Genomic DNA, 56,416 nt, shown 5'->3' with positions numbered 1-56,416 from the left:
CTCGGTGGCGCAGCCTGGTGCCGACGTCGAGTCCTGCAGCTCCGGATGAGCGGAGGGCGGCGCCGGTACCTCGTACTCAACCAGATGCGGACCGCGTCTGTGCCGTCACCCCAGGGAGTGTCCGGTCACACCCGCGCCGCGGTAGGTGCGCCGGTAGGCGCCGGGGGCCACGCCGATCGTGGCCCGCAGGTGCTGGCGCAGCGAGGCCGGCGTCCCGAACCCGGCGTCGGCGGCGACCCGGTCGATCGGCGCGTCGGTCGACTCCAGCAGCTGCCGGGCCAGGGCCAGCCGCTGCCCGGCCAGCCAGCGCAGCGGCGACAGGCCGGTCTCCTCGCGGAACCGGCGGGTGAAGGTCCGCACGCTCATGCGCGCGTGCGCGGCGAGGTCGGCCAGGGTGAGCGGCTCACCCAGCCGCTCGACGGCCCAGGCCCGGGTGGCGGCCGTGCCCGCCTCGCCGGCCTCGGGCAGCGCGCGCTCCACGAACTGCGACTGCCCGCCCTCCCGCCAGGGCGCGACGACGTTGCGCCGGGCGACCCGGTTGGCGACCTCGCTGCCGTGGTCCCGGCGCACCAGGTGCAGCAGCAGGTCGATGCCCGCGGCGACACCGGCGGAGGTCAGCACGTCCCCGTCGTCGACGAAGAGCACGTCGGGATCCAGGTGCACGGCGGGGAAGTTGCGGCGGAACGGCTCGACGTCGCGCCAGTGCGTGGCCGCGGGGCGGCCGTCGAGCAGCCCGGCGGCAGCGAGGACGGACGAGCCGGTGCAGATCGACACCATGCGGGCGCGGCCGGCGGCGTCGCGCAGCGCGTCCCGGAGCTCCCCGGGGATCCGGCCCTCGAGGACGGCCGGGCCGCCCATGACGCCGGGGACGACCACGGTGTCCGCCTCGGCGAGCGCCGTCCCGTCGTGTTCGGGGAGGACGGAGAACCCGTCGGCGGTCCGCACCGGGCGCCCGTCGAGCGTGACGATCCGGACGCGGTAGAGCGGGCGACCCTCGTCGTCCTCCGCCAGGCCGAGCAGGCGGTACGGCAGACCGAGCTCGAACCCGACGACGTTCTCGACGGCGACGACGACGACCTCGTGTCTGCGCGGGGGTGGCCGCATGGCCGGACTCGGGCCCCCAGTCATGGCCGGATCGTTGCACATGTTGGCCTCCGGGCCACTGTCGGTCGTCGGTGGCGGTCCGTCATGCTCCTCGTCGTGACGACCACCGATCACCCCCGCACGGCCGGCGCCCGCCGCATCCACCCGGCGTGGTGGGTCGCGGCGGTCACCTTCCTGGCGCTGGTCGGCGCCGCGGCGTTCCGGGCCGTGCCCGGCGTGCTCATCGACCCGCTGCGCGCGGAGTTCGGCTGGTCGGTGACGACGATCTCGGCCGCCGTCGCGGTGAACATGGCGCTGTTCGGGCTGACCGCGCCGTTCGCCGCCGCGCTGATGGAGCGCTTCGGCATCCGCCGGGTGGTCGTGGCCGCCCTGCTGCTCACCGCGACCGGCAGCGGGCTGACCGTCTTCATGACCGCCAGCTGGCAGCTGGTCCTGCTGTGGGGCGTGCTCGTGGGCCTCGGCACCGGGTCCATGGCGCTGGCGCTGGTGGCCACGGTGACCGGCCGCTGGTTCGTGGCCCGCCGCGGTCTGGTCTCCGGGATCCTCACCGCGGGCAGCGCGACCGGCCAGCTGGTCTTCCTGCCGCTGGTCGCCTGGGCCGACCAGGCCTGGGGCTGGCGGGCGGCGTCCCTCGGGACGACGGCGGCGGCGCTGGCCGTCGTCCCGCTGGTGCTGTGGCTGCTGCGCGACCGGCCGCGGGACCTCGGGGTCGCGCCGTACGGCGGGACGCCGGACGACGACGTCGCCCCGGTCCGGACCGGGGCCGCGCGCGCGGCGGTCCGCGGCCTGGTCGAGGGGGCCCGCAGCCGACCGTTCTGGCTGCTCGCCGGCGGGTTCTTCATCTGCGGGCTGTCCACCAACGGGCTGGTGCAGCCGCACTTCATCCCCGCCGCGCACGACCACGGGATGCCGGTGACGACCGCGGCGGGGCTGCTGGCCGTCGTCGGCGTCTTCGACATCGCCGGCACGGTGCTCTCCGGCTGGCTCACCGACCGGGTCGACCCGCGCGTGCTGCTGCTGGCCTACTACGGCCTGCGGGGCCTGTCGCTGTTCCTGCTGCCGACCCTCTTCGGATCGGACCTGCACGTCAGCATGATCGCGTTCATCGTGTTCTACGGCCTGGACTGGGTGGCCACGGTGCCCCCGACACTGGCGCTGTGCCGGGAGCACTTCGGTGCGCGGGCGCCGGTGGTGTTCGGCTGGGTGTTCGCCTCGCACCAGATCGGGTCGGCGTTCGCCGCGTTCGGCGGCGGCGTGATCCGGGACGTGACCGGCTCCTACGACCTCGCCTGGTTCACGGCCGGCGCGCTGTGCCTGGCGGCCGCGGCGATGTCGATCGCGATCCGGCGCTCCCGGCCGGCGTCGTCCGACGTCGGGCTGCCACCGTCGCCCACGCAGGCGGCGGCCGGCCAGGCGCACGGCTGAGGGCCATAGTGGCCACGAAGGCACGCCGGGCGGCGGGCTTCGTGGCCACTTCGGCCGCGGCGCGCGCTCAGCCGGTGCGCTCGAGGGTGAGCCGAACGGTCTGCACCCGGATGGTGTCGCCGGCGAACACGAAGGTGTCGACGCCCTCGGCCCGGGCCTTCTCCGCCACCGCGGACCACTCGAGGAACAGGACGTCGTCCACGAAGACCTGGGTGGGCATGTCCCACGCGGCGTCGGGGAGGTCGCCGAGCAGCCCGGTGAAGAGCTGCCGGATGCCGTCCCTGCCCCGGACGACCTGGTCCGGGGTGATGAGCACGGCGTCCTCGGCGTAGTCGGAGACGATCGCGTCGACGTCCCCGGCGCCGATCGCCTCGACGTGGTGCTGGAAGACCTCCTGCGGCGTGCGGGCCATGGCTCCTCCTGAGCGCGTCACCGGTCGGGGGTGCCGAGCATGCTCCCGACCGGTGACGCTGCACAGACCCCGTGGTGGCACGGCGTCGCGGTGGGGGCGAACAGCGCCGAGGAGCAGACCGCCACGCCGCAGAGCAGCAGCGCGAACCCGACCGGGCGGACCAGCCGGGCGCCCCACCGGGCGGTCTTCTCGGCGACCATCACGGCGGTCAGGACGAGCATCCAGGCCAGGCTGGCGACGCCGGTGGCGGTCAGCAGCAGCATCAGCGCCCAGCAGCAGCCCAGGCACCACAGCCCGGCCCGGACGCCGAGGCCGGCCGCGGCACGGACGCCGCGCCGGTAGTGCTGCCACAGGAAGGACGCCGGCGACCGGCAGCTGGTGAGGCAGGCGTCCTTGAGCCGGCTGAACTGGTAGCCGCCGGCGAGCAGCAGCGCGCCGCCGAGGACCAGCTCGTCGCGGGCGGCCAGCCACGGCCACGCATCGACCAGCCGGTGCACTGCCCAGGCGCCGGCCAGCGCGACGGGGGCGACGGCGGTCCACGTGGCCAGGTACCCGGCGTAGAGGCCGGCCCGGGCGGCCCGGGGGTGCGGCCCCCGGGCGCTGACCGCCGCGAACAGGCGCGCCAGCGGCACCAGCGTGGGCAGCATCATCGCGCCGAGCATCACCGTCCAGGCGGCCAGGGCGGCGGCGGCCTGCACGGCCCACGGTGCGGCGCCGTCGACCGCCGGGTGGCCGTGCCCGGCCGCCCCGCCGAGCACCAGCGCGAGGGTGAGCGCCCAGCACGCGGCGGCGACGCCCCACAGGGCCGGCGCGGGGTCGCGCGGGAGGCGCGCCGCCGGGCCCGCCCGGGACGCCGTGGTCACGCCGGCCGCTCAGCCGGAGAACCGGAAGTGGCCCTGGATGGCGTTCTTCCCGGAGATGTCGATGTCGGGCCGGCCGAGCATGCGTCCGGCCTGCCGGTAGACGGTGGCCTTCCCGGGGAAGGCGGGCGAGCCGGGGATGGTGCTGAACACCGTCTCGTTCAGCGTCGTCGTCCGGCCGGTGGCGCCCTGGAACGGGGCGAGCTCGGCCTCCACGACGTCCCCGATCCGGAGCGTGCCGGCGCCCTTCTCGACGGTGAAGGTCAGCGGCGCCCGCTGCACCGAGACCACCTCGCCGATCAGCGCGGCGAGGTCGGCGATCGGGCCGCCCAGCTGTCCGGTGAACACGTCGAGCAGCGCCTGCTGCTGCTCGTCGGTGCAGCGGTCGTCCACGTAGAGGGCGACCCGCCAGTTGCCGGCCAGCACGTTGCCGGGGATGTGGGTCACCGACGCCAGCGCCCGGTCGGAGACGTCGACCCCGCGGATCGTGCCGGAGTCGATGTACCAGGCCAGCGCCGAGTCGCAGACGCCGCCGTCGGGGTCCTCACCCACCCAGCAGGGACAGATGGCGTCGCAGGTGCACACCTCCAGGAGGCGGCCCTCGAGCGTGTAGGTCGTGGTCTCGGTGGTGGCGGTCGCCGTCATGGTCGTCCTCCCCCTGGCGCGCCGGGTCCTCGGGCACGGTCATCGCAGCACCGCGGGCCCGGCGGAGGGCAGGGTCGCCGGTCCCTGCCGTGGCAGGGACCGGCGAGTGCCGGTCAGGCCGAGCCGGCGAGGGCGGGGTCGACGCGGCGCCCGGTGATCAGGTCGGCCGCCCGCTCGGCGACCAGCATCGTCGGGGCGTTGGTGTTGCCCCGCACCAGCGTCGGCAGCACCGACGCGTCGACCACCCGCAGCCCGAGCAGGCCGTGCACGCGCAGCTGCGGGTCCACCACCGCGTCGTCGTCGGTGCCCATGCGGCAGGAGGAGACCGGGTGGTAGAGCGACTCGAGGGTGGCGCGCACCGCCCGGCGCAGCCCGTCGGGGGAGGACACCGTGCCGCCCGGGGACCACTCCTCCCCGAGGACGGCGGCCAGCGGGCCGGTCGCGGCGAGCTCGCGGGCCGTCTCGACCCCGCGGACGAGGGCGTCGAGGTCTTGCTCGTCGGTGAGGTAGCCGGGGTCGATCGCCGGGGCCCGGGTCGGGTCCGCCGAGCGCAGCCGCACCGAGCCCCGCGAGTGCACCCGGACCAGCACCGCCGCGGCGGTGAAGGCGTCGACGTCGGGGTCGACCTCCGCCTGCCGCCAGTACATGACCGGCAGGAAGTGGAACTGCAGGTCCGGCGCCGGCAGGCCGGGCCGGGAGTGCGCGAACAGCCCCGCCTCGGCGAGGTTCGACGTCAGCGGACCGCGCCGGGCGGCGAACCACCGCGCGTACCCCGACGGCGACTCGCCGCGGAACAGCGACCGCCCCGAGCGGGTGCGCCAGACCGCCGGGACCAGCGGGTGGTCCTGCAGGCCGGCACCCACGCCGGGCAGGTCGCGGACGACGTCCACGCCGACCTCGCGCAGGTGCGCGCCGGGGCCGATGCCCGAGAGCAGCAGCAGCTGCGGGGAGTTGACCGCCCCGCCGGCCAGCACGACCTCCGCGGTGGCGGAGGCGGTGTGCGTCCGCCCGCCGGAGCGGTACTCGACGCCCGTGGCCCGCCCGCCGGAGACGAGCACCCGGGTGGTCAGCGCGCCGGTCCGCACCGTGAGGTTGGGCCGGCCCAGCGCGGGCCGGAGGTAGGCGTCGGCGGCCGACCAGCGCCGGCCGCGCCGCTGGGTGAGCTGGTAGAGCCCGGCGCCCTCCTGCGTGGCGCCGTTGAAGTCGTCGTTGCGGGGATGGCCGGCGGCGATCGCGGCCTGGACGGCGGCCCGGGACCACGGGTGCGGTGAGCGGGGGTCCTCCACCCGCAGCGGGCCGCCGATGCCGTGGAACCGGTCGGCGCCGCGGGCGTTGTCCTCCATCCGGCGGAACAGCGGCAGAACGTGCTCGTAGGACCACGACGCGTCGCCGGTGAGCGCCGCCCACTCGTCGTAGTCGCACCGCCCACCGCGCACGTAGATCATCGCGTTGATCGACGAGGACCCGCCGATCAGCTTGCCCCGCGGCCAGTACAGCCGCCGCCCGCCCAGGCCCGGCTGCGGGTCGGTGGTGTAGTTCCAGTCCCGCCGGGTGCGCCAGTTCTTGTACAGCGCGGCCGGGACCTGCACCTCCAGCACGTCGTCCGAGCCGCCGGCCTCGAGCAGCAGCACCCGCCGCGACGGGTCCTCCGAGAGCCGGCCCGCCAGGACGCAGCCAGCCGACCCCGCGCCCACGACGACGACGTCGAACTCCTCGGCCTCGTCCAGAGGGCCGGAGTGGCCACGAAGGCCGCCCTCCGGCGTGCCCTCGGGGCCACCTCGGCCGTTCGAGGCCACCGTCACCGGTGCCGCCCGTGCACCAGGCCGATGACCCGGGCCAGCGCGTCGGCGGCCGCGGCGGGGCGGCCGAAGCTCATCAGGTCGACCGGCAGCGGGAAGCGCTGCCGGGTGATCGCCTTGGCCCGGGTGAACTCCTTGAGCCCGTCCGCGCCGTGGATGCGGCCGAAGCCGCTCTCGCCCACGCCGCCGAAGGGCAGCGCGGGCACCGCGGCGAAGGTGAGCACCGAGTTCACCGAGGTCATCCCGCTGCGCATGCGCCGCGCCAGGTCCATCGCCCGCTGCCGGGACCGGGAGAAGACCGCGCCGGCCAGGCCGTGCGGGTTGGCGTTGGTGCGCGCCAGCGCCTCCTCGGCGTCGCGCACCCGGGAGACGGTGAGGGTCGGGCCGAAGGTCTCCTCGCGGACCGCGGCCGAGGTCTCCGGGACGTCGAGCAGGACCGTCGGCGCCACGTACCGGCCCTCGACGGTGCCGCCGGAGAGCACCCGCCCGCCGGCGGCGACGGCGTCGTCCACGTGCCGGCGGACGACGTCGGTCTGGGACGGCATGGTCATCGGCCCGTAGGCGGCGGCGTCGTCCGAACCCGGGCGCAGGCCGCGCACCCGCTCGGTCAGCTGGGCGACGAAGGCGTCGTAGACCCGCTCGGTCGCGTAGACCCGCTCGATGCCGATGCAGGTCTGCCCGGCGTTGCTCATCGCGCCCCAGACCGCGGCGTCGGCGGCGGCGGCCACGTCGGCGTCGTCGTCGACGATCATCGCGTCCTTGCCGCCGAGCTCCATGAGCACCGGGGTGAGGGTCTCGGCGCACGCGGCCATGACCGCCCGCCCCGTGGGGGCCGACCCGGTGAAGGCGAGTTTGCCGACCCCCGCGCGGCACAGCGCCGCGCCGGTCCCGCCGGCGCCGGTGACGACCTGGAGGGCGTCGGCGGCGTCCGGCACGGCGGCCCGCCAGGCGGCGGCCAGCCACGTGCCGACCGCCGGGGTGTGCTCGGACGGCTTGAAGACGACGGCGTTGCCGGCCGCGAGCGCGTAGGCGATCGAGCCCATCGGCGTGAAGACCGGGTAGTTCCACGGGCCGATGACGCCGACGACGCCGAGTGGCTGGTACTCCAGGTGGGCGGCGTGGTTGGCCGCGAGCAGGCCGGGGTTCACCCGCCGCGGGCCCAGGACCCTGCGGGCGTGCGCGCCGGCCCAGGCGAGGTGGTCGACCGCGAGGCCGATCTCGAGGATCGCGTCGGCGTGCGGCTTGCCGTTCTCCCGGTGCACCAGGTCGGCCAGCTCGTGCAGCCGGCGCGCGAGGTAGCCGCGGTAGGCCGCCAGCCGCCGCCGGCGGCCGTCGAACCCGAGGGCGGCCCACGCGGTGGCGGCGGTCCGGGCCCGCTCGACCGCGGCGCGCACCTCCGCGGTGTCCTGCACGGGGAACACGCCGACGACCGCGCCGGACGCCGGGTCGGTGGACTCGAAGGTGGGGGCGGCTCCGCCGGGGACGGCGTCCTCCTGCTCCGCGAGCGTCATGGGGCGGAGGCTATCCACCGGTGGTGCGGGCCGCCTCCACGCAGGCACACCCCTGGCGCGCGTCACTGATCTGCGTATCGTGATCTCAGCGCCTCCGGGCCGGCGGGTTCCCCTCCCGCCCGCCGGGAGGCCGGTTGCACCGGGGAGGGCGTCTCCCTTCGCCGATCGGACGGGAGGACGGCCATGACGAGCGCGACCGCATCGCCGGCGGGGAGCGCGCGGCCGTGACCGCCGCGGCGCCGCTGCCCGGCGACGGGGGGCCGGCCGACGGCCTCGGGGACGACCTCGACGCGGCCGCGACGCCGCACGTGCGCCCGCAGACCCACGTGCTCATGTTCTGCGGCGTCCACCTGACCGACCCGGGCGTCGCCGTCCCCACGCCGGCGCTGGTCGACGTGCTGACGCGCGTGGGGGTCGGGGAGCACGCCGCCCGGTCGACGGTCAGCCGGATGCTGCGCCGCGGCACGCTGGAGGGGCACCGCCGGGGCAAGCGGGTGCTCCTCTCGCCCTCCCCGGCCGCCCGGGCCGAGCTCACCGCGGGCGGCGAGCGGGCCTGGCGCTCGCCGGTCAACCGCACCTGGGACGGGCAGTGGACGCTGCTGGGCTTCTCGCTGCCCGAGAGCCGGCGCGCCGACCGGCACGTGCTGCGCTCCCGGCTGCAGTGGGCCGGGTTCGGCATGCTGCAGAACGGGCTGTGGGTGGCGCCGCGGAGGGTCGACGTCGAGGCGCTGCTGCGCACGGTCGACGTCCTCGACTCGCTGAAGGTCTTCCGCGCCCGGGTGGCCGCGCCCAGCCAGGTCACCGACCTCATGGACGACGCGTGGGACGTCGCGGGCATCGCCCGGGGCTACACGCGCTTCCTCGAGCGGTGGGACCGGCCCGACCCGCTGCCCGGCGCGACCGACGACCTCGCCCGCCAGCTGTGGCTGCACGGGGAGTGGACCCTGCTGGCCCGCGCCGATCCCGGGCTGCCCATCGAGTACCTGCCGGCCGACTGGCCCGCCGTCCGCGCCGAGCACGTGGCGCTGCGGCTGCGGGCCCGGTACGAGGCGGGCGCGGGCGCGCTCGCCGCGGGTCTGGTCGAGCGGCTCGACCCGCCCGGGAACACGCCGCGCTGACCTGCGCACCATCCGCGCCGCCCTCCGATTCCGACGCACGTGCGTTGACGTCCGACACAGAAGTGAATAACTTGCCGGGCAGTGGTCGACGTGGTGCGTGCCACGTCCCCCCATCCCCGACCCGTTCGAGAGGACTCCCATGCAGCTGAACGGCAAGGTCGCCGTCGTCACCGGGGCCGGTCGCGGCCTCGGCCAGGCCTACGCCAAGGCGCTCGCCGCGGCCGGTGCCGCCGTCGTGGTCAACGACCTCGATGCCGAGCTCGCCGAGGAGACGGTCAAGGCCATCCAGGCCGCGGGTGGCACCGCGGTCGCCGAGGGCTCGGCCATCGGCTCGACCGAGGCGGCCGAGGCGATCGTCGCCAAGGCGGTCGAGGAGTTCGGCCGGCTCGACATCATGGTCACCAACGCCGGCGTGCTGCGCGACCGCTCGCTGCTGAAGATGGAGGACGCCGACTTCGACGTCGTCGTGGAGACGCACCTGCGCGGCACCTTCACCTGCGGCCGCGCCGCCGCGCGCCGGTTCAAGGAGCAGGGCGGAGGTGGCCGGCTCATCCTCATCGGCTCCCCGGCCGGTCAGCGGGCCAGCTTCGGGCAGACCGGCTACACCGCCTCCAAGGCCGGCATCGTCGGCCTGGTCCGCACCTGGGCCGCCGAGCTCGAGCGCAGCGGCAGCACGGTCAACGCGGTCATCCCGGTCGCGCTGACCCGCATGGTCGCCACCATCCCGGGCTTCGCCGAGCTGGTCGAGAAGGCCGACCGCGGCGAGCCCATCCCGGCCGAGGTCCGCGCCAGCGGGCTGGGCACGCCCGACGACGTCGCCGGGCTCGTGGTCTTCCTCGCCTCCGACGAGGCCGCCGGCATCACCGGCCAGGCGATCGGCGCCGGCGGCGACCGGATCTCCATCTGGTCGCACCCGAGCGAGGTCGTCGCCGAGCTGCGCGAGGGCGGCTGGACCGCCGACGCGATCGCCGAGGCGTTCCCGACGACGTTCGCCCCGCACCTGCAGGCCTTCAAGCCGGACACCGTCCCCGGCGTCCCCGAGGGGAAGTGAGCGCCGGCATGGCCATCGACCTCGACGCGATCGTCGCCATCGACGTGCACACCCACGTGCACAAGTCCGTCCAGGGCACCGCGTACACCGCGGACGCCGAGGACATGGGCGAGTACTTCGGCATCGGGAAGATGCCGCAGTACTCGATCCCGGAGCTGGCCGAGTACTACCGCGAGCGGAAGATGGCCGCGGTCGCCTTCGGCGTGGACAGCGTCTCGCAGACCGGCGAGGAGCCGGTCCCCACCAACGAGGAGGTCGCCGAGCTCGCCGCCGAGCACAGCGACGTCATCATCCCGTTCGCCAGCATCGACCCGGCCCGCGGCGCGGCCGGCGTGCGGGCGGCCCGGAAGCTGGTCACCGAGTACGGGGTCCGGGGCTTCAAGTTCCACCCGAACACCCAGGCGTTCTTCCCGAACGACCGGTCGGCGTACCCGCTCTACGAGGTCATCGCCGAGCACAACCTGGTCGCCCTGTTCCACACCGGCCAGACCGGCGTGGGCGCCGGCCAGCGGGCCGGCGGCGGGATCCGGCTGAAGTACTCCAACCCGATGCACGTCGACGACGTCGCCGTCGACTTCCCGGACATGAAGATCATCCTGGCGCACCCGTCCTTCCCGTGGCAGGACGAGGCGCTGTCGGTGGCCACCCACAAGCCGCAGGTCTACATCGACCTGTCCGGCTGGTCGCCGAAGTACTTCCCGCCGCAGCTGGTGCAGTACGCCAACTCGCTGCTGAAGAACAAGGTGCTCTTCGGCTCCGACTTCCCGGTCATCACCCCCGAGCGGTGGATGAAGGACTTCGACGGCATCGCGATCAAGGACGAGGTGCGGCCGAAGATCCTCAAGGAGAACGCCGCCCGGCTGTTCGGGCTGGACGGTCCCGCGGCGTGAACGAGAGCTTCGCGACCGTCCTGGAGACGGTCGGGGACCTCCGGCGCGACCGGCTGGCGGTCAGCCACGGGGAGCGCACCCGCACCTGGGCCGAGCTGGACGAGCGGGCCGCCCGCCTCGCCGGCCACCTCGCCGCCCGGGGGATCGGCCCGGAGTCCCGGGTCGCGGTCGCGCTCTACAACGGCATCGAGTACCTGGAGAGCGTCTACGCGATCCTCAAGCTGCGCGCCGTCCCGCTGAACGTCAACTACCGGTACCGGCGGGACGAGATCGTCGCGCTGCTGGAGGACGCGCGGGCCGAGGCGGTGGTCTTCGACGCCTCGCTCGCCGAGCGGTTCGGCGAGGCCCGCGCGGCCCTGCCGGGGCTGACGGCGCTGGTGCAGGTGGGCGGGGCGGACGACGTCCCGGAGTGGGCCGACGACTACGAGCGGGCGGTGGCCGACGCCGAGCCTGCGCCGCGCACCCAGCGCGGCAACGACCTCTGGCTGATGTACACCGGCGGCACCACCGGCCGGCCCAAGGGCGTGCTGTCCCGGCACTCCGGGCTGTTCAGCACGTGCAGCGCCAACGGGTTCCTGCTGCTCGGGGAGCCGTTCCCGCAGACGCTCGACGAGCTGCGGGCCACCCTGGAGCGGCTGGGCACCGACCGCGACGCGATGGTCTGCCTGCCGGCGCCACCGCTGATGCACGCGACCGGCATGTACACCACGTTCGGTGCGCTGCTGGCCGGCGGCCGCGTGGTCTACCTCCCGTCGCGGTCCTACGACCCCGACGAGCTGGCGGCCACGGTGCAGCACGAGCGGGTGGACACCGTGTCGATCGTCGGCGACGTCTTCGCCCGGCCGCTGGCCGACGCGCTGGACGCCGCCGAGGCCGCCGGCCGGCCGTACGACCTGTCCAGCCTGCGGCGGATGATCAGCGTCGGCGTGACCTGGAGCGCCGACGTCAAGGAGCGGTTGCTCCGGCACGCCGACATGGTGTGCCGGGACCTGGTCGCCTCCTCGGAGGGCGGTCCCTACGCCGTCGTCGAGACCCGGCGCGGCGAGGTGACCGAGACCGCCCGCTTCCGGCTCTTCCCGGGCGCGGCGGTCATCGACGACGCGGGACGGCCGGTCGCGCCGGGGTCCGGTGAGATCGGGCTGCTGGCCGCGCCGGTGGACGAGCACATCCGCTACCAGGGCGACGACGCGGCCACCACGGGGACCTTCCGGGAGATCGGCGGACGGCGCTGGGTCGTCCCCGGCGACATGGCCAGCCTCGAGGCCGACGGCACCGTGGTCTTCCACGGCCGCGGCAGCCGGGTGATCAACACCGGCGGCGAGAAGGTGTTCGCCGAGGAGGTCGAGCAGGTGCTGCTCACCCACCCCGCCGTCTCCGACGCCATGGTCGTCGGCGCCCCGGACCCCCGGTGGGGCTCGCGGATCGTCGCGGTGGTCGCCCTGCAGCCGGGCGCGCAGCTGACCGGCGAGGAGGCCCGGGCCTACGTCGGGGAGCGGCTGGCCGACCACAAGCGGCCCCGCGAACTGGTCGTCGTCGACGAGTTGAAGCGCAGCCCCTCGGGCAAGGCAGACCTGACCTGGGCCCGGCACGTCGCCGAGTCCGCCGGCTAGTCCCGTAGAAGAGGAGAACCCATGGCCAACCCCATCACCGTCGACGGCATCGAGGGCGTCAAGAGCCTGGTCGGCCAGGAGCTCGGCCCGACCGACTGGGTCGAGGTCACCCAGGAGATGGTCAACCAGTTCGCCGACGCCACCGGTGACCACCAGTGGATCCACGTCGACGTCGAGCGGGCCAAGAAGGAGAGCCCCTTCGGCGGTCCGATCGCCCACGGCTACCTGACGCTGTCGCTGTGGCCGCGGTTCGCGCCGGAGCTCATGCAGTACACCGGCTTCAAGCTGACCGTGAACTACGGCACCGAGAAGGTCCGCTTCCCGTCGCCGGTGCCGGTCGGCGCGAAACTGCGCGCCAAGGCCACCGTCGACTCGGTGACCGACGTCGCCGACGGTGTGATCCAGACGCTGCAGACGGCCACCTTCGAGGTCGAGGGCGCGAGCAAGCCGGCCTGCGTGGCGACGATCGTCCTGCGCCACTTCGTCTGACCGCGTCCCCGCGCCACGAGGAAGGCCCCCTGACCGGCAGGTCAGGGGGCCTCACTCGTCGTGCCTCACTCGTCGTGCCTCACTCGTCGTGCCTCACTCGTCGTGCGTCGCGGTCCCGGTCAGCGGGCGGCGCGCCCGATGGCCGTGCCGAGGACGCCCTCGGCGTCCTCGACGGCGTCGCCGGCCCAGGCGACGTACTGGTCGGGCCGGACCAGCACCAGGTCCGCGCCGTAGGCGGCCCGGACGTCGGCGCCGACGTCCACCACGCGCAGCGGGACCGACGCCTTCTCGGCGGCCGCCACCAGCTCGGCCCCGCCCGTCCCGGCGCGCAGCAGCACGAACCCGCCGCCGGTCAGGTGGTCGAACAGGTCGACGTCGGCGCCCTCGGGCTGGGCGGCCAGGTGGTGGCCGGCCCGGGCGCGGGTCTCGTGCCGGCCCAGGGCGCTCGGCGTCCCGCTCCCGTCCCCGGCCACGATCGGTGAGCCCTCGTAGTTGGGCTCGAACGCGTCGACCTCCTCGGGGGAGCCCGAGGCCCGCTCCTCCCAGGCGGCCTCGAAGCCCGCGAGGTCCTCCTCGGGGTCGTGGGCGGCGAGGAAGTCCCGGTCGACCTCGATCGAGCGGTTGATGAAGTCGTCCCGGGTCGAGGCGAAGACCGGCCGCCGCTCCGCGTCGTAGGAGTCCAGCAGGCCCTCGCCCGCCCAGCCCTCCAGCACCGCCCCGAGCTTCCAGGCGAGGTTCGCGGCGTCCTCGAACCCGGTGTTGATGCCGAAGCCGCCGTACGGCGGGTGGCTGTGCGCGGCGTCGCCCGCGATGAACAGCCGGCCGGCGCGGTAGCGGTCGGCGAGGGCGAACCGCAGGTCCCAGAAGCCGACGTGCTGGAACTCGACGTCGAACTCCGCCCCGACCGTGCGGAAGAGCAGCGGGCGGAAGTCGGTCCCGGCGTCGGTCGTCTCCCGGTCGACCGGCGCGTGGAAGAACCAGGTCTCCTGGGCGTCGACGCGGCCGAGGAACTGCCAGTAGCCCTCCAGCTCCGGGTTGAGCACGTTGAAGTACGACCGGCCGCGGTAGCGCTCGAGCAGGCCGTCGAGCTGCCGGGAGCGGAAGACGAGCAGCACCATCAGCTGGTCGTGGTCCGAGCGGGTCTGCGGGATGCCGGCCGCCTCGCGGACCAGCGACCGGGCGCCGTCGCAGCCCACCGCGTACTCGGCCTCGACCTCGAGGACCCCGCCGGAGGTGTCGGTGGCCCGGACCCGCACGCCCCCGTCGTCCTGGGTGACCTCCTCGGCCTTGAAGCCGTAGTGGACCGAGACGGCGGGGACCTCCGCGAGGCGCTCGCGCAGCGCCGCCTCGGTGGCGTACTGGGGGAGGCGCTCGTTGTCCGCGGCGTAGAAGCGGCGGACGGCGGCCCGGCGGTGCCAGTCGTAGGCGTACGGCCCGAGCAGCGAGCCGTAGGCCGTCATGCCGCCGATGCCGTACTCGGTGGGGATGCGCCGGCCCGCGCGCACGCGGTCCTCGACGCCCCAGGCGCGCATGTGCTCCATCGTCCGCTGGGTCAGGTTCTGCCCCTTCGGCACCGGCTGCGGCTCGGGGCGGCGCTCGATCACGGCGCAGCGGATCCCCCGCTGGCCGAGGGCGATGGCCAGCCCCGTCCCGACCGGCCCACCGCCGACGACGGCGACCTGCGTCTGCACGGTCTGCGCGATCTGCTCGGTCTGCCCGGTCATCCGACGACGACCTCGTCGAGGTCGACCGGCGCCTCGATCAGGCCGTAGCTGACCATCCGGTCCTGGATCAGCTCCACCGACTCGCGGTCGGTCGCGCCCTGCCAGGTGTTGATCCGGACCTGCGACGCCAGCTCGGGGGAGATGTCGCTGATCTCCGGCAGCGCGGCGCGGAACGCCTCCGGGTCCTCCCGGATGGAGTCGGCGGTGGCCTGCACGCCCGCCAGGAAGGCCTCGGCCAGCTCGGGGTTCTCCTGCACCGCCTGGGCGCTCATCACGTAGGTGCCGATCTGCAGGCCGGGCCGCAGCTCGGAGTAGGGGTGACCGACGATCTTCATGCCCTGCTGCTCGGCCGCGGTGACGAACGGCTCGATGACCACGGCGGCGGCGACGTCACCACCGAGCACCGCCGGGGCCATGTCGGGGAAGGGCAGCTCGACGAACTCGACGCTGTCGGGGGCCAGCCCGGCGTCCTCCAGCATCGCGCCGACGACGACGTCGTTGATGTTGCGCAGGGTGTTGACCGCGATCCGCTGCCCCTCCAGCTGGGAGATGTCGGTGACCGGGCTGTCGGGGGCCACCATGAGCGCGGAGAAGTCCTGCTCCGGGTCCTCCGCCGTGCTGGTGCCGCCGGCGACCATGCGCACCGGCAGGCCCTGCTCGGCCGCCACGAGGACGGAGACGATGTTGGAGCCGGCGACGTCCAGGTCGCCGCCGAGCAGCTGGGGGATGACGGTGGCCCCGCCGGCGGAGGCGGAGATCTCCAGCTCCAGGCCGGCGTCCTCGAAGTGGCCCTGCTGCTGGCCGTAGGTGAGGAAGTTCAGCGGCGCGCCGGCGGTGTCGGCGACGGTGATGGTGGTGGGGCCGCCCTCGCCGCCGGGTGCGGAGGAGGACTCGGAGTCCCCTCCGCCGCAGGAGGCGAGGACGAGCGTCGCGGCGCTGAGCGCGGCGGCGGAACGGAACCGGGCAGGCACGGGGTCTCCTCTCGGGGAGTGGCAGCCCTCTGTGACAGGCGCCACCGACTGGCGACGACGGTAACCGCTGTTCCGCTCCTTGGACGACGGTTCGGCAAGAGTTCCGCTGACTCGAATACTCAGTGCAGGTAGCCGCCGCCGTCGCAGATGCCCGTCTGGCCGGTGACCATGCGGGCATCGGGTCCGCAGAGGAACGAGACGAGGCCGACGAGGTCCTCGGGCCGGACCCGCCGGCGGATGGCCTGCTGCGCCATCGTGCGGTCGCTGGTGACCAGCCAGGGGTGCGCCGCCTCGGTGGCCGGCGCGCAGCCGACGGCGTTGACCGTGAGGTGGCGCAGCAGCTGGTCCTTCCCCGACTCCGGGTAGGGACGGCGGGGCGAGATCAGCCCCGCGTTGTCGACCAGCACGTCGATGCCGCCGGCGCGCTCGGCCACCGTGGCCATCGCCGTCGCCGGTTGGTCGGGCTCGGTGACGGCGCAGGCGAGGGAGTCCGTCGTCGCGCCGTCCTCGGGGGCCGCGACGTCGAGGACGGTGACCCGGTGACCGTCGGCGGACAGCCGCTCGGCCAGTGCCCGGCCGATGCCGCGGGCGCCTCCCGTGACGACGGCGGTGCTCCCGCCGTCCCGACCGGACCCGGGTTGGCCGGCCATGCGCGAGCCTCCTCCCTCTCCGGCGGGCGGGGTGCCCGCTGCGGGATCCTCCCCGAGGGGCCTCACCGCGCCGGGACGAGGTCCTCCCGCTGCAGCGCCTCGCGGTCGGACTCCAGGACGTCGGCCGCCGCCACGACGATGTTCGGGTCGGGCGTGCCGACCACCGGCGCGTCCTTGCCCTCGTAGGGCATCCGGTTCAGCACGTGGCGCATGGCCTCCAGGCGCGCGCGCTTCTTGTCGTTGCTCTTGATGACCGTCCACGGCGCGAAGTCGGTGTCGGTCGCGGCGAACACCGCCTCCTTGGCCGACGTGTAGTCGTCCCACCTGTCCAGCGAGGCGAGGTCGGTGGGGGAGAGCTTCCACTGCCGCACCGGGTCGATGGCGCGGACGATGAACCGGGTGCGCTGCTCGCGCCGGGACACCGAGAACCAGAACTTGACCAGGTGGACCCCGCTGTCGACGAGCATCCGCTCGAACTCGGGGCACTGCCGCATGAACTGCTCGTACTGCTCCTGGGTCGCGTACCCCATCACCCGCTCGACGCCGGCGCGGTTGTACCAGGAGCGGTCGAACAGCACGATCTCGCCGGCCGCCGGCAGGTACTGCACGTAGCGCTGGAAGTACCACTGGGTCTGCTCGCGCTCCGACGGCTTGTCCAGCGCGACCACCGAGGCGCCGCGCGGGTTGAGGTGCTCGGTGAAGCGCTTGATGGTGCCGCCCTTGCCGGCGGCGTCCCGGCCCTCGAAGAGGACGACGAGCTTCTGCCCGGTGTCCTTGACCCAGCCCTGCAGGCGCAGCAGCTGGATCTGCAGGCGGCGCTTCTCCCGCTCGTACTCCCGCCGCGGCAGCTTCTCGTCGTACGGGTAGCCCTCGCGCCAGGTCTCCACCCGCTCCCCGTCGGGGCCGAAGAGCTCGCCGTCGTCGTCCCAGTCCTCGTCGGAGTCGTCGTCGGGGAGGGCCTGCAGCCGGTACCGGGAGACGTCGATCTCACTCACGGCCGCGGGGGTACCCACGGGCGGGCCGGTCCCATGCCCCGCTGCCATGCTGACCGGCGTGTCGGACCCCTTCGAGACCGCGGAGCTGCGGCGGCGGGTGCTCGCGGCGTGGACCGACTCCCCGGCCCGCTTCCGCGAGGACGCCAACGCGGAGGAGGACCTGGTCCGCGGCGGCTACCGCGACCGGCTGCTGGTCGAGCTGGCCCAGAACGCCGCCGACGCCGCGCTGCGGGCGGGCGTGCCCGGGCGGCTGCGGCTCGAGCTCGGTGGCGACGGGGCGGGCGTGCTGCGCGCGGCCAACACCGGCGCGCCGCTGGACGCGGCCGGCGTCTCGGCGCTGGCCTCGCTGCGCGCCTCGGCCAAGCGCGGCGAGCTGCAGACCGTGGGGAGGTTCGGGGTCGGCTTCGCCGCGGTGCTGGCCGTCAGCGACGAGCCGGCGCTGCTCTCCACCACCGGCGGGGTGTCCTTCAGCGCCGCGCGCACCCGCGCCGAGGTCGCCGCCGTCCCGGCGCTCGCCGAGGAGCTGACCCGCCGCGAGGGCGGGGTGCCGGTGCTGCGGCTGCCCTGGCCGGCCGAGGGCCGCCCGCCCGCGGGGTTCGCCACCGAGGTGGTGCTGCCGCTGCGCGCCGGGTCGGTCGCCGCCGTCCGCACCGCGCTGGAGGAGCTCGAGGCCGAGCTGCTGCTGGCGCTGCCGGGGCTGGTGGCGGTCGACGTCGTCCTCGACGGTGCGGTCCGCTCGCTCGCCGTCTCGCACCGCGGCGAGGAGGCCGACCTCACCGACGCCGCCGGGACGACGACCTGGCGGCTGGCGCGGCGTACCGGTGAGCTGCCGGCCGGGCTGTTCGCCGACCGGCCGGTGGAGGAGCGCGGCCGGCGCGGCTACGCGGTGACCTGGGCGGTGCCGCTGGACGACGACGGGCGTCCGGCGCCGTTGCGGCTGCCGCAGCGGGTCCACGCGCCGACCCCCAGCGACGAGCCGCTCACCCTGCCCGCCCGGCTGGTCGCCCCGTTCCCGCTCGGTCCCGACCGCCGCCACGTGCTGCCCGGCCCGGTCACCGACGCGCTGGTCGACGTCGCCGCCGACGCCTACGCGGACCTGCTGGCCGGGCTCGCCGGGAGCTCCGCGGTGCTCGCGCTGGTGCCCCGCGCCGGGCTGGCCGGCGCCGAGCTCGACGCCGCGCTGGGCGCCGCCGCGCTGGACCGGCTGCGCGCCACGGCGTGGCTGCCGGTGGCCGGCGCCGAGCGGGAGCGGCAGCCGCCCGGCCGCGCGGCGGTGCTCGGCGAGGCGACCGGGGAGCGCGTCGCCGCGCTCACCGGGGTGGTGCCCGGCCTGCTGCCCGCGGACTGGTCCCGGCGCAGCGACACCCCGGCGCTCGCCGCCCTGGGCGTGCGGCGGGTGGGCACCGCCGAGGCGGTGGAGGCGGTGCGCGGGGTGGACCGCCCGGCGTCGTGGTGGGCGCAGCTGTACACCGCCCTGGACGGCGCCGACCGGGAGGAGCTCGCCGCGCTGCCCGTGCCGCTGGCCGACGGCCGCACGGTGCACGGCCCGGCCGGGGTGCTGCTGCCCGACGCCGGCCTGCCGGCGCAGCGGCTCGGCCCGCTGGGGCTGCGGGTGGCCGAGCCCGGCGCCGTCGCCCCGCCCGCGGCCCGGCGGCTGCTGGAGCGGCTCGGTGCGCGGCCCGCGACGGCGGCGGGCGTGCTCGCCGACCCGGACGTGCGGTCGGCGGTCGAGGCGTCGATGGACGCGGTGGAGGACGAGTGGGACGGCGGCGCCGAGCCCGAGGCGCTGGCCGCGGCGGTGCTCGCCCTCGTCGCGGCCGCGGGCACCGCACCCGGCGAGCTGCCGTGGCTGGCCGAGCTGGCGCTGCCCGACGCCGAGGGCGGGTGGGCGCCGGCCGGTGAGCTGGTGCTGCCGGGCTCGCCGTTCGCCGCCGTCCTCGAGGCGGGCTCCCTCGGCACGCTCGACGCGGCGACCGCCGCGTCCTCCGACCCCGCCGTCCTGCGGGCCGTCGGCGTGCTGGACGGGTTCGCGCTCACCACCGCCGAGGACCCCGACGACCTCGACGTCGATGCCGCCGCGGAGTGGGCCGACGCGGTGGTGGACCGGCTGCCTCCCGGCGGGCCGCCCCCGCAGTGGCCCGCCGTCACCGCCGTCCGCGACCTGGAACTGGTCGTCGACTGGCCGGGCGCGCTGCGGTTGCTGGCCGCGCTGCCCGCCGCAGCGTGGGCGGACGTGCCGCTCGACGGGGTGGCGGTGCCGGGCTACCTGCGCTGGTGGCTGCGCACCCACCCGGTGCTCGACGGGCGCCGCCCCGACCGGCTGCGGCACCCCGCCGGCACGGAGCTGCAGGGACTGTACGAACCGGCGCAGGCCGAGCCGGCCCTCCTCGACCTGCTCCGCCCGCCGGCGACCGTGGCCGACGTGCTGGCCGACGTCGACGGCGCGCTCGACCTCCTCGACCGGCTCGGCGACGCGCGGTGGACCGTTCCGCCGGCGACGCTGCGCACCGTCCACGCGCGGCTCGCCCGGGCGCTGGACGGGGTGGACGTCGCACCGCCGGACCGGGTCCGCGTCGGACCGGACCGCGTGGTGGCCGCCGAGGAGGCCGTCGTCCTGGACGCGCCCTGGTTGCAGCCACTGGTCGACCGCCCGCTCGTCCCGGCCGGCGGAGCGCCGGGGCCGGTGGCCGACCTGCTCGACCTGCCGCTGGCGACCGAGGTGGTGCGGGCGCGGGTGGACAGCCGCCCGGCCCGCCGGCTGCGCTGGGCCGAGGTCCCCGGGGCGGGGTTGGCCGCCGCCCGGCTCGGGGTGGCGGAGCTGGCCGGGGAGGTCGCCGTCCACGAGCCGTTGCGGGCCGGGGGGCGGCCGGTGCCCTGGTGGCCGGGCGAGGGCCGGGGCCCCGACTCCGTCGACGGCACGCCCGCGGCGCTCGGCCGGGCGCTGGCCTGGCGGGCGGGGGCCTGGTCGCTGCGCCAGGCACTGGCCGAGGCGTTCGCCCGTCCGGACCGGGCGGGCGAGCTCGCCACCGAGGACGCCGTCGGCCCGTAGGCCGCCGGCGCCTCCCTCGGTAGCGGGTCCTCCTCAGCTGCCCCAGCGCGGGATCGCCAGCGCGCCGGGGGCGTGGCCGTGGGTCGACGGTCGCCCGGTGCGGCCGCCCGGGGCGCCGGTCGCCCGGACGGCGCCGGTGCTCGCCCAGCAGTGGTACAGCGACAGCCACTGCTCGGCAGTGAGGTCGGCCGCCCGGGCGGTGGGCGGCAGGCCTCCCGAGTGCAGCCAGCGGACGCCCTCGGTGCCGGGCAGCTGCGCCCGGAGCACCGCGCCGAGCGCGGCGCCCGGCTTGGCGAGGACGGCGTGCGCGAGGCGGTCGAAGGCGGCCGCCTCGGCACCGGGCAGGGCGGAGCGGGCGGCGGCGGGGGCGTCGTCGAGGGGGCGGGAGGGGCGTGACATGGCAGGACCTCCGGAGGAGGGCAGGGCTGCGCGCAGCCGGGGGGAGAGGCAGGCGGCGCCCGGTCGGTGCCGGGGCGCGGACGGCGGGGAGCAGGTGCTCGACCCGCGGGCGTCGATGGGAGCGTCAGGCGCACTCAGGACCGCATGGGGACGACGGTAGGGACGCCGTCCCGCCGCGTCGACCGGTTTTCCGCGGCGCCGCTCGCCGCGTCCGGCGCCGCGCCTCAGCCCTGGGAGCGGCGGGCCCGGCGCTGCTGGTGGGCCTCCCAGCGGGCGCGGTCACGGGCCCGCGCCTCCTTGGTCTTCTCCCGCTGCTCGGCGCGGCGGCGCGACCGGGCGGACTCGCGCTGCTCGAAGGAGGGGTGCCGCTCCCAGTCGGAGGAGAGCAGGGCCACTCCCCACAGGGACAGGCCGAGGATCCCGACGAAGGCGGCCAGGATCGGGTCCAGCAGGAGGAAGGCCGCGACCGTCCCCGCCAGCCAGATCCCGCCCCACACCACCAGCCGCTTGGACACGCCCCCAGTATCCCCGCGTGGCGGAGCGTGCCCGGTCCCGGGCGCACGGTCGTCGCCCAGGTGACGGGCCCTTGCTTCCGGGCCGCCGGGTCCCTACCGTCAGGGCAGCGGTTCAACAGGCAGCCGTGCACGACGTGCCGGACTCCTCGCCGCACCCCGGCCGCACCGCCGGGGGCCTCGGACGGGTTCGCTCTCCCCGAGAGGCGTTCCGTGACCGCTACCCACCTCCCACCCGGCGACGACCTCGTCTCCATCGACGTCGCCACCACCGAGGAGGTCGTCCGCCTCACCGTCGCCGGCGAGGTCGACTCCTCCTCCGCGCCGTCCCTGCGCAGGTCCGTGGACGAGGCCTTCGCCGCGGGCGCCCGGGACATGACCATCGACCTCGACGCGGTGACCTTCCTGGACTCCGCGGGCCTCTGCGTCCTCGCCGCCGCGCACCGCCGCGCCGAGGAGGACGGCCTGCGGCTGCGTGTCCTCGCCTCGAACCGGGCCGTCATGCGCCCGCTGCAGATCACCGGCCTCTGGGAACTGCTGGCCGTCGAGCAGGTCGAGCCCGGAGCCGGCTCCGCCGCCTGACCCGGCCGGCCGGCCACCCCGCACCCCCGCACGCCCGTTCGGACGGCGACACGTCGTCCGAACGGGCGTCGTTCCATCACCGGTCGATCACGGTCGCGGTGTCGACGGAGCGTCGCGACCGCTCGTCCCCCTACAGTGACCCGCCATGTGGTCCAGATCACACCGCGGTGACCAGTCGGGCCCGTCCCGTGGGCCGGGGCCGGCGTGCTGACCATCGACTCGCTGCGGGTCACCTACGGCGGCGCCGTCCAGGCCGTCCGGGGCGTGTCCATGGAGGTGCCCGACGGTGCGGTCGTCGCGGTCCTCGGCAGCAACGGGGCGGGCAAGAGCACCCTGCTGCGGACCGTCTCCGGCACCCTGCGGCTGCACCGCGGCCGGGTCGACGCCGGCACGGTCCGGTTCGAGGGCGCCGACCTGGCCGGGCGCGACCCCGGGCAGATCGTGCGCCGGGGCGTGGTCCAGGTGCCCGAGGGGCGGCGGATCTTCGGCCGGCTCACCGTGGAGGAGAACCTGCGGGCCGGCGGCATGGGCAACCGGGACCGGGCGGCCAAGGCCGCCGCCCTCGCCCGGGTGCGGGACCTGTTCCCCGTCCTCCAGCAGCGCGGCTCGCAGCGGGCGGGGCTGCTCTCCGGCGGCGAGCAGCAGATGCTGGCCATCGGCCGGGCGCTCATGGCCAGCCCGAAGCTGCTCCTGCTCGACGAGCCGTCGCTGGGGCTCGCGCCCCGCGTCATCGGCCAGATCGGCGAGGTCATCGCCGAGATCAACCGGCAGGGGACGTCGGTGCTCCTGGTCGAGCAGAACGCCACGATGGCGCTCGGCGTGGCCGACCGGGCCTACGTGCTCGACGTCGGCAGGGTCTCCCTCTCCGGCGCGGCCGCCGAGCTCGCCCGCACCGACGAGGTGCAGCGGCTCTACCTCGGCTCCGGCGGCGAGGAGGCACCCGAGCAGCGGGCCCGCCGGGCGCCGCGGCGCACCCTCTCGCGGTGGACGGCGTGACCGCGGCCGGCGTCGACGAGGCCGCGACCCGGTCCGACGTCCCGCCCCTGGAGGTCGAGGGGGTCAGCGTCCGCTTCGGGGCCATCCGCGCGCTCAACGAGGTGTCCTTCACCGTCACGCCGGGGACCATCCACGCGGTCATCGGCCCCAACGGCGCCGGCAAGTCGACGCTGTTCAACGTGCTGTCGGGGGTCTACCAGGCCGCCGAGGGTGAGGTCCGGTTCGGCGCCGCGCGGCTGGACCGGATGCGGCCGTTCCAGATCGCCGGCGTGGGTGTCGCCCGCGCCTTCCAGAACATCGCCCTGTCCGGGGCCCAGACCGTCGCCGAGAACCTCATGCTCGGCCGCCACCACCTCACGAGGGCCGGGTTCCTCTCCTCGGGGCTGCGCCTGCCGCGGGCGACCCGCGAGGGGCGGGTGCACGGGGAGCGGATCCGGGAGATCGCGGAGTTCCTCGACCTCGGCGACAAGCTGCACACCCCGGTCGGGGTGCTGTCCTACGGCGACCAGAAGCGGGTCGAGGTCGCCCGGGCCCTGTGCATCGAGCCGCGGCTGCTGCTCCTCGACGAGCCGGTCGCCGGCATGAACGCCGAGGAGACCGCCCGGATGGCCGAGGCGATCCGGGAGATCCGGTCGGCCCTGGGCATCTCGGTGATCCTGGTCGAGCACGACATGGGGATGGTCATGTCGCTGGCGGACCGGGTCACCGTGCTCGACTTCGGCCGCCTCATCGCCGACGGCACGCCGGCCGAGGTGCAGCGCGACCGCGAGGTCATCCGCGCGTACCTGGGGTCCGGCGAGGAGGACAGCCCCTCCGAAGCGGTCGCCCACCACCCGCACGAGGCCCCGGGGAGCCCGTCGTGACCCAGTTCCTGTCGCTGCTGCTCAACGGGATCTCGCTGGGCGCGATCTACGCGCTCATCGCGCTCGGCTTCGTGATCATCTTCAAGGCCAGCGAGGTGGTCAGCTTCACGCAGGGGTCGCTGCTGCTGCTCGGCGCCTACACGATCGCGCGGCTGGCCGAGCCGTTCGGGTTCCTGCTCGCCGCCCTCGCCGGGATCCTGGTGACCGCGCTGGCCGCGTTCCTCATCGAGCGGCTGGTCATCAACCGGCTCCGCGGCGCGCCGGTGATCAGCCTCGCCATCGTCACGATCGGCGTCGACATCATCCTGCTGACCGAGCTGATCCGGCGGATCGGCCCGGACATCCTCAACGTCCCGCACCCGTGGGGCGGCGAGTCGGTCCGGATCGGCGGCGTCGGCATCAGCCTCAACCGGTTGATCGCGATGGGCGTCGCCGGCGTGCTGATCGTCGTCTTCTTCGTGGCCTTCAAGTACTCGAGCTGGGGCGTGGCGATGCGCGCCTCCGCGGAGGACGGCGAGGCCGCCGCGCTCATGGGCATCCGGCAGGGCCGGGTCTCGGCGCTGGCGTGGATCGTGGCCGGCGTCCTGGCGGCGGTGGCCGCGCTCTTCCTGGTCGGCGCACCCACCCCCGGGGTCAGCGCGGCGGTCTACACCGTGGCGCTGCGGGCCTTCCCGGCCGCGATCCTCGGCGGCCTGGACTCGACCGGCGGCGCGCTCGTCGGCGGGCTGCTGATCGGCATCGCCGAGGCCCTGGCCGCCGGCTACCAGGAGCAGCTGTCGTTCCTGGGCCGCGGGTTCGGCGAGGTCGTGCCCTACGTCGTGATGATCATCGTCCTGCTGGTCCGCCCGTCGGGGCTGTTCGGGACCAAGGAGCTCACACGTGTCTGAACGGACCATCTCCGCGCCTCCCGGCGCGCGCCGCGGGACGGCGGGACCGAGCGGCGCCCGCCCGCGGCGCTCCCTGCGGTCGTGGCTGCGGCCGCTGCTGGTGGTCGCGCTCCTCGTCGTGCTGCTGGCGCTGCCGCTGTACGTGGAGGAGTTCTGGCTGCGCACCGGCTTCGCGGTCTTCGGGGCGATCGTCGGGGCGATCGGGCTGAACCTGCTGGTCGGCACCAGCGGGCAGCTGTCCCTGGCGCACGCGTTCTTCCTCGCCGTCGGGGCGGTCAGCTACACCTTCGTCTCCGGCGAGTCCGGCGGCCTGGGCACCCGCGCCGCCCTGCGCGGGCTGGGGCTGCCACCGGTCGTGGGCCTGGTGGTGGGCGTCCTGCTCGCCGGCCTGGCCGGGCTGCTGTTCAGCCCGGTGGCCGCGCGGCTGCGCGGGATCTACCTGGGGGTGGCCTCGCTCGGGCTGGTCTTCATCGGCGTGCACGTGCTCAACACCTGGACGCCGGTGACCGGGGGGTTCAACGGCCGCTCGGTCCCCGAGTTCTCGCTGTTCGGCTTCGCCTTCGGCAACGACGACCCGCAGCTGTTCGTCCTCGGCGTCCCGTTCCGGGAGGCCGAGCGGCTGTGGTACCTGGGGATGGTCCTGGCGCTGGCCGCCTACGTCTTCGCCCGCAACCTGCTGCGCAGCCGGCCCGGCCGGGCGCTGCAGACACTGCGCGACAGCGAGGTGGCCGCGTCGGTGATGGGCGTCAACGTGCAGGCCTACAAGGCGCGGGTGTTCCTGGTCAGCTCGATGTACGCCGGGCTGTCCGGGGTGATGTACGCGCTGTCGATCGGCAGCATCGCGCCGGAGTCGTTCGGCCTGCTGGTGTCCATCCAGTACCTGGCCATGATCGTGCTCGGCGGGCTCGGCTCGGTCGGGGGAGCGGCGCTCGGCGCGACCTTCGTGACCGCGCTGCCCCTGGTCTTCCAGCAGTTCGCCGACGTCCTGCCCCTGGTCAGCGCCCCGGGCCAGGGCGGGATCGCGGCCGGCGTGGCCGCCCGCTTCCTCTACGGCGCGGCGATCGTCCTCGTCATCCTCTTCGAGCCCGGCGGCCTGGCCGGGCTCGCCCACCGCTTCCGCCGCCGGGGCCGTGACCCCGGCGGCGGGACCGCGAGCCCCTCCCCGGGCTCGGCCGGGAGTTCCACCAGTCCCGTTCCACCCGACCCACGAGGGAGCAGCACCACATGAGAGCAGGTACGCGTCTGCGCGGGGCCTCCGTCCTGGCCGCCGCCGTCGTCGTCGCCGCCGGCTGCAGCACCAAGGCCCCGGACAGCGGCGGGGGCGGCGGGGGAGGGGCTGCGGGGGAGGTCGCCACGGACGTCGGCGTCGAGGGCACGACCATCCGGCTGGGCGTCCTCACCGACCTGACCGGTGTCTTCGCCGCCCTCGGCCAGGACATCACCAACGGCAACACCCTGTACTGGCAGGACAACCAGGTCTGCGGCACGTACAGCGTGGAACTCGACGTCCAGGACACCGGCTACGTGCCCCAGACCGGGGTGCAGCTCTACAGCGGGATGAAGGACAACGTGCTGGCGATGCAGCAGACGATCGGGTCGCCGATCAACACGGCGCTGGCGCCCGAGTACGAGGCCGACCAGATCGTCAACTTCCCGTCGGCGTGGGCCCGGACGCTCACCGAGATCCCCGGCACCGGCGTCCTCGGCGCGACCTACGACGTGGAGATCGCCAACGGCTACCAGTACCTCTTCGACCAGGGGCTGCTGCAGGACGGCGCCACCGTCGGGCACATCTACTTCGAGGGCGAGTACGGCGAGAACGGCCTGGCCGGCAGCGAGGCGGTGGCGGAGGCGCGCAACCTCACGGTGATCCCCGCGCAGATCAAGTCCACCGACCAGGACATGTCGGCACAGATCACCCAGTTCGCCGCCGCCGGCGTCGACGCGATCGTGCTGACCGTCGCCCCTGCGCAGACCGCCTCGGCGGCGGCGGTCGCCTCGGCCCAGGGGCTCAACGTGCCCATCCTGGGCAGCAACCCGGTCTTCGCACCCGGCCTCCTGCAGGGCCCGTCGGCGCAGGCGCTGCGGGACAACCTGTACGTCGCCTCGCCGATCACCGCCTGGGACGCGCAGCCCGAGCTGCTGCAGCAGTACCAGCAGAGCTACCCGAACACCACGCCCAGCCTGGGCGCGATCTTCGGGTACGCGATGGGCGACGTGATGAACCAGGTGCTCGACGCCGCGTGCGAGAGCGGCGACCTGACCCGCGAGGGCGTGCTGGCCGCCTTCGGTGAGCTCACCGAGATCGACACCGAGGGGTTGCTCGTGCCGATCCAGGGCTTCGAGACGGGGGTGTCCCCGAGCACGCAGAGCATCATCCTCCGGCCGGCCGACGTCCCCGGCGGGGCCCAGGTCGTGCAGGAGGCCTTCGAGGGGGAGGTCGCGACCGAACTCGCGGGATGAACGTGCCCTGACCCTGCACGGACGGCGCCCCCTCCTCCCGGGGAGGGGGCGCCGTCGGGCGTCCAGGGGCTACAGCGCCCCGCGCCGGGCGACGGGGACCAGCCGGACGGCGAGCAGGCCCGTGAGCAGCGCGGCGACCTCGAGCGGCACCTGCGGGGGTGCCGCCCGGGCGGCGCTGGCCATGAGGAAGGGCACGGCGAACCCGAGGTAGGCGCAGGCGAGGAAGACCGACGTGAGCTCGCCCCGCCGGGTGGGCGCGGCCAGCCGTCCGGTGACGGTGAGCCCGGCCGCGAGGCACAGGCCGCCACCGGACCCCAGCAGCGGAGCCGCGGCGAGCAGCCACGGCCACTGGTCGGTGGCGACGAAGACCGCGGCCGCGCCGAAGCCGACCGCGCCGAGGGCCGCACCGGTGACGGCGGTCCACGGGCCCAGGCGGCGCTGCAGGCCGGCGACCAGGGTGCCGGCGCCGAGCGTGACCCCGGCGAGGACGCCGGTGACCGCGACACCCCCGGCGGGCAGCTCGCCGAGCAGCGGGACGGCAGAGATCATCGCGGACGGGAAGGCGTAGACGCAGACGGCCACCGGTGCCACCACGGTGACGGCGAACAGGGCGCTGCCCGGCGGGAGCAGCGGCGCGGCCGGGATCCCGGCGGCCCGGCCCGCGCCTGCGCGGACGTCGACGGTCTCGGGCAGCCGCACGGCCAGGACCAGCGCTGCGGCCACGAGCACCGCGTGGACGAGGTAGGGCAGCACGGTCGGCGCCGGGCCGAACGCGCCGAGCAGTCCGCTGGTGAGCGGGCCGAGGGAGAAGCCCGCCGTCATCGCGACCGCCGCCCGGCGACCTCCCGCGGCCTCCCCGGAGGCGGCGGACAGCTCCGCGACCCAGGCGCTGCCCACGCTGAACACCGCCCCACTGACCACGCCCTGGGCGAAGCGGGCGGCGAACAGCAGCGCCAGCGACTCCCCGGCCGCGGCGAAGGCCAGCGACGCCAGCCCCGAGAGGGCCACCCCCGGGATGGCGACCCGGCGCCGGCCCAGCCGGTCGGACAGCGGGCCGGCGAGGAACAGCGCGGGCACCAGGCCGGCGGCGTAGCAGCCGAACAGCGCCGTCAGCACCTCCGCCGAGAGTCCCAGGCGCTCCTGGTAGACGAGCAGCAGCGGGGTCGGGACGTTCGTGCCCGCGGCGACCGCGAACAACGTGACGACCGCTCGCCTCCAGGGCACGAGGGCACCCTAGGGACACTCCCGGCCCCGGGAGGGGAGGCCGCCGCTCCCGGGCGGGCCCGGCAGGGGCAGACTCAGGCCGGTCGAGCACAGTCTGACGAGGAGGACCCCGTGCGGAATGCGGTCATCTGCGAGCCCCTGCGGACCCCGGTGGGCGGCTTCGGCGGCTCGCTCCGTGACGTACCGGTGCAGGAGCTGGCCGCGACGGTCATCCGTGCGGTGATGGAGCGCACGGGGCTGCCGCCGGAGTCGGTGGACGACGTCCTCCTCGGCCACTGCTACCCGACGATGGACGCCCCGGCGCTCGGCCGCGTGGCCGCCCTGGACGCCGGGCTGCCGGTGACCGCGAGCGGGCTGCAGATCGACCGGCGCTGCGGCTCGGGCCTGCAGGCGGTGGTCTACGCCGCCATGCAGGTGCAGTCCGGCGCCTCCGACGTCGTCCTGGCCGGTGGCGCGGAGTCGATGAGCAACGCGCCCTTCTACACCACCGCCGTGCGCTGGGGCGTCAAGGCCGGGCCCGGCGTGATGCTGCAGGACGGCCTGGCCCGCGGCCGGGTGACCGCCGGTGGCCAGAACCACCCGGTGCCGGGCGGCATGCTCGAGACGGCGGAGAACGTGCGCCGGGAGTACCAGATCGGGCGCGCGGAGCAGGACGAGTACGCCGTCCGCAGCCACCAGCGCGCCGCGGCCGCGACCGAGGAGGGGCGGTTCGCCGACGAGATCGTGCCGGTGACGGTCAAGAGCCGGAAGGGCGAGACCGTCGTCGACCGCGACGAGCACATCCGCCCCGACTCCAGCGTCGAGACCCTCGCCGAGCTGCGGCCGATCCTCGGCAAGGACGACCCCGAGGCCACCGTCACCGCCGGCAACGCCAGCGGTCAGAACGACGGCGCGGCGGTGTGCGTGGTGACCTTCCCGGAGAAGGCGGCCGAGCTGGGGCTGCGGCCGCTGGCCCGGCTGGTCTCCTGGGGCGTGGGCGGCGTCCCGCCGAAGACGATGGGCATCGGCCCGGTGCCGGCGACGGCCAAGGCGCTGGACCTGGCCGGGGTCGCGCTCAAGGACGTCGACCTCATCGAGCTGAACGAGGCCTTCGCGTCGCAGGTCCTCGCGGTGACCCGGGAGTGGGGCTTCACCGAGTCCGACTTCGAGCGGATGAACGTCAACGGCTCGGGCATCTCGCTGGGCCACCCGGTGGGCGCCACCGGCGGGCGCATCCTGGCCACCCTCACCCGCGAGATGGCCCGCCGGGACGCCCGGTACGGCCTGGAGACCATGTGCATCGGCGGCGGCCAGGGCCTGGCCGCGCTGTTCGAGCGGGTGTGAGGAAGGATCCCGCTGCCCCCACCGCCTCCAGCACGTCCGCGAGCTCTGACGGCCCCGTCCCGGGTCCCGCCCTGAGCGTGCGAGGGGTGGGGAGGACGGGGTCCTCTCTCAGGTGCGCTCGGGGTAGCGGGCGCGGACGAAGCAGAACGCCCCGAACGCGGCGATGCCGATCGCCACGAGCGTGAGCAGCCACTGCCCGAAGGGCGCGTCGAGGATGGTCCGCAGGGCGCCGTCGAGCCCGCTGGCCTTGGCCGGGTCGAACGTGAGCGCCGCGTACACCAGCAACCCGCCGACCACGGCGAGCGCGATGCCCTTCCCGGGGAAGCCGACCATGCCCAGCTTCTCGACCAGGGCCCGCGTCCTGGGCGGGGCCTGGACGAGGTCGATCTCCTTGAGGAACCGCTTCGAGACGCCCTTGTAGACCAGGTGGAGGCCCATGCCGACGACCACCAGCCCGGCGATCCCGACCAGCCACCGGCCGCCGGGCCAGCCGAAGACGCCGGCGGTCTGCTGCTGTTGCTGCGCGGCGCTGGACTGTCCGCCGCCGGTGGCGAAGCGCAGCGCCAGCACCGCCAGCGCGAGGTACACGACGGCCTTGGCGACCGACTTGACGATCTTCGTGATCGCCTTCTTCCGCAGGTCCCCGGACGCCGACAGGCCGAGGCGCCAGCGCAGGACCTCGGCCCCCTGCCACACGGCCAGCGCGATCAGCCCGAGGGCGATGACCCACAGCAGCGGCGTGCCGACGGGCGAGTCGGCGAGGGTGGCCATCGCGCCGGACTGGTCGGCCTCTCCGCCGCCCCCACCCCAGGCCAGCTGCAGCGCCAGCCAGGCGACGAGCAGGTGGACGACGCCGTAGGCGACCAGCCCGACCCGGGCCAGGTGTTCCAGTGCCTCGCCGGCGTCGGCCCGGCCCCTGGTGCCGACCCGGTCCGCCGAACCCGTGTCCGAGCCGGTCGTCCCGCGCCCGCTGCTCATGCCCGCTCCTCCCGTCGTCCCACGTGGTGGGAACGCCCAGCGTGGCACAGGAGCGGCTGCCCCGCCGGTCGGAACCCCAGGTCAGCGCCGGGGGCTCCGCGGGCGGGCGCGGAGGTGGGCCCGCTCGCCCTGCCGGCCGAACAGGCTGAGGAACTCGACCGGCTCGGGCCCGGCGGCTCCGAACCAGTGCGGGACGCGGGTGTCGAACTCGGCCGCCTCGCCCGGGGCGAGCACCAGGTCGTGCTCGCCGAGGACGACCCGCAGCCGGCCGTCGAGGACGTACACCCACTCGTAGCCCTCGTGGGTCTTCAGCTCCGGCTCCCGCTCGCCCCCGGGCAGCACGAGCTTGTACGCCTGGATCCCACCGGCCCGGCGGGTCAGCGGCAGCATGGTCATGCCGTGGTGGGTGACCGGGCGCAGGTGGATCCGCGGGTCGCCGGTGGGCGGTGCGTCGACGAGCTCGTCGAGGGTGACGCCGTGCGCCCGGGCGAGGGGGAGCAGCAGCTCGAGGGTCGGCCGGCGGGTCCCGGACTCCAGCCGGGACAGGGTGCTCACCGAGATGCCGGTCTCCGCCGACAGCTCGGTCAGCGTGGTCTCCCGCCGCATGCGGAGCTCGCGCAGCCGGGGACCGACCGCGTCGAGGGCCTGGTCGAGGTCGTCGTCCACGATCGCCGATTTTGCCATCACAGCAACGAAGTTTGCCAGGGTGGCGCATCGGCTCGCACAGTCGTCGCGGAGGTGGTCGCGATGACCGGTCAGGCGGAGCAGGCCTGTGACGTGGTGGTGGTCGGCGGTGGGGCCGCGGGGCTCAACGGGGCGCTGGTGCTCGCCCGCGCGCGGAGGTCGGTGGTGGTCGTGGACGGGGGCGCGCCGCGCAACGCCCCCGCGTCGGGCGTGCACGGGCTCCTGGCGCGCGACGGCGTCCCGCCGGCCGAGCTGCTGGCGCGGGGCCGGGCGGAGGTCCGCGGCTACGGCGGGCAGGTGGTGGACGGTGAGGTCGCCGGCGTGACCCGCGCGGACGGCGGCTTCACGGTGACACTGGCCGACGGCCGGGGCTTCCGCGCCCGCCGGTTGCTGCTGGCCACCGGGCTGGTCGACGAGCTGCCGGACGTGCCGGGCGTGCGCGAACGGTGGGGGCACGACGTGCTGCACTGCCCGTACTGCCACGGCTGGGAGGTCCGGGACGGCGCCATCGGCGTCCTGGCGACGGGACCGATGTCGGTGCACCAGGCGCTGCTGTTCCGGCAGTGGAGCGCCGACGTGACGTTCTTCGCGCACACCCGGCCGCCGACCGACGAGCAGGCCGAGCAGTTGGCGGCCCGCGGCATCCCCGTGGTGGACGGCGAGGTGGCGGCCCTCGAGGTCGACGGCGACCGCCTCGCCGGGGTGCGGCTGGCCGACGGCCGGGAGGTCGCCCGCGACGCGGTGGTGGTCGCGTCGCGGATGCGGGCCCGCGCCGGCTTCCTCGCCGACCTGGGGCTGCGGCCGGAGGAGCACCCGTCCGGGATGGGCGAGCACGTCCCCACCGACGCGACCGGGCGCACCGCGGTGCCGGGCGTGTGGGCGGCGGGCAACGTCACGGACCTGTCCGCCCAGGTGGGTGCCGCCGCGGCTGCGGGTGCGGCGGCGGCCGCGCAGGTCAACGCGGACCTGGTCGAGGAGGAGACCCGGGCCGCGGTCGCCGCCCTCCGGGACCCGTTCTCGCCGGCGTCCGAGGCGCGGCTGTGCGAGCCGGTGGCCGGCGACCGGCGCCACGGCCTGTGAGCTACCCGCGGGGGTGCCGGGCGCGGGCCAGGCAGTACACCGCGAACGACGCCAGCCCGGCCGCGAGGACCGTCAGCACCCAGGTGCCGTACGGCTCGGCGGCGACGGTCCGCAGCGCGCCGTCCAGCCCGGTGGCCGCCGCGGGGTCGAACGTGGCCGCCGCCCACGCGACCACCCCGCCGACCAGCACCAACGCCACCCCCTTGAGCACGAAGCCGACCTGGCTGAACCGATGGGTAAACGTGCAGAGCGCGGGGGAGACGGTGCTCAGGTCGATCTCGCCGAGGAAGTCCGACCGCAGTCCCTTGCGGACCTGGTAGACGCCGATGCCGACGACGACCAGGCCGACGGCCACGACCAGCGCCTGGCCGCCGGGCCAGGCCAGGACGCCGCGCACCGCCCGCTCGCCGTCGGCCGGCCGCTGCCCGTCGCCGAGGGCGGTCCGGGCGGCGGAGACGGCGAGGAAGCCGTAGACGACCGCGGTGCCGAGGGTCTTGCCGAGCTGGACCAGGGCGGCGCGGCGGGCCGGGCCCGGGTCGGGCGGCGCGGTGTGGTGCCGCAGCACCTCCACCGCCTGCCACGCGCACAGCCCGGCCAGGCCGACGGTCAGGGCCCACAGCAGTCCCCGGCCGACCGGCGACGCCGCGAGCAGCGCCATCGCCCCGCTCTGGTCGACGGGGTCGCCGGTGCCCGGGGAATGCCCGGCGTGCCAGGCCAGCTGCAGGGCGAGCCAGGCGACCAGCAGGTGCACGAGCGCGTACCCGACCAGCCCGAGCCGGGCCACGTGCCGCAGCGCGGTGCTGCGCGCCGCCCGGTGCACCACCGGCACGGCCTCCCCGTCCGCCGGCTCCGCCTCCGCCGCCACACCGCCCCCGTTCCGCCGTCTCGTGCGCAGCGCAGCGTGACACGGCTGGCGCCCGCACGCCGGGGACGCCCCGGGCGCGGGGGGCGGGGTGAGGGACACTGGCTCCCGTGGCGAACGGCGCATCGGTGTTGACGGCGGAGCGGACGACCCCCGAGGAGGCCCGCCGGTCCTGGCCGCGGTGGCTCGCCGGCGGGGTCGCCCTGCTGGCCGTGGCCGTCGTGGCGGTGTTCTGGGACGCCGCCGGTGCGCGGCTGCTGCTGGGTGGCATCGGTGCGCTGGCCGCCGCCCGCGGCGGCGTGCTCCTCGCCCGGGGGCGGTCGCGGGGCGCGGCCGCCGTCGCGGTCGTCGCCGGACTCGCCGCGCTCGCCGTGGCGCTGCTCTCGGCGTCCGCCGCCGGGTGGGTGCTGCTGGTCGGCGTCCCGGCCGGGCTGCTGGCCGGCGCCCTGGTGCTGCTGCGCCGGCGCGGCGCGGCGCGCCGCAGCGGCTCGGCCGCGCTCGTGTGGTGGGCGCTGGTGACGGGCCTGCTGGTCGTCACTGGTGCGGTCACCGGCTGGGGCCGGGCCGCGGACGGCGCGACCGTCGTCGCGGCGCTCGGCGTCGGCCTGCTCGGGGTGTTCCTGCTGGTCGGCGCGGCGAACCTGCGCACCGTGGCCCAGCGGCCGCCGGCCCCGGCCCGGCCCGCGGCGTGCGCCGGGTGTGCCTGCGGCGCGGGGGGCTGCGGCGCCCTCGGCTGACGCCGCGGTCGACCTCGTTCCGGTTAGCGGGACGCTCCGCCGGGAACCCCCGTTGCGTGAGCGGACACGTCTTCGTCGTCGGCGCGGACCTGCGCCACCTGGTGTGCGACGACGTCCTCGTGCCGACCGACCGGGCCCTGCGGGTCACCGCGGGGTGGCGGGAGCTGCTGCCCGCGGAGCTGGTCGCCGACGAGGACGGCGAGGGCGTCTGCCTGGCCCTGCGGTGGGACGGCGAGGAGCGGGTCCTCGAGGTGCCCGGCGACCGGCAGCCGAACCTGTGGCTGGTCGACACCGTCGACGGTGACGACGGCGACGACGCCCTGCCGTGGCTGCTCGACGGCGCCCGGGAGGCGCTGGCCGCCGTCGCCCGGCGGGAGGTGACCGAGCCGGTGCACGGCCGCGCCCGCCGGCTGGTGGCGCTGCCGGCCCTGGGCACCGGCTGGGGCGGCGCCGCCGGCCGCCGCGGGGAGCTCCTGCAGCGCCTGCTGCCGGTGCTGCGCGAGGCGGCCGCCGGGCACGGCCTCGACGTCGCGCTGGTGCTGCGCGGGCCCAGCGACCTCGCCGCGGCGCAGCGGGTCCGCCGTGGCGAGGACGGCGGCTGGGACCTCCCCGGGCACCTGCGCGAGCTGGCCGAGGACCTCGGCGAGCGGGCCCGCCGCGGGCAGCTGGCGGCGTTCGTCGGCGCCGGGGTGAGCGCCGCGGCCGGCCTGCCGACCTGGGAGCAGCTGCTCGACGAGCTGGCCGCGCAGTCCGGGCTGGACGAGGTGCTGCGCGCCGGACTGGCCCGGCTGCCCGCCCAGGACGCCGCTGCGCTGCTCGCCCGCGAGCTCGGCCGCGAGCCGCTGGAGGGCTTCGTCAAGGAGCGGTTCGGCCCCGGCCGGTACGCGCTCGCCCACGCGCTGATCGCCGACCTGCCCGTGCAGGAGTTCGTGACCACCAACTACGACCCGCTGGTCGAGGCCGCCGCCGGCGACATCGGCCGGGCGCTGTCGGTGCTGCCCTTCGACGACGCCGAGCCGGGCCGGCCGTGGCTGCTCAAGCTGCACGGCGACGCCGCGCACCCGGAGAGCATCGTGCTGACCCGCGAGGAGTACCTGCAGCTCGGCGACACCCGGGCCGCGCTGGCCGGCGTGCTGCACTCGCTGCTGCTCACCCGGCACGTGCTCTTCGTCGGGACCTCGATGCTGGACGACGACCTGATCCGCATCGCTCACCAGGTGCGCAGCGCGATCCAGGCGCCCGGGGCGTGTCCGCGCGGGCGCAACGGCACCGTGCTGGCGCTCCGCGAGGACCCGGCGCGGGCGCGGCTGTGGGAGCGCGACGTGGCGACCGTCGCGATGTCGCCGGCCGACGCCTCCTCGGCCGAGGCGGCGCGCCTGCTCGAGGTCGTGCTCGACCTGATCGGTTGCCTGTCCACGCCGCCCACCGGCTACCTGCTCGACCCGGCCTACCGCGGGATGCTCGACGAGGAGGAGCAGGCGCTCGCCGAGGCGCTCGGGCACGTCGAGCAGGTGATACCCGGGGAGACCAGCAGCTCGGCCGCCGGGGAGGTCGCCGCGCTGCTGCGCAGGCTCGGTTCCCGGAGCCGCGCGGGGAGCCCGCCGCCCGACGAGGCCACTGACCGGCGCGACGACCGCGTCCAGGAGCAGCGGCCCGGCTGAGGGAGGGACCCCTCTGCCCCCACGCCCACGGCCCCGTCCGGAGGCTCGCCCCGAGGATGCAAGGGGAGGGGGACGGGGTCCTTCTCCTGCAGAGGGGCCGCGGGCTCACCTCAGCCCGTTGTGTGACCGGTTGGGGGCCTGGGCACGGCTGCTGCCATGCGCCGTCCCCGCCTCGACAACAGCGTCCAGATGCTGGCCAAGGGCTACGCCTGGCTGCCCGACGAGCGCCGGGCGCGAGGCCGGCGCACCGTGGCCACCCGGCTCGGCGGGCTGCCGACGTTCGGCATCGAGGGCCCCGAGGCGGCCCGCTTCCTCTACGACGAGGACCACGTCCGCCGCGCGCACGCCATCCCGGAACCGGTGCAGGGCACCCTCTTCGGCAAGGGCGCGGTGCACACCCTCGACGGGCACGCACACCGCGTGCGGAAGGCGATGTTCGTGGCCCTGCTGATGGACCCCCGGCGCATCCCGCCGCTGGTGGAGCGGGTCACCGCCGCCTGGGACGCCGCGGTGCCGGGCTGGACAGCGCGGGACGACATCGTGCTCTTCGACGAGGCGCGGGTCGTGCTGACCCGGGCCGTCTGCGACTGGGCGGGCGTCCCGCTGGCCGAGGACGAGGTGCCCGGCGTGGCCCGGGACCTCACCGCGATGGTCGACGGCTTCGCAACCGGAGGACCGCGCCACTGGCGGGCCCGCCGCTCCCGCGGGCGGCAGGAGGCCCGGCTGGCGCGGCTGGTCGAGGAGGTGCGCGACGGCGGGACGACGGTGCCCGCGGGGTCGGTCGTCGACGTCGTCGCCCGGCACCGGGACGCCGACGGCGAGCGGCTCGACCCGCACACGGCCGCCGTCGAGCTGCTCAACGTCGTCCGGCCCACCGTGGCGATCAGCTGGTTCGTCGCCTTCTCCGGGCACGCGCTGGTCCGGTGGCCGCAGTACCGCGGCAAGCTGGCGTCCGGCGACCCGGCCTTCGCCGAGGCGTGGGCGCACGAGGTCCGGCGGTTCTACCCGTTCGCGCCGTTCATCGGTGGGCGGGCGCCGCGCGAGGTCGAGTGGGACGGCGAGCGGATCCCGCGCAACGCGATGGTGCTGCTGGACCTCTACGGGCAGGGCCACGACCCGGACCTGTGGGGCGACCCCTACGCCTTCCGCCCCGAGCGCTTCCTCGACCGGGAGATCGGCGCCTTCGAGCTGGTGCCGCAGGGGGCGGGCGACCCGCGCACCAACCACCGCTGCCCCGGAGAGCAGATCGTCGTCGCGGTGCTCGCCGCGCTGGCCGTCCGGCTGGCCCGGCTGCCGGTCGACGTCCCCGACCAGGACCTCACCATCTCGCTGCGGCGGATCCCCGCGATCCCGGCGTCGGGGGTCGTGCTGCGCGTCCGGGGCCCGGCGTGAGCGCAGCGGTGCGGTCGCGCTCCGCAGCGGGCACGCGGGAGGCGACTCCCGGGTGTCGGCGGCCCGTGGTCAGATCAGGGGCGATCGGGTCGGGAGGCGCGGATGTGCAAGAGGTGGGCGGCGGCAGTGGGTGTCGTCGGGCTGCTCGCGCTGGTCGCCGGCGTCGTGTGGGCCGAGCTCGACATCGCCTCGATGAGCGGCCCAGCCCTCGTCGGCGTCGGCGCGCTGCTGCTGGTGGCGGCGGCGACGCTGTGCGGCGTCAAGGAGGGCCTCGACGCGCTGGCCCGGCACCGGCACGCCGGACACCCCTGAGCCCCGCTACGCCGGCCGAAGTGGCCACGAAGGCCGCCGGTGGGCGGCCTTCGTGGCCACTTCGGCCGTTCTACAGGACAGGCGGGCCAGCTCGGCCGGCAGCGCGCCGGGGGAGAGGACGGCGAGCCGCTGGGTGGCGCGGGTGAGGGCGACGTAGAGGTCGTTGTGCCCGCGCACCCCCTCGTCGAGGACCCGCGCCGGGTCGACGACCAGCACGTTGTCGAACTCCAGTCCCTTGGCCTCGGTCGGGGTGATCACCACCGGGCCCAGTGAGGAGTCGGCGTCCGGGCCGCTCGAGACGCCGTCCACCCTCCCGGCGACCGCGGCGGCGACCTCGGCCACCCGGCTCGCCGGGACGACCACCGCGGTGGTGCCCTCGTGCTCCGCCAGCTCCGCGGTGAGCGCCGCGACCCGGCCGGCCAGCCCCTGCTCGCCGGTCACCTCCGCCCACGGCGCGGCGGTGCCGGGGCGCACCGAGCGCGGCGCGGCGGCTCCGGTGCCGGCGGCGGCGAGCACGTCGGCGGCCACGGCCATGATCTCGGCCGGCGTGCGGTAGTTGACGGTGAGCTGCTCCAGCCGCCAGGCGTCGCCGACGTGCGGGCCCAGCGTCTCGTCCCAGGCGGCGGCACCGGCGAGCGAGCCGGTCTGGGCGAGGTCGCCGACGGCGGTCATCGAGCGGGTCGGGCAGCGGCGGACCAGCAGCCGCCACGCCATCGGCGAGAGCTCCTGCGCCTCGTCGACGACGACGTGCCCGAAGGTCCAGGTGCGGTCGGCGGCGGCCCGCTCGGCGGTGGTGCGGGTGTCGACGGCCCGCTGCCGCTCGGCGAGCTCCTCGGCGCCGATCAGGTCGCCGGCGCTGAGCACCTCGGCCTCCAGGTGCTCGTCCTCGAGGTCGATCGAGCGCGAGCCGTGCAGGACGTCGAGGGTCTCCTGGGCCTGGGCCAGCCGCCGGCGGCGGTCGCGCTCCTCGCGGGCCCGCTGCGCGCTGTCGTCGAAGCCGAGCAGCTCCTCGGCCTCCTCCAGCAGCGGCACGTCAGCGGGGGTCCAGGCCGAGCCGCGGGGCCGGTGCAGCAGCGCACGCGTGGCGTCGCCGCAGTCGGGGGTGGCGCGGGCGATCCGGGCCGGGTCGGCGAACAGCTCGGTGAGCAGCCGCTCGGGGGTGAGCACCGGCCACAGGTCGTCGACGAGCAGCCGGACGGCGGGCTCGGCGGCGACCTCCCGGCGCAGGGCGGCGACGTCCTCGCGGTCGAGCAGGTTCGCCCCGCCGCGGACGTCGGCGCCGATGCGCTCCGCGTAGCGCTTGGTCAGCGTGTCGATGACGCGGCGCGCGAACTCCGGCCGGGCCAGGTTGTGCCGGCGGTCGGCCTTGCGCGCGCCGGCCTGCGCCCGCTTCACGTCGATCGGCCGCAGCCGCAGCGCGAAGCCGTCGACGACCACCTCGCGCGGTCCGTCGGGCACCACCTGCCGGTCGGCGACCGCGCGCTCGAGCACCTCGACCATCTCCAGCCGCCCCTTGACCGCCGCGGTCTGCGGCGACTCGACGCCGCGCGCGTCCAGCCCCGGGCGCAGCTGGCCCAGCCCGGCCAGCAGCACGCCGGTCTCCCCCAGGGAGGGCAGCACGTCGGCGATGTAGCGCAGGAACGTCGGCGTGGGCCCGACGACGAGCAGGCCGCGGCGGGCCAGCCGCTCGCGGTGGGTGTAGAGCAGGTAGGCCGCACGGTGCAGGGCGACGGCGGTCTTGCCGGTGCCCGGCCCGCCCTGGACGACGAGGACGCCGCGGTCGTCGGCGCGGATGATGCGGTCCTGCTCGGCCTGGATGGTGCGGACGATGTCGGTCATCCGGCCGGTGCGCGCGGTGTCGAGCGCGGCCATGAGCGCGGCCTCACCGGTCAGGCCGGAGCCGGCGACCCCGTCGGTGAGCACCTCGTCGTCGAGCCGGACCACGCGGCGCCCGCGGGTGCGGATGTGCCGGCGGCGGGCCACGCCCAGCGGGTGCACCGGGGTGGCGGTGTAGAAGGGCCGGGCCGCGGGCGCGCGCCAGTCGACCAGCGCGGGGTCGCCGCCGGCGTCGTCGGCGGCCAGCCCGATCCGGCCGATGTAGAGCGGTCCGTCGTCGGTGCGGTCGATCCGGCCGACGCACAGGCCCGCCTCGGCGGCGTCGAGCGCGGTGACCCGTTCGGTCTGGAACCGCACGGTGGCGTCGCGCTCCTGCAGCGCCTGCGGATCGACCGCGGGCCAGGAGATGGCCTGCTTCAGCCGCTGAGCGGCGAGGTCACGGGCGGCGTCGAGGCGGCCGTAGAGGTCGGCGACGTACTGCTGTTCGGCTTCGATCTCGGGATGGACCTCGGGCTGCGTCGTCGGCACTGCGCGTCTCTCCGTCGGGGGTGTCGGCTCAGGAGCAATCGCCCATGGTGCCCCTCCATTCCCGATCCGCGCCGCCGACGCACCACAGGCCCCCGCCCTCGCCCCCTGCGGCGGGCCGACGTCGGGGACGGGGCGCCGCCGCACAGCACCGTCGACCTCGACGCCGGCACCGCCGTCCTCGCCGTCCCGCCGTCAGCCGGCCAGTAGCCGGCGCAGCCAGCGGGTGCGCGCCTCCCGCGCCTCCTTCGAGATGGCCGCCTCGGGGGCGAACCCGTCGAAGCCGTGGAAGCCGCCGGGCCACACGTGCAGCTCGGCGACCCCGCTGGCCTGCCAGATGCGGGTCGCGTAGTCGACGTCCTCGTCGCGGAAGGTCTCCGCGGAGCCGACGTCGACGAACGCCGGCGGCAGGCCCGAGAGGTCGGTGGCCCGGGCCGGGGCGGCGTACGGGGAGACGTCGGGACCGCCGCGGGTGTCGCCGAGCAGCGCCGTCCAGCCGGTGTCGTTGGCGGTCCGGTCCCACACCCCGCGGCCGGCCATCTGGCGGGCCGAGACGGTGTCGTTGCGGTCGTCGAGCATCGGGCACAGCAGGAGCTGCCCGAGCAGCGCGGGGCCGCCGCGGTCGCGCGCCATGATCGCGAGCGCCGCGGCCAGGCCACCCCCGGCGCTGACGCCGCCGACGACGATCCGCGCCGGGTCGATGCCGAGCTCCTCGGCGTGCTCGGCGGTCCACACCAGTCCCGCGTAGCAGTCCTCGACCGGACCCGGGTGCGGCGTCTCCGGCGCGAGCCGGTACTCGACGGAGACGACCGCCATCCCGAGCTCCTCGGCGTGCTCGACCATGCCGAGGACGCCGGAGCGGTTGTCCCCGACGATCATGCCGCCGCCGTGGGTGGAGTAGATCGCCGCGGTGGGACCGGTCGCGGCGGTGGGCCGGAGGACCAGCAGCGAGACCTCGGGCGCGCCCTCCGGCCCGGGCACCGACCGCTCCTCGACGGTGAACGCGCCGCCGCGGCGCAGCTCGTCGTCGGTCGGCCGCGGGGTGAGCGGGTTCTCCCGCAGCGCCGGGATGAGCTCCGCGGTGAGCGGGGTCGAGGTGAACTCCGCGAACTGCTCCAGCGCGACCGCGCACTCCGGGTCGAACGGGGGCGGCGGGCCGATCTCGGCGTCGGGGCGGGCGGACGGCGACGTCAGTGTCACGGGACCTCCAGGGAGTGCGGACGGGCGGCCCCATCGTGGTGCGCTCCGCAACCGTCTGGCCAGCCCTCCGGGGTCAGGCCAGGTCGGTCAGCGAGCGCAGCAGGTCCCGGACGTCGTCACCGGGCAGGTCGGCCGCCGCGCTCGCCGGCCCGCTGCCGGTGCGGGACGCCGGCCCGCCCTCGCCGTCCCGGTCGGTGGCGGTCAGGCCGTGGGCGTAGCCGACCCCGTAGCGACCTCCCAGTAGACCCAGCCGTCGGCCTCGGCGAAGACGTACCTCACCGACGCGTGGGCGGAGGCGGCGGTCGTGAACGGCTCCGACCAGTCGGCGGCGCCGTCGTCGTCGACGTCGTGGGCCACCGCGTCGACGGAGCCGTCGAGGCCGGAGTCGGCGCCCCACACGTCGGGCAGGGCGTTGCCGGTCGTGTCCACCCCGACCTCCTCGACGTAGCCGTCCTCGTCGCTGTCGAAGGCGAAGGTGTCGGCCCAGCCGTCCAGGTCGGTGTCGACGGTGAGCCGCTCGACGAGGCCGTCCTCGTCCCAGCCGATCGCCCAGGTGTCCTCGTAGCCGTCGCCGCTGTCGTCGAACCCGTAGGCGTCGGAGTAGCCGTTGGGGCGACGTGCAGCGGCACTGCACCCGGGGCCGAGTCCTCTGGTGCGCAGATCACAGTCGGCGAGCGCGACGGCAACTCGGAGGTCATCTCGACGTCATGTCGTCTCCGTACCGTCGGTCGTGCACAACCGAAGGAGGAGGCCATGACCGTCCCCACCGCCGACCGCACGACCCGCCGCGCCGCCGGCTCTTCGAGTCGTCCGCGTCCGGACCGCTCGACCTGGACCTGCCCGAACTGCCAGCGGGAGACCAAGCCGCCCCGCAAGCGCTGCGCCGACTGCGGCACCTCCCGCTACTGACCTCCTGACCCCGCCGCCGGGACCGCCGGACCGGGTACCGTCCCGACGCCCTCCGCCGGGACGGGACGGGGGGACAGCGGCGCGCCGCCCGGTTACCGTCGGCCGGTGAGCGCGATCATGCGGAACCGGGTCCGCGTGACCGGGATCGACAGCGGTCGGCCGATGGTGTTCGCGCACGGGTACGGCTGCGACCAGGAGATGTGGCGGTTCGTCGCTCCTGAGTTCGCGACCGACCACCGCGTCGTCCTCTTCGACCACGTCGGGGCCGGGCGGTCGGACCTCACCGCCTACGACCCGGCCAAGTACGGCTCGCTGCGGGGGTACGCCGCCGACGTCGTCGAGCTGTGCCGGGAGCTCGAACTCGCGGACGTGGTCTTCGTCGGGCACTCGGTGAGCGCCATGATCGGCGTCCTCGCCGCCCAGCAGGCGCCCGGGCTGTTCGGCGCCCTGGTGATGATCGGCCCCAACCCCCGGTACGTCGACGAGGAGGACTACACCGGCGGCTTCTCCCGGGCCGACATCGTGGCCCTGCTCGAGTCCCTGGACAGCAACCACCTCGGCTGGGCGCGGGCGATGGCGCCGGTGATCATGGGCAACCCCGACCGGCCGGAGCTCTCCGAGGAGCTGGCCAACAGCTTCTGCCGCACCGACCCCGACATCGCCCGTCAGTTCGCCCGGGTCACGTTCCTCTCCGACAACCGCGCCGACCTCCCCGGCGTGTGCGTGCCCACCCTCGTGCTCCAGTGCAGCGCCGACGCGATCGCGCCGGAGGGGGTGGGCCGGTACGTGCACCGGCAGATCCCGGGCAGCGTGTTCACCCAGCTGGCCGCGACGGGGCACTGCCCCCACTTGAGCGCACCGGCGGAGACCACTGCCGCCATCCGGGCCTTCCTCGCCGACCGCTGCTGAGGCCGGCCGTGGAGCAGCCCGCGAGCGGACGGCCGCCGGAGGACCCGGCCCTGCAGCGCCTCCTCGAGGAGGACCCGGCCGACCTCTACGAGCACGCGCCGTGCGGGTACTTCTCGGCGCTGCCCGACGGCCGGGTGGTCAAGGTCAACCGGACGTTCTGCGAGTGGACCGGCCGCGACGCCGCGGACCTGCTCGGCACCCGGTTCCAGGAGCTGCTCAGCATCGGCGGGCGGGTCTTCTACGAGACCCACATGGCGCCGCTGTTGCGCATGCAGGGCGCCGTGCGGGAGGTGGCCCTCGACGTCGTCCGGGCCGACGGCGCGCAGGTGCCCTGCCTGGTGAACGCCGTCGAGGTGCGCGACGCCTCGGGGGCGCCCCTGCTGCTGCGGGCGACGGTGTTCGAGGCGACGTCCCGACGGCGGTACGAGCGGGCGCTGCTGGCGGCCCAGCGCGCGGCGGCGGAGTCCGAGGCGCGGTCGTGGGCGCTCCAGCAGCTCGTCGCGGAGCTCGCGGCGGCCACCTCGGCCCGGGAGGTCGCGCAGGTCGTCGTCCCCCGGAGCCGGGAGGCGGTCGGGGCCGGCGGCGCCGGGCTGTGGCTGGCCACCGAGCGGCGGGGTGCGACCCGGCCGGGCCCGTCCGTCCCGCCGATCGAGCTGGTCGCCGTCGACGGCATCCCCCCGCACCTGCTGCGGGAGTTGGAGGCGGCCGCGGTCGGCGGCGCCGAGCTGGTCCGCGAGGGCGGCGTGCACACGGTGCCGCTCGGGGCGGGCCTGCGGGCGGTGTGGCCGGGGCTGGCCGCGGCGATGGAGGAGGCCGGCCAGGAGGCGCTGGTCGTCGTCTCGGTCAACGCCGACAGCCGTCACCTGGGCGCGCTGGTGCTGGTGCTGGGTGCGGCCGGGGACACCGAGCTCGTCGACCTGACCGAGCCGGGGCAGCGGGGCCGGCTGCCGCAGGCGGACCTGGACCTCCTCGAGACCATCGGCCGGCAGGCCGGGCAGGCCCTGGAGCGGGTGTGGCTGCACGAGGAGACCGCCCGGGCGGCCGAGCGGTCGGCGTTCCTGCTCGACGCCGCCCGGCTGATGGCCTCGGCGCGCGACGTCGCCGAGACCGCCGAGCGGCTGGCCGAGCTCGCGGTGCCGCGGCTGGCCGACCTCTGCGTCATCGACCTGGTGACCGAGCACGGCCTGACCCGGTCGGCCGCCCGGCACGGGGACCCCCGGCGACGCCGGCTGGTCGAGGAGCTGCAGGAGCGGCACCTGCCCGCGCGTGGCGCCGCCCACCCGAGCGTGCGGGCGATGGAGCAGGGACGGACGGTGTGGGTCCGCGAGATCACCGACGCCTGGCTGGCGGAGGTCGCCACCGACGAGCGGCACCTGGAGATCGCCCGGGCGCTGCAGCTGGCCGGCCTGGTCTGCGTGCCGCTGACCGCGGCGGAGGGCCGTCCGATCGGGGTGCTGACCCTGGCCACCGACCGGCGGCGCGGGCCGTTCACCGCGGCCGACGTCGAGGTCGCCGAGCAGCTGGCCCTCCAGGTGTCCCAGGTCGTCGACAAGGGGCAGCGCTTCGAGCTGGAGGCGCGGACCTCCCACACCCTGCAGGCCAACCTGCTGCCGCCCGCGCCGCCGCCGGTGCCGGGGCTGCGGGTCGCCGTCCGCTACCTCGCGGCCAGCCTGGGGGCCGACGTCGGCGGCGACTTCTACGACGTCGTCCCGCTGCCCGGCGACCAGGTGGCGCTGGCCGTGGGGGACGTGGTGGGCCACGACATCACCGCGGCGGCGGTCATGGGCCAGCTGCGCAGCATCCACCGGACCCTGCTGGCCGAGGGAGCCACGCCGAGCGCGGTCGTCGACCGGGTGCAGTCCGGGTGGTCGCTGCTCGGGCTGCAGCGCATGGCGACGGCGCTGTTCGCCAGGCTCGATCCGGGCAGCGGGCAGCTGCGGGTCGCCTCGGCCGGGCACCTGGCGCCGCTGGTGGTCTCGGGCGGGGACGCCGCCCTGCTCGACGTCGAGCCCACCCGGATGCTGGGGGCCCCGCCCTCGCCGGCGCCGACCCGGGAGTGGGCCGGCGTGCTGGCCCCGGGGGCCACCCTGCTGCTCTACACCGACGGGCTGGTGGAGAGCCGGTCCGCGGACCTCGACGTCGGCCTGGCGGCGCTGCTGGACGCCGCGGTGCGGGTCGCCTCCGACGACCCCGACGAGTTCTGCGACCGGCTGCTGGAGGAGCTGGCCGGCGGCGCCCGCGGGGACGACGTGGCCCTCCTCGCGATCACCCGGGTGCCCTGAGCCCGACGGCCCCGACCCCGACGGCGCTGACCCCGACGACGCTGACCCCGACGGCCCTGGCGCCGCGGCCCCGTGCGCGCGACCATCGGCGCGGAGCACGTGCGGCGCGGGAGGCGGCAATGGAGCGTTCCCCCAACCCTGGGACCACCAACCCGGTCATCGAGTCGATCGACGGCGCCACGGGTGACATCACGATGTCCGGCGACGCGATGCGCTGGTCGCCCGAACTGGCCGAGGGGCACGGACACGGGGCGGCGGCGGCCTTCCCGGGCGTGGACGTCGCCGCCGGGTTCGGCTCGCTGCTCGGGCTCGACGGCTCGGGTGTGCGGCGGCTGGTGTCCGGCGCGGTGACCTCCCTGGCCACGGTCGCCGGGGACGTCGTCTCGGAGCTGCGCCAGCTGACCCGCGGGACCGAGTCGGAGGACGATCCCGAGCGCTGACCCGGCGCGCCGGTCTCGGCGACCCCCTGTAGAACCGGGAGTGCACGGCCACACCGACGTGGGGAGTCGCACCGCATGACCAGCTCGCTGACCCTGGCGTCCGCGCCCCCGTCCGAGGCCGCGGAGCGGGTGCGGGGGGAGGTGCGGGAGTTCCTCGCCGCCGAGCTGGCGGCCGGGTCGTTCACGCCGCACGTGGACACCTGGCTGTCCGGGGTGGACCCGGCGTTCTCCCGGAAGCTGGGGGAGCGCGGGTGGCTGGGCATGACCTGGCCGCGGCGTTACGGCGGGCACGAGCGGACGGCGATGGAGCGCTACGCGGTCACCGAGGAGCTGCTGGCGGCCGGGGCGCCGGTCGCCGCGCACTGGATCGCCGACCGCCAGTCGGGGCCGAACCTGCTGCGGTACGGCACCGAGGCGCAGCGGCAGGCGATCCTGCCGCGCATCGCCGCGGGGGAGTGCTACTTCGTGATCGGCATGAGCGAGCCGGACTCCGGCTCCGACCTCGCCTCGATCCGCACCCGCGCGACCCGCAACGGCGACGGCGACTGGGTGGTCACCGGCGCCAAGGTGTGGACGTCGAACGCGCACCTCTCCCACTACGGGATCGTCCTGGTGCGCACCTCGCCCGCGGACCCGTCGCACCGGCACGCGGGGCTGTCGCAGCTGCTGGTAGACCTGTCGCTGCCCGGGATCACGGTCAACCCGATCCGGATCCTCGACGGTGGGCACCACTTCAACGAGGTGGTCTTCGACGACGTGGTGGTGCCCGCCGACATGCTGCTGGGCGAGGAGGGTGCCGGCTGGCACCAGGTGACCGCGGAGCTGGCGTTCGAGCGCAGCGGGCCGGAGCGGTTCCTCTCCACCTATCCGTTGCTGGCGGAGTTCGCCCGGCGGGTGGCCGGCTCCGGGGACGCTGCTGGGCAGGCGGCGCTGGGGCGGTTGTCGGCGCGGCTGCTGGCGTTGCGGCAGCTGTCGATGCGGATCGCCGCGGCGCTGGACCGCGGCGAGCTGCCCGACCTGGCCGCGGCGCTGGTCAAGGACGTGGGCACGACGTTCGAGGCGGACGTGATCGACGAGGTGCGGCGGGTGGTGGACGTGCCGGCGTCGCTGGACTCGCCCGATCCGCTGGGCCGGGCGCTGGCCGAGGCGCAGCTGCACGCGCCGGGCTACACGCTGCGCGGGGGGACCAACGAGATCCTGCGCGGCATCGTCGCCAGAGGGCTGGGGCTGCGATGACGACGGCCGAGCGAGCATCGCAGGGAGATGCCCGGAGCCCGTCAGGGAGTGAGCATCGCAGCGAGCGCCAGCGAGCGAGGAGCGGAGCGACCGCTGGGGCGACTTCGGCAAGGACCGAGGAGCGGAACGAGGCCGGAGTCGAGCCGGGGGTGCTGCGCTGATGTCGGATCGGGATCTGGTCGTCGAGACCGTGCGGGACATCCTGGCCGGGCACGAGCCGTTCGTGCTCACCGCCGAACGACCCTGGGACGAGCGCCTGTGGGCCACGCTGGCCGAGACCGGCCTGACCGGGGTGGGGCTGCCGGAGGAGGCCGGGGGGTCGGGCGGGGAGCTGGCCGACGCCGTGGCCATCGTGGCCACTTTGGCCAAGGGGGCCGCGGCGGTGCCGGTGGCCGAGCAGCTGCTGGTCGCCGCGCCCGCACTGCTGGCCGCCGGGCTGGAGCTGCCGCCGGTGGAGCAGCCCCTGACCGTCGCCGTCGACGGGGCGGTGCAGGCCGAGCCGGTCGACGACGGCGACGGGCCCGGCCGGTGGACGCTGACCGGCACCGCGACCGACGTGGCGTGGTCCGGCGTCGCCCGGCACGTCGCGGTCCTGGCGGCCGCCCCGCCCGGCATCGAGGGGGCGGTGCTGGCGCTGGTCGACACCGCCGGCCTCGCGGCCAGCGAGGCGCGCAACCTGGCCGGGGAGCCGCGCGGGTCGCTGGTCCTCGACAGCGCCCCGGCGCGCGCGGCGCTGCTCGCCCCGGCCCGGGCCGCGGCGGTGCGCGCCCGGTACGCGCTGGCCCGGGCGGTGCAGCTGGCCGCGGCGTCGGAGCAGGTGCTCTCCTGGACCGTGCAGTACGCCGGGGAGCGACAGCAGTTCGGCCGGCCGCTGGCGAGGTTCCAGGCGATCCAGATGGAGCTGGCCCAGATGGCCGGCGAGGTCACCGCGGCCGGCGCGCTGGTCGACGCCGCCGTCCAGCGGCTGGCCGCTGCCGCGGACCCCGCCGCCCCGGACGTCACCCTCGCCGCCGCCGCGGCGAAGGTGCGCGCCGGCGCCGCGGTCGAGGTGGTCGCCCGGCTGGCCCACCAGGTGCACGGCGCGATCGGCTTCACCCAGGAGCACCGGCTGCACCACCTCACCCGGCGCTGCTGGTCCTGGCGCGACGAGGCCGGCGGCGAACGCACCTGGGCCGAGGTGCTCGGCGCGGGCCTGCTCGCCGACGGGGACGACGACCTCTGGCCCGCGCTCACCCGCGTGCTCTGAGTGGGCGGGGCGGGGACGGCGGTCTCCGCCCCGTGCGTCCCCCTGCAGGGTGCCGTCGCGAGCGTGCGAGCGCCGCGGGCAGGGGCCCTCCTCTCACACGGTCTCGGGGACCCGCAGGTGCGCGACGGCCAGCTCGAACTCGGCGACGTCGACGAACTCCATGTCGAGCTCGCGGGCGGTCCGTTCCCGGATCGCGGCCGCGGGGGCCCGGCTGCTGTCGAGAGCCGCGCGGTCGGCGAACGTGACGGCCCCGGCCGCCAGCCCCTCCCGGCGGTCGACGAGGAGGCTGGCGCTGCAGAAGCCCTCCATCTCCTCCAGCCTGGGCAGCACGCCCATCCGGAACGTGTCGAGGAGTCGGTCGAACCGGGCCGGCTCGATGCGCGGCCAGGTCACCCGCACCCGGGCGCCGGCCGGTGCCTCCCGCACCCGGTGGAGGACGGCGATCTCCCACCCCCGCACCTCGGGCTGACCGCCGAGGATCTGGGCGGCCCGGTCCCGCAGCGGGCCCACCCGGTCCATCGTGGCCCGCATCGCCTCCTCGGTCTGCCACGCGGTCGCGACGATGCAGCGGCCGGTGTCGCGGTCGGCGAGCAGCGAGAGTCCGACGAAGCCGTCCATCTGCTGGACCGCCGGCATCACCTCGTCCCGCAGGTAGGCGATGCCCTCGTCGATCGCCCCGGGGTTGCCGCGGATGGTGGTCGTTCGGGCGTACATGCCACCACTCCTCTCGGTGCGCGGCGACGCCCCTGCGGCATCGCCGCGCACGCGAGCCTCCTCGCCGGGGAGGAGGGGGGCAACGGACCTCGGGCCCTGCGGACGCCGTCCTCGCTCAGACGGTCTCGGGGACGCGCAGGTGGTGCAGGACCAACTCGAACTCGGCCACCTCGAGGATCTGCGCGCCCATCGCGGCGGCGAACTCCTCGCGGACCGCGTCGGCGTTCGTGCGGGACCGCTCCATCGTGGCCCGGTCGGCGTAGGTCACCGCGCCGGCGCCGCGGCCCTCCCGCCGGTCCATCATCAGGCTGGCGGCGCAGAAGCCGTCCATCTCCTCCAGCCGCGGCAGCAGGCTCAGCTTGTACGCGTCGACGATCCGGTCGACGTTCGCCGGGTCGGTGCGGCTCCAGGTCACGCGGGTGCAGGCGCCGTCGGGGGCCTGGTGCGCCCGGTGCAGGACGGCGATCTCCCACATGTGCACCTCGGGCTGCCCGCCGAGCACCTGGCTGACCCGGTCCCGCATCGGGCCCACGCGGTCCATCGTGGCCTGCATCGCGTCCTCGGTCTGCCAGGCGGTCGCGATGATGCAGCGACCGGTGTCGCGGTCGGCGAGCATCGACAGGCCGACGCAGCCCTCCATCTGCTGGACCACCGGCATCACCTCGTCGCGCATGTAGGCGACCGCCTCGTCGACCGCCCCGGGGTTGCCGCGCACGATGGTCGTTCGGGCGAACATGACACCACCCCTCTCGGGAGGCGGCGAGGCCCCTGCGGCGTCGCCGCGCTCCGGAGCCTCCTCGCCCGGGGTCGCGGGTGGCAATGCCCTCGGCGGCGCCCGCAGGAGGCGGGGGGAGCCTCCTTCAGACGGTCTCGGGCACCCGCAGGTGCGCGAGCACCAACTCGAACTCGGCGACGTCGAGGATCTGGCTGTCCACCGCCGCGGCGAACTCCTCGCGGACCACCGTGGCGTCGGTCCGGGACCGCTCGACGGTCTCCCGGTCGGCGTAGGTGACCGCGCCGGCGGTCCGGCCCTCCTGCCGGTCCACCATCAGGCTCGCGCTGCAGAACCCCCGCACCTCCGCCAGCCGGGGGAGGAGCTTCGTCCGGTAGGCGGCCACGACCTGCTCGACGGCGGCGGGGTCGGTGCGGGCCCAGGTCACCCGTGTGAAGGCGCCGGGCGGGGCCTCCTTCTCCCGGTGGACGACGGCGATGGCCCAGCGGTGCACGCCCATCGACCCGCCGAGCAGCTCGGCCAGGTGGATCCGCAGTGGCCGCAGGCGGTCCTCGCTGGCGTGCAGTGCCGCCTCCGACTCCCAGGCGGTGCTGACGATGCAGCGGCCGGAGTCGCGGTCGGCGAGCATCGACAGGCCGACGCAGCCGTCGATCCGGTCGAGGACCGGCATCACCTCGCTGCGCAGGTAGACGACCCCGTTGTCGACGGCCTGCGGGTTGCCGCGGATCGTCGTCGTCCGGGCGTGCATGCCGGTACTCCTCTCAGGAAGCGGTACGAGAGCCCGCGGCGGCCCCCTGCAGGGTCCCGCCGCGAGCCCGCGAGTGGCGGGGAGCAGGGGGTCCTTCCTCAGGCGGTCTCCGGCACCCGCAGGTGGGCCAGCACCAGCTCGAACTCCCCGACGTCGGTGATGGCCATGCTCGTCTGCTGGACGAAGTCGTCCCGCATGGCGCGGGCGTGCTCACGGGCGCCCTCCATCGCCTCGCGGCTCTCGAAGGTCACCGCGGAGACGCCCATCCCCTCGGCCCGGCTGACCAGGACGCTCATGCTGCAGAAGCCCCCGTACTCCTCCTCCATCCGCGGCAGGAAGACCATCCGGTAGGCGTCGACGGTGCGGTCCATCTGCTCGGGCTCGCCGCGGATCCAGGTGACCCGTGTCCAGGCGCCCTCGGGCGCCTCGTGCGCCCGGTGGAGGACGGCGATCTCCCACTCGTGCACCTCCGGCTGCCCGCCGAAGACCTCCGCGGCCCGCTCCCGCGAGGCCCGGACCCCCTCGGCGCTGGCGTGCATCGCGTCGGCGTCGCGCCACGCGGTCGTCACGATGCCGCGGCCGGCCTCCCGGTCGGCCAGCATCGACAGGCCGATGCAGCCGTCCATGCCCTGGACCAGGGGCATCACCTCGTCCCGGACGTAGGCGATGCCCTCGTCCATGGCCTGCGGGTTGCCCTGGATGGTGGTCGAGCGGGCGTACATGCCACCACTCCTCTCCGGGAACGACCCCGCCGGGACGGCGGCCCGGCGGGAGCGGCGGTGCCCGTGCGGCATCGCCGCGCGACCCAGCGTCCTCGCGGCGCGCGGGGGAGGGAAGGGGCCTCCGTCGCGCCGGGCGCACCCCGGCCGCCGCCGCGGTCGGGTGGTCGGCGGTGGCCGGGGGAACGGTGAGCCCGGGACGGTCGACACGGCGGTGTGACGACGCGTCCCCTTGTCGCCGTGTCGACTCCTCGACCGGCCCGGGGGCGGTCTCAGGCGGGCGGTTCCCCGCCCACGTGGGCGAAGACCTTGTTGACGATCTTCCAGGTGCCCTCGATGCGGCACAGGGAGAAGAAGTCGACGAAGGAGACCGTCCCCCAGTAGCCCTCCTCGGCGGCGGTGGCGGTCGCGACGTCCCCGAGCTGCGTGATCGAGAGGATCCTGCTCCGGTAGTTCCCGGTGTCCGCGGGTGCCTCGGCCGCCATGTCGAACAGCGTCTGGATCGGGACGTCGTAGCGGGTCCCCGCCAGCTCGCCGAACATCCGGGCGTCCTCGTGGAACGCCTCCCGCAGCTTGCCGACGTCGCCCCGTGCCTCGCCGTCGAGACAGAGCTGGACCACGTCGCGGATGGCGTCGTGGTCGTCGACCATCGATCCCCGAGTCATCTCCGCAGCCGTCGTCATGGTGGCCTCCTGCGCCCGTCGAGGGACGCGGTCACGGTATGGCCGGGCAGAGCGGGGAGGACAGGGACTTCCGGACCCACGAGGGCACGGGCACCGCCGTCCGCCCGCCCGGAGCACCATGCGCGGGATGAGCAGCGCGACCGACCGACAGGGACACACCCACCGCCTCGACCTCGCCGACGCCACCGTCCGCGAGTGGGACGCCACCGTGGTCGCGGGCGACCCGGAGCACGGGATCGTCCTCGACCGCAGCGCCTTCTACCCCGGCGGTGGCGGGCAGCCGCCGGACGAGGGCGTGCTGCTGTGGGGCGGCGTCCGCACCCGGATCGCCGGCACCCGCAAGGGCGACGAGCTCTACCTGGTCCCGGTCGAGGGGGACCCGGTCCCGCCGCCCGGGACGGCGGTCCGGGGCGCCCTGGACGACGAGCGGCGCACGCAGCTGATGCGCACCCACTCCGGGCTGCACGTGCTCACCGGCGTCGTGTTCCGCGACTTCGGCGCGCTGGTCACCGGCGGGAACATGGAGCCGCTCACCGCGCGGATGGACTTCGACCTGGCCGAGGTCCCGCCGGACTTCAAGGACCGGGTGGCCGAGGCGGTCAACGCCGAGATCGCCGCCGACCGGCCGATCGAGGTGAAGACTCTGCCGCGCGAGGAGGCGTTCGCCATCCCGGACATCATCCGGACGGCGACCAACCTGCTGCCGCCCGACATCGAGGTGGTGCGCATCGTGGACATCGTCGGCCTCGACACGCAGGCCGACGGCGGCACGCACGTGGCGAGCACGTCGATGGTCGGCCGGGTCGAGGTCACCAAGATGGAGAACAAGGGCCGCGGTTTCCGCCGGCTGCGCATCCGCGTCGTCTGAGCGCGCTCAGCCCGCGTACGCCGCCCACTCCGCGGTCTCCCGGCCCAGGGCGAGGGCGTGGGTCAGCCGCAGGCTGCCGGCCAGCCACACCAGGACGTCGTGCAGCCGCAGCCGGGTCAGCGGGACGCCGCCGGTGCCGGCGAGCAGCGCGGAGACCGTCGTCTCGAGGACGTCGAAGCCCTCCGCGGCGGCGACCAGTTCCCGGTGCACCACCGCCTCGACCCCGCTGTCGCCCTCCTCGAGGTGGGGGAGCAGCTGGCGGCGGGTCGTCGCGTCGACCAGCGGGAACAGCTCCGGACGTCGGTGGTGCAGCGCCGCGACCAGGTGGGGACGCGACGGCCCCGCCACCCGCTCGCCGATCGCGCGGAGGGCGGCGCCGACCGTCCCGGGCTCGCCCAGGACCGACAGCTCGACGGCGGGCAGTTCCCAGAACGCCCTGCCGGCGGCGCGGGCGGTCGCCGCGTCGGCGACCGGGGCGACGTCGTCCATCGCGGTGCGGACCGCCGCCCACCCGGCCGGGTCGAGCCGTCCGTGCAGGCCCTCGGCGGTCAGGACGTCGTCGTCGCCGAGCGGCCCCGTGCCCCGCGGCCGGCGGTCGAAGCGCTCGTAGGCGAACGCCGGGACGCTGACCCAGCGGCCCTCCGGGCGGCCGATGGAGCGGAACCACAGCGGCCGGCGCCCGCGGGCGTAGCCGAGCACGGCCGCCACCGCGGTCCCGGCGGGGAGGGGGTCGGGGCCGGCGCTGGGCAGCCGGAGAGGAGGACCACCGTCGGGCACCGCCCCAGCCTGGTGCACGCGGGCGGGGCGCCCCGCGTGGCGCGCGCGCGGCGCGCGGGTCACCTACCGTCGGGGTGCGCCCCGCGTCGCTCCCCCCGACGAGAGGAGCGTCCCGTGCTCCCGTGTCCCGCCCGCCGACGCGCCGTCCTCGGCGCCCTGGTCCTCGTCCTCGCCGGCCTGCCGGCCGCCCGGGCGGCCGCCGCCGACTGCGCGGCCGGGCCCACGTCCGCGATCGGGGAGGTGCAGGGCACCGGCGCGGTCACGCCGCTCGCGGGGCAGCAGGTCACCATCCGCGGCGTGGTCGTCGCCGACCTGCCAGGTTTCTCGGGGTTCCACGTCCAGGCGCCGGACGGCGACGACGCCACCTCCGACGGGGTGTTCGTGTTCAGCCCGGTCCCGGTGGCCCTGGGCGACACCGTCGCGGTCACGGGTGAGGCGCAGGAGTTCCAGGGCCAGACGCAGGTGCGCGCCCCGTCGGACGTCACCGTCTGCGCCACCGGCAGTCCGCTCCCGGCTCCCGCCGTCCTCGACCTGCCCGCCGGTGACGCGGCCCGCGAGCGCCTGGAGGGGATGCTCGTCGCGCCGGCCGACGTCCTCACGGTGAGCGAGGTGTTCGACCTGGTGGCCTTCGGCGAGCTCACCCTGTCCGAGGGCGGCGTGCTCGTGCAGCCCACCGAGGTGGCCCGCCCCGGCCCGGCCGCGCAGGCGGTGGCCGCCTACGACGCGCGGCGCGGCGTCGTCCTCGACGACGGCGTCAGCGCGCGGGTCAGCGTCACCACGCGCCCGTACCTGTCGCCGACGACGCCGGTGCGGGTGGGCGACGAGGCCCGGCTGACCGAGCCGGTGGTCCTCGGCTGGGGCTTCGGCTCCTGGCGGCTGCAGCCCGCCGACGGCACGGCCGACGGGGTCCTCGCCCCGCAGGACACCCGCCCAGCTGCGCCGGACGACGTCGGCGGGAGCGTGCGGATCGGCGCGTTCAACGTGCTCAACTACTTCCTCACCCGCAGCGGTCCCGACGCGCGCGGCGCCCGCACCGACGCGGAGTTCGAGGAGCAGGCGGCCAAGGTCGTCGCGGCGATCGACGGGCTGGGTGCCGACGTGGTGACCCTGCTCGAGGTCGAGGACACCGACACCACCGGCTTCAGCCCCGGCGACGCCGACCGCGCGCTGGCCGACCTGACCGGGCGGCTCACCGCGCGCACCGGCGAGGAGTGGGCGTACGTGCCGCTGCCCACCGAGTTGTACGGCGTCGAGCGGGACGCCATCCGCAACGCGATCGTGTACCGGACCGCTGCCGTCCGGCCGGTCGGCGACCCGGTCGGGTTGGTGGACGAGGCGGTGTGGGGCAACGCCCGCGAGCCGGTCGCCCAGGCGTTCGCGGCGGACGGCGAGGTGCTCGCCGTCGTCGCCAACCACCTCAAGTCCAAGCGGTCGGCCGAGGAGGCCACCGGCGACAACGCCGACACCGGGGACGGCCAGGGCGCGTGGAACGGCGACCGGGTCCGGCAGGCCCGCTCGCTGGCCGGCTTCGTCGCGGACCTCGCCGCGACCGACCCGGACGTCGTCGTCCTCGGCGACCTCAACGCCTACACGCGGGAGGACCCGGTCGAGGCGCTGCGCGCGGCCGGCCTCACCGAGCTCGGCGAGCGGTTCGACCCGGGGCGGTACAGCTACGTGTTCGACGGTCGCTCCGGCTCGCTGGACCACGCGCTGGCCACGCCGTCCCTCACGGCGCGGGTGACCGGGCTGGCGCACTGGAACGTCAACGCGGTCGAGTCCTCGGCCTACCAGTACGACGGCGACCCGGCCCTCTACGCGCCCGGCCCGTACCGCTCCAGCGACCACGACCCGCTGGTGCTCGGCGTCCACCTCGGCGGTGTGCCGCTCCCGGCCCGCGCCGCCGGCGGCTGCTAGCCGAGCAGCACGTCCCGCACGACCTCGTGCAGGTGCGTGTTCGGGTAGCTGCCGGCCAGCCGCTCGCTGCCCGGGCCCTCGGCGGTCACCGGTGTCGGCGCCCCGGTGTGCCCCTGGGTCCGCCAGCGCAGCACGAACGTCCCCGGGGTGCCGGCCACGGGGAACGGCCCGTCGTCCGGGCCGGCCGGGGCGCCTCCCACCTCGACGGTCAGGCCGCCGGTCTCGTGGTCGCCGGCGACCACCAGCAGCGTGTCGGGGTGGGTGGTGACGTGGTCCCGGACCACCTGGACGGCGTCGTCCAGCGAGCGCATCGCCGCGAGCAGGCGGTCGCCGGCGTTCTCGTGACCCGCCTCATCCACGCCCTCCTCCTCGACGAGGAGGAAGAAGCCGTCCGGGTCGGCGGACAGCCGCGCCAGGGCGGCGGCGGTCATCTCGGCCAGCGACGGACCGGCGGGGTCCTCGTACAGCGCGCCGCCGGCGAACAGGCCGAGCAGCCGGTCGCCGCCGGCGGGGGCGAGCCCGGCGCGGTCGCGCACGAGGGTGACGCCGCGTTCCTGCGCGGAGCCGATCAGGTCCGCCCAGCGGTCGCCCCCGCCGCCCAGGACCACCGAGGGCCCGGTGCCCTGCAGGTACTGGCGGGCGATCTCACCGTGCGCGTCGCGGTCGGGGGTGGTGCTGAAGAACGCGGCCGGGGTGGCGTCGGTGACCTCCGAGGTGGTCACCAGCCCGGTGGCGAGCCCGGCGCCGGCCGCCTCGACGCCGAGCGGGGTCAGCGGTTCCCCCGCAGGGCCGACGCTGATCGCGCCGTTGCGGGTCCGGACGCCGGTGGCCCACGCCGTGGCCGCCGCGGCCGAGTCGGTCACGTCGGTCCCGGGGTCGTCGGGTGCGGTGGTCTGCTCGCCGGCCACGGGGAGGGCGTCCATGGCGAGCCGGCCGGCGGGGCCCTCCTGGTCCAGTCGGGCGGCCTCGCGGTGGGCGGCGCCCATGCCGTCCCCGACGACCAGGACCACGCTGCGCGGCGGCTCCACCGGGCGGTCCGGCGTCGTCGGGCCGGTGTCGGTGCCGGACGGATCGCCGACACCGCCGGTGCACGCCGCCAGCACGACCGCACTTGCGAGCGCCGCGGCGCGGGAGGACCACCCCGGTGCGCGCCCGCGTCGGGGGGGCCCGACCTGCCGGGACACCCTGTCCCGGGGGGGGGGGGGGGGGGGGGGGGGGGGGCGGGGGGGGGGGGGGGGGGGCGGGGGCGGCGCGGGGGGGGGGGGGGGGGGGGGCGGGGGGGGGGCCGGGGCGCCACCCCCGCGCGACCCAGCGTCCTCGCGGCGCGCGGGGGAGGGAAGGGGCCTCCGTCGCGCCGGGCGCACCCCGGCCGCCGCCGCGGTCGGGTGGTCGGCGGTGGCCGGGGGAACGGTGAGCCCG

Annotated in this window: 54 protein-coding genes; 28 read left to right on the top strand and 26 right to left on the bottom strand. The window is 75.9% G+C overall.

The genetic code is table 11. From position 1 onward, the window contains the following. Positions 1-105: 105 nt before the first annotated feature. The gene (locus ACI782_RS20910) at positions 106-1,104 is read right to left on the bottom strand and encodes a GlxA family transcriptional regulator (RefSeq protein ID WP_456912017.1); all 999 of its coding nucleotides are present in this window, start codon (positions 1,102-1,104) and stop codon (positions 106-108) included. Between the two features lie 96 nt (positions 1,105-1,200). On the opposite strand from ACI782_RS20910, the gene ACI782_RS20905 reads away from it, so the two are divergent. Next, positions 1,201-2,529, top strand: a complete 1,329-nt coding sequence (locus ACI782_RS20905; RefSeq protein WP_456912016.1) for an MFS transporter — start codon at positions 1,201-1,203, stop codon at positions 2,527-2,529. Between the two features lie 67 nt (positions 2,530-2,596). Here ACI782_RS20905 and ACI782_RS20900 read toward each other — a convergent pair whose 3' ends face one another. From ACI782_RS20900 to ACI782_RS20880, 5 genes are all read right to left on the bottom strand, one after another. Further along, a complete protein-coding gene (locus tag ACI782_RS20900) occupies positions 2,597-2,941 on the bottom strand; it encodes a nuclear transport factor 2 family protein (RefSeq protein WP_456912015.1) in 345 nt (114 codons plus the stop codon). 17 nt (positions 2,942-2,958) lie between these two features. After that, complete coding sequence (locus tag ACI782_RS20895) at positions 2,959-3,804, bottom strand: DUF2182 domain-containing protein (RefSeq protein ID WP_456912014.1); 846 nt, start codon at positions 3,802-3,804, stop codon at positions 2,959-2,961. Positions 3,805-3,813: 9 nt separating this feature from the next. Then, positions 3,814-4,446, bottom strand: a complete 633-nt coding sequence (locus ACI782_RS20890; protein ID WP_456912013.1) for a DUF1326 domain-containing protein — start codon at positions 4,444-4,446, stop codon at positions 3,814-3,816. 113 nt (positions 4,447-4,559) lie between these two features. Further along, positions 4,560-6,248 carry a GMC family oxidoreductase gene (locus tag ACI782_RS20885; RefSeq protein ID WP_456912012.1) on the bottom strand — a complete coding sequence of 563 codons (1,689 nt, stop codon included), beginning with the start codon at positions 6,246-6,248 and terminating at the stop codon, positions 4,560-4,562. Next, entirely contained in the window at positions 6,245-7,756 is a 1,512-nt protein-coding gene (locus ACI782_RS20880) for an aldehyde dehydrogenase family protein (protein ID WP_456912011.1), read from the bottom strand. Before ACI782_RS20880 ends, ACI782_RS20885 begins: the two co-directional genes overlap by 4 nt. A 224-nt stretch (positions 7,757-7,980) precedes the next feature. Here ACI782_RS20880 and ACI782_RS20875 point away from each other — a divergent pair, with 224 nt between their 5' ends. The 5 genes from ACI782_RS20875 to ACI782_RS20855 all read left to right on the top strand — a co-directional run bounded on the left by ACI782_RS20875 (position 7,981) and on the right by ACI782_RS20855 (position 12,914). Then, positions 7,981-8,874 (top strand): PaaX family transcriptional regulator, encoded by an 894-nt coding sequence (locus ACI782_RS20875; RefSeq protein ID WP_456912010.1) that lies wholly within the window; start codon positions 7,981-7,983, stop codon positions 8,872-8,874. A 139-nt stretch (positions 8,875-9,013) separates the two neighbouring features. Continuing rightward, positions 9,014-9,925, top strand: a complete 912-nt coding sequence (locus ACI782_RS20870; RefSeq protein WP_456912009.1) for an SDR family NAD(P)-dependent oxidoreductase — start codon at positions 9,014-9,016, stop codon at positions 9,923-9,925. A gap of 8 nt (positions 9,926-9,933) precedes the next feature. Continuing rightward, positions 9,934-10,815 (top strand): amidohydrolase family protein, encoded by an 882-nt coding sequence (locus ACI782_RS20865; RefSeq protein WP_456912008.1) that lies wholly within the window; start codon positions 9,934-9,936, stop codon positions 10,813-10,815. Continuing rightward, positions 10,812-12,425: an AMP-binding protein gene (locus ACI782_RS20860; protein ID WP_456912007.1), complete on the top strand. Its 1,614-nt coding sequence runs from the start codon at positions 10,812-10,814 to the stop codon at positions 12,423-12,425. Before ACI782_RS20865 ends, ACI782_RS20860 begins: the two co-directional genes overlap by 4 nt. 21 nt (positions 12,426-12,446) lie before the next feature. Then, complete coding sequence (locus tag ACI782_RS20855; RefSeq protein ID WP_456912006.1) at positions 12,447-12,914, top strand: MaoC family dehydratase; 468 nt, start codon at positions 12,447-12,449, stop codon at positions 12,912-12,914. Positions 12,915-13,033: 119 nt separating this feature from the next. Here the strand turns inward: ACI782_RS20855 and ACI782_RS20850 are convergent, their stop codons facing one another. The 4 genes from ACI782_RS20850 to ppk2 form a co-directional block, all read right to left on the bottom strand. Next, positions 13,034-14,638 carry an FAD-dependent monooxygenase gene (locus tag ACI782_RS20850; RefSeq protein WP_456912005.1) on the bottom strand — a complete coding sequence of 535 codons (1,605 nt, stop codon included), beginning with the start codon at positions 14,636-14,638 and terminating at the stop codon, positions 13,034-13,036. After that, positions 14,635-15,609 carry an ABC transporter substrate-binding protein gene (locus ACI782_RS20845; RefSeq protein ID WP_456912004.1) on the bottom strand — a complete coding sequence of 325 codons (975 nt, stop codon included), beginning with the start codon at positions 15,607-15,609 and terminating at the stop codon, positions 14,635-14,637. The genes ACI782_RS20850 and ACI782_RS20845 overlap by 4 nt, the downstream gene beginning before the upstream one ends. A gap of 119 nt (positions 15,610-15,728) precedes the next feature. Further along, positions 15,729-16,259 carry an SDR family NAD(P)-dependent oxidoreductase gene (locus tag ACI782_RS20840; RefSeq protein ID WP_456912003.1) on the bottom strand — a complete coding sequence of 177 codons (531 nt, stop codon included), beginning with the start codon at positions 16,257-16,259 and terminating at the stop codon, positions 15,729-15,731. Between the two features lie 62 nt (positions 16,260-16,321). After that, complete coding sequence (gene ppk2, locus ACI782_RS20835; RefSeq protein WP_456912002.1) at positions 16,322-17,254, bottom strand: polyphosphate kinase 2; 933 nt, start codon at positions 17,252-17,254, stop codon at positions 16,322-16,324. Between the two features lie 58 nt (positions 17,255-17,312). Between ppk2 and ACI782_RS20830 the strand changes: the two genes are divergently transcribed. Continuing rightward, positions 17,313-20,303, top strand: coding sequence for a sacsin N-terminal ATP-binding-like domain-containing protein (locus tag ACI782_RS20830; protein ID WP_456912001.1), 2,991 nt, complete (start codon positions 17,313-17,315; stop codon positions 20,301-20,303). Positions 20,304-20,336: 33 nt separating this feature from the next. Here the strand turns inward: ACI782_RS20830 and ACI782_RS20825 are convergent, their stop codons facing one another. Both ACI782_RS20825 and ACI782_RS20820 read right to left on the bottom strand, forming a co-directional pair. Further along, on the bottom strand, positions 20,337-20,702 hold the full coding sequence (locus ACI782_RS20825; protein WP_456912000.1) for a hypothetical protein: 366 nt from the start codon (positions 20,700-20,702) through the stop codon (positions 20,337-20,339). 224 nt (positions 20,703-20,926) lie between these two features. Continuing rightward, a complete protein-coding gene (locus ACI782_RS20820) occupies positions 20,927-21,217 on the bottom strand; it encodes a hypothetical protein (RefSeq protein WP_456911999.1) in 291 nt (96 codons plus the stop codon). A gap of 210 nt (positions 21,218-21,427) precedes the next feature. Between ACI782_RS20820 and ACI782_RS20815 the strand changes: the two genes are divergently transcribed. From ACI782_RS20815 to ACI782_RS20790, 6 genes are all read left to right on the top strand, one after another. Next, entirely contained in the window at positions 21,428-21,796 is a 369-nt protein-coding gene (locus ACI782_RS20815; RefSeq protein ID WP_456911998.1) for an STAS domain-containing protein, read from the top strand. Positions 21,797-22,000: 204 nt separating this feature from the next. Next, a complete protein-coding gene (locus ACI782_RS20810) occupies positions 22,001-22,792 on the top strand; it encodes an ABC transporter ATP-binding protein (protein WP_456911997.1) in 792 nt (263 codons plus the stop codon). Further along, positions 22,780-23,655: an ABC transporter ATP-binding protein gene (locus tag ACI782_RS20805; RefSeq protein ID WP_456911996.1), complete on the top strand. Its 876-nt coding sequence runs from the start codon at positions 22,780-22,782 to the stop codon at positions 23,653-23,655. Before ACI782_RS20810 ends, ACI782_RS20805 begins: the two co-directional genes overlap by 13 nt. Further along, positions 23,652-24,542, top strand: a complete 891-nt coding sequence (locus ACI782_RS20800; RefSeq protein ID WP_456911995.1) for a branched-chain amino acid ABC transporter permease — start codon at positions 23,652-23,654, stop codon at positions 24,540-24,542. The genes ACI782_RS20805 and ACI782_RS20800 overlap by 4 nt, the downstream gene beginning before the upstream one ends. After that, positions 24,535-25,770, top strand: coding sequence for a branched-chain amino acid ABC transporter permease (locus tag ACI782_RS20795; protein WP_456911994.1), 1,236 nt, complete (start codon positions 24,535-24,537; stop codon positions 25,768-25,770). The genes ACI782_RS20800 and ACI782_RS20795 overlap by 8 nt, the downstream gene beginning before the upstream one ends. After that, a complete protein-coding gene (locus ACI782_RS20790) occupies positions 25,767-27,005 on the top strand; it encodes an ABC transporter substrate-binding protein (protein ID WP_456911993.1) in 1,239 nt (412 codons plus the stop codon). The genes ACI782_RS20795 and ACI782_RS20790 overlap by 4 nt, the downstream gene beginning before the upstream one ends. Positions 27,006-27,074: 69 nt before the next feature. Here the strand turns inward: ACI782_RS20790 and ACI782_RS20785 are convergent, their stop codons facing one another. After that, a complete protein-coding gene (locus ACI782_RS20785; RefSeq protein ID WP_456911992.1) occupies positions 27,075-28,229 on the bottom strand; it encodes an MFS transporter in 1,155 nt (384 codons plus the stop codon). 111 nt (positions 28,230-28,340) lie between these two features. Here ACI782_RS20785 and ACI782_RS20780 point away from each other — a divergent pair, with 111 nt between their 5' ends. Then, a complete protein-coding gene (locus ACI782_RS20780) occupies positions 28,341-29,552 on the top strand; it encodes an acetyl-CoA C-acetyltransferase (RefSeq protein WP_456911991.1) in 1,212 nt (403 codons plus the stop codon). A gap of 108 nt (positions 29,553-29,660) precedes the next feature. On the opposite strand, the gene ACI782_RS20775 is transcribed toward ACI782_RS20780, so the two are convergent. Together ACI782_RS20775 and ACI782_RS20770 are read right to left on the bottom strand one after the other, a co-directional pair. Beyond that, on the bottom strand, positions 29,661-30,530 hold the full coding sequence (locus ACI782_RS20775; protein WP_456911990.1) for a DUF1206 domain-containing protein: 870 nt from the start codon (positions 30,528-30,530) through the stop codon (positions 29,661-29,663). Positions 30,531-30,611: 81 nt separating this feature from the next. Beyond that, the gene (locus ACI782_RS20770; protein ID WP_456911989.1) at positions 30,612-31,214 is read right to left on the bottom strand and encodes a helix-turn-helix domain-containing protein; all 603 of its coding nucleotides are present in this window, start codon (positions 31,212-31,214) and stop codon (positions 30,612-30,614) included. A gap of 63 nt (positions 31,215-31,277) precedes the next feature. Between ACI782_RS20770 and ACI782_RS20765 the strand changes: the two genes are divergently transcribed. Next, a complete protein-coding gene (locus ACI782_RS20765; protein WP_456911988.1) occupies positions 31,278-32,294 on the top strand; it encodes an NAD(P)/FAD-dependent oxidoreductase in 1,017 nt (338 codons plus the stop codon). Position 32,295: 1 nt separating this feature from the next. Here the strand turns inward: ACI782_RS20765 and ACI782_RS20760 are convergent, their stop codons facing one another. After that, on the bottom strand, positions 32,296-33,123 hold the full coding sequence (locus tag ACI782_RS20760; RefSeq protein WP_456911987.1) for a DUF1206 domain-containing protein: 828 nt from the start codon (positions 33,121-33,123) through the stop codon (positions 32,296-32,298). Between the two features lie 143 nt (positions 33,124-33,266). On the opposite strand from ACI782_RS20760, the gene ACI782_RS20755 reads away from it, so the two are divergent. The 4 genes from ACI782_RS20755 to ACI782_RS20740 all read left to right on the top strand — a co-directional run bounded on the left by ACI782_RS20755 (position 33,267) and on the right by ACI782_RS20740 (position 37,258). Continuing rightward, a complete protein-coding gene (locus tag ACI782_RS20755) occupies positions 33,267-33,893 on the top strand; it encodes a hypothetical protein (protein WP_456911986.1) in 627 nt (208 codons plus the stop codon). Positions 33,894-33,949: 56 nt separating this feature from the next. After that, on the top strand, positions 33,950-35,554 hold the full coding sequence (locus tag ACI782_RS20750; RefSeq protein WP_456911985.1) for an SIR2 family NAD-dependent protein deacylase: 1,605 nt from the start codon (positions 33,950-33,952) through the stop codon (positions 35,552-35,554). Positions 35,555-35,710: 156 nt separating this feature from the next. After that, positions 35,711-36,946: a cytochrome P450 gene (locus ACI782_RS20745; protein ID WP_456911984.1), complete on the top strand. Its 1,236-nt coding sequence runs from the start codon at positions 35,711-35,713 to the stop codon at positions 36,944-36,946. Between the two features lie 102 nt (positions 36,947-37,048). Then, positions 37,049-37,258 carry a hypothetical protein gene (locus ACI782_RS20740; RefSeq protein ID WP_456911983.1) on the top strand — a complete coding sequence of 70 codons (210 nt, stop codon included), beginning with the start codon at positions 37,049-37,051 and terminating at the stop codon, positions 37,256-37,258. 6 nt (positions 37,259-37,264) lie between these two features. Here the strand turns inward: ACI782_RS20740 and ACI782_RS20735 are convergent, their stop codons facing one another. Continuing rightward, positions 37,265-39,622, bottom strand: a complete 2,358-nt coding sequence (locus ACI782_RS20735) for a HelD family protein (RefSeq protein WP_456911982.1) — start codon at positions 39,620-39,622, stop codon at positions 37,265-37,267. On the opposite strand from ACI782_RS20735, the gene ACI782_RS20730 reads away from it, so the two are divergent. Then, positions 39,596-39,829, top strand: coding sequence for a DUF6191 domain-containing protein (locus ACI782_RS20730; RefSeq protein ID WP_456911981.1), 234 nt, complete (start codon positions 39,596-39,598; stop codon positions 39,827-39,829). The genes ACI782_RS20735 and ACI782_RS20730 overlap by 27 nt on opposite strands. Here the strand turns inward: ACI782_RS20730 and ACI782_RS20725 are convergent. Further along, positions 39,815-40,819 carry an alpha/beta hydrolase gene (locus ACI782_RS20725; RefSeq protein WP_456911980.1) on the bottom strand — a complete coding sequence of 335 codons (1,005 nt, stop codon included), beginning with the start codon at positions 40,817-40,819 and terminating at the stop codon, positions 39,815-39,817. The two genes, ACI782_RS20730 and ACI782_RS20725, sit on opposite strands and share 15 nt — an antisense overlap. Positions 40,820-41,020: 201 nt before the next feature. Further along, positions 41,021-41,248, bottom strand: a complete 228-nt coding sequence (locus ACI782_RS20720) for a hypothetical protein (protein WP_456911979.1) — start codon at positions 41,246-41,248, stop codon at positions 41,021-41,023. Between the two features lie 324 nt (positions 41,249-41,572). Here ACI782_RS20720 and ACI782_RS20715 point away from each other — a divergent pair, with 324 nt between their 5' ends. The 6 genes from ACI782_RS20715 (at position 41,573) to ACI782_RS20690 (ending at position 47,841) form a co-directional block, all read left to right on the top strand. Then, positions 41,573-41,728: a hypothetical protein gene (locus ACI782_RS20715; protein ID WP_456911978.1), complete on the top strand. Its 156-nt coding sequence runs from the start codon at positions 41,573-41,575 to the stop codon at positions 41,726-41,728. A gap of 105 nt (positions 41,729-41,833) precedes the next feature. After that, positions 41,834-42,637, top strand: a complete 804-nt coding sequence (locus tag ACI782_RS20710) for an alpha/beta fold hydrolase (protein ID WP_456911977.1) — start codon at positions 41,834-41,836, stop codon at positions 42,635-42,637. 8 nt (positions 42,638-42,645) lie between these two features. Then, a complete protein-coding gene (locus tag ACI782_RS20705; RefSeq protein WP_456911976.1) occupies positions 42,646-44,919 on the top strand; it encodes a SpoIIE family protein phosphatase in 2,274 nt (757 codons plus the stop codon). A gap of 119 nt (positions 44,920-45,038) precedes the next feature. Continuing rightward, a complete protein-coding gene (locus tag ACI782_RS20700) occupies positions 45,039-45,359 on the top strand; it encodes a hypothetical protein (protein ID WP_456911975.1) in 321 nt (106 codons plus the stop codon). A 75-nt stretch (positions 45,360-45,434) separates the two neighbouring features. Beyond that, a complete protein-coding gene (locus ACI782_RS20695; protein ID WP_456911974.1) occupies positions 45,435-46,595 on the top strand; it encodes an acyl-CoA dehydrogenase family protein in 1,161 nt (386 codons plus the stop codon). Between the two features lie 160 nt (positions 46,596-46,755). Next, on the top strand, positions 46,756-47,841 hold the full coding sequence (locus ACI782_RS20690; RefSeq protein ID WP_456911973.1) for an acyl-CoA dehydrogenase family protein: 1,086 nt from the start codon (positions 46,756-46,758) through the stop codon (positions 47,839-47,841). Positions 47,842-47,934: 93 nt separating this feature from the next. Here the strand turns inward: ACI782_RS20690 and ACI782_RS20685 are convergent, their stop codons facing one another. The 5 genes from ACI782_RS20685 to ACI782_RS20665 all read right to left on the bottom strand — a co-directional run bounded on the left by ACI782_RS20685 (position 47,935) and on the right by ACI782_RS20665 (position 51,438). Further along, the gene (locus ACI782_RS20685; protein ID WP_456911972.1) at positions 47,935-48,555 is read right to left on the bottom strand and encodes an antibiotic biosynthesis monooxygenase; all 621 of its coding nucleotides are present in this window, start codon (positions 48,553-48,555) and stop codon (positions 47,935-47,937) included. Between the two features lie 115 nt (positions 48,556-48,670). Further along, the gene (locus tag ACI782_RS20680) at positions 48,671-49,291 is read right to left on the bottom strand and encodes an antibiotic biosynthesis monooxygenase (protein ID WP_456911971.1); all 621 of its coding nucleotides are present in this window, start codon (positions 49,289-49,291) and stop codon (positions 48,671-48,673) included. Positions 49,292-49,415: 124 nt separating this feature from the next. Continuing rightward, positions 49,416-50,036: a hypothetical protein gene (locus tag ACI782_RS20675; protein ID WP_456911970.1), complete on the bottom strand. Its 621-nt coding sequence runs from the start codon at positions 50,034-50,036 to the stop codon at positions 49,416-49,418. A 98-nt stretch (positions 50,037-50,134) separates the two neighbouring features. Continuing rightward, the gene (locus tag ACI782_RS20670; RefSeq protein WP_456911969.1) at positions 50,135-50,758 is read right to left on the bottom strand and encodes an antibiotic biosynthesis monooxygenase; all 624 of its coding nucleotides are present in this window, start codon (positions 50,756-50,758) and stop codon (positions 50,135-50,137) included. Positions 50,759-51,027: 269 nt separating this feature from the next. Beyond that, positions 51,028-51,438 carry a nuclear transport factor 2 family protein gene (locus ACI782_RS20665; protein WP_456911968.1) on the bottom strand — a complete coding sequence of 137 codons (411 nt, stop codon included), beginning with the start codon at positions 51,436-51,438 and terminating at the stop codon, positions 51,028-51,030. A gap of 127 nt (positions 51,439-51,565) precedes the next feature. Between ACI782_RS20665 and ACI782_RS20660 the strand changes: the two genes are divergently transcribed. Continuing rightward, entirely contained in the window at positions 51,566-52,306 is a 741-nt protein-coding gene (locus ACI782_RS20660; RefSeq protein ID WP_456911967.1) for an alanyl-tRNA editing protein, read from the top strand. Between the two features lie 6 nt (positions 52,307-52,312). On the opposite strand, the gene ACI782_RS20655 is transcribed toward ACI782_RS20660, so the two are convergent. Then, a complete protein-coding gene (locus tag ACI782_RS20655; protein ID WP_456911966.1) occupies positions 52,313-53,083 on the bottom strand; it encodes a DUF6308 family protein in 771 nt (256 codons plus the stop codon). Positions 53,084-53,197: 114 nt separating this feature from the next. Here ACI782_RS20655 and ACI782_RS20650 point away from each other — a divergent pair, with 114 nt between their 5' ends. Next, positions 53,198-54,997, top strand: a complete 1,800-nt coding sequence (locus tag ACI782_RS20650; protein WP_456911965.1) for an ExeM/NucH family extracellular endonuclease — start codon at positions 53,198-53,200, stop codon at positions 54,995-54,997. Here ACI782_RS20650 and ACI782_RS20645 read toward each other — a convergent pair. Then, positions 54,994-56,100, bottom strand: coding sequence for an alkaline phosphatase (locus ACI782_RS20645; RefSeq protein WP_456911964.1), 1,107 nt, complete (start codon positions 56,098-56,100; stop codon positions 54,994-54,996). The genes ACI782_RS20650 and ACI782_RS20645 overlap by 4 nt on opposite strands. Positions 56,101-56,416: the final 316 nt, after the last annotated feature.

This window comes from Geodermatophilus sp. SYSU D00703 (assembly GCF_054050155.1).
Note: the sequence above shows the minus strand (reverse complement) of the source record. Positions and strands in the feature narration are given on the sequence as shown.

Bases quoted from the DNA above. Each gene is read 5' to 3' on its own strand.
- ACI782_RS20910 (WP_456912017.1), bottom strand. From the start codon at position 1,104: ATGCGGCCACCCCCGCGCAGACACGAGGTCGTCGTCGTCGCCGTCGAG.
- ACI782_RS20900 (WP_456912015.1), bottom strand. From the start codon at position 2,941: ATGGCCCGCACGCCGCAGGAGGTCTTCCAGCACCACGTCGAGGCGATC.
- ACI782_RS20890 (WP_456912013.1), bottom strand. From the start codon at position 4,446: ATGACGGCGACCGCCACCACCGAGACCACGACCTACACGCTCGAGGGC.
- ACI782_RS20880 (WP_456912011.1), bottom strand. From the start codon at position 7,756: ATGACGCTCGCGGAGCAGGAGGACGCCGTCCCCGGCGGAGCCGCCCCC.
- ACI782_RS20870 (WP_456912009.1), top strand. From the start codon at position 9,014: ATGCAGCTGAACGGCAAGGTCGCCGTCGTCACCGGGGCCGGTCGCGGC.
- ACI782_RS20865 (WP_456912008.1), top strand. From the start codon at position 9,934: ATGGCCATCGACCTCGACGCGATCGTCGCCATCGACGTGCACACCCAC.
- ACI782_RS20855 (WP_456912006.1), top strand. From the start codon at position 12,447: ATGGCCAACCCCATCACCGTCGACGGCATCGAGGGCGTCAAGAGCCTG.
- ACI782_RS20850 (WP_456912005.1), bottom strand. From the start codon at position 14,638: ATGACCGGGCAGACCGAGCAGATCGCGCAGACCGTGCAGACGCAGGTC.
- ACI782_RS20840 (WP_456912003.1), bottom strand. From the start codon at position 16,259: ATGGCCGGCCAACCCGGGTCCGGTCGGGACGGCGGGAGCACCGCCGTC.
- ACI782_RS20825 (WP_456912000.1), bottom strand. From the start codon at position 20,702: ATGTCACGCCCCTCCCGCCCCCTCGACGACGCCCCCGCCGCCGCCCGC.
- ACI782_RS20790 (WP_456911993.1), top strand. From the start codon at position 25,767: ATGAGAGCAGGTACGCGTCTGCGCGGGGCCTCCGTCCTGGCCGCCGCC.
- ACI782_RS20775 (WP_456911990.1), bottom strand. From the start codon at position 30,530: ATGAGCAGCGGGCGCGGGACGACCGGCTCGGACACGGGTTCGGCGGAC.
- ACI782_RS20770 (WP_456911989.1), bottom strand. From the start codon at position 31,214: ATGGCAAAATCGGCGATCGTGGACGACGACCTCGACCAGGCCCTCGAC.
- ACI782_RS20765 (WP_456911988.1), top strand. From the start codon at position 31,278: ATGACCGGTCAGGCGGAGCAGGCCTGTGACGTGGTGGTGGTCGGCGGT.
- ACI782_RS20745 (WP_456911984.1), top strand. From the start codon at position 35,711: ATGCGCCGTCCCCGCCTCGACAACAGCGTCCAGATGCTGGCCAAGGGC.
- ACI782_RS20740 (WP_456911983.1), top strand. From the start codon at position 37,049: ATGTGCAAGAGGTGGGCGGCGGCAGTGGGTGTCGTCGGGCTGCTCGCG.
- ACI782_RS20730 (WP_456911981.1), top strand. From the start codon at position 39,596: ATGGACCTCGGGCTGCGTCGTCGGCACTGCGCGTCTCTCCGTCGGGGG.
- ACI782_RS20715 (WP_456911978.1), top strand. From the start codon at position 41,573: ATGACCGTCCCCACCGCCGACCGCACGACCCGCCGCGCCGCCGGCTCT.
- ACI782_RS20700 (WP_456911975.1), top strand. From the start codon at position 45,039: ATGGAGCGTTCCCCCAACCCTGGGACCACCAACCCGGTCATCGAGTCG.
- ACI782_RS20695 (WP_456911974.1), top strand. From the start codon at position 45,435: ATGACCAGCTCGCTGACCCTGGCGTCCGCGCCCCCGTCCGAGGCCGCG.
- ACI782_RS20690 (WP_456911973.1), top strand. From the start codon at position 46,756: ATGTCGGATCGGGATCTGGTCGTCGAGACCGTGCGGGACATCCTGGCC.
- ACI782_RS20685 (WP_456911972.1), bottom strand. From the start codon at position 48,555: ATGTACGCCCGAACGACCACCATCCGCGGCAACCCCGGGGCGATCGAC.
- ACI782_RS20680 (WP_456911971.1), bottom strand. From the start codon at position 49,291: ATGTTCGCCCGAACGACCATCGTGCGCGGCAACCCCGGGGCGGTCGAC.
- ACI782_RS20675 (WP_456911970.1), bottom strand. From the start codon at position 50,036: ATGCACGCCCGGACGACGACGATCCGCGGCAACCCGCAGGCCGTCGAC.
- ACI782_RS20670 (WP_456911969.1), bottom strand. From the start codon at position 50,758: ATGTACGCCCGCTCGACCACCATCCAGGGCAACCCGCAGGCCATGGAC.
- ACI782_RS20665 (WP_456911968.1), bottom strand. From the start codon at position 51,438: ATGACGACGGCTGCGGAGATGACTCGGGGATCGATGGTCGACGACCAC.
- ACI782_RS20660 (WP_456911967.1), top strand. From the start codon at position 51,566: ATGAGCAGCGCGACCGACCGACAGGGACACACCCACCGCCTCGACCTC.